This is a genomic window from Dorea chungnamensis (genome assembly GCF_039832125.1).
Taxonomy (GTDB): domain Bacteria; phylum Bacillota; class Clostridia; order Lachnospirales; family Lachnospiraceae; genus JAFBIX01.
On the sequence record NZ_JBDOHT010000003.1, the window covers coordinates 115344 to 171773 of the forward strand.

A 56430-nucleotide genomic window follows, 5' to 3' on the forward strand; every position below is an offset into this window, starting at 1 on the left:
ATTCCGGCAGGGAAATCCTGTGACTTTACCTTTGAATTTGTGCAAAGAGAAGATGTGCCATCTACAGAATATACGCTTCAGTTTGTATTAACGGCAGAGAATGAGGTGAAAGCATCTCAGAAGTTTAAGGTGTATACAACGGCAAAACCGGAAGATACGAAGCCAAGTCAGAAGGAAGGACAGCAGGCAGCAGCTCCTGCGGATGCCTCCCTGCAAAGCGGAAGCTATGGAATGGAAGCAGATGCAGGCGGATTCAGTAATGGTGGTGTGTCATATAGCGGCGGCGGATCTGCGGGCTCGGGTTCGGTTCCGAGAGTGATCGTTACAGGATTTACCACGGATCCAGCAGAAGTACGGGCAGGCAGCAACTTTACATTAACGATTCATTTGAAAAATACTTCAAAGTCTACAAGAGTCAGCAATATGTTATTTGACCTGAGTGCACCGACAGAAGGAAGTGATGAACAGACAGCAGCACCTGCATTTCTTCCGGCGTCAGGATCAAGTTCTATCTATCTGGAAGGAATCGCAGCTAATGGAACAGCAGATATTTCCATTCAGCTCAATGCAAAAGCTGACCTTCTTCAGAAGCCTTACAGTATCGATATGAGCATGAAGTATGAGGATTCCAGTGCGACTCAGATTGAAGCAACGTCCAGTATATCGATTCCGGTCAAGCAGGATGCGAGATTCGAATTCAGTGAATTTGAGATTAGCCCGGAGAGCATTGCAGTGGGCGAGGAAGCCAACGTGATGTGTAATCTATACAATCTTGGAAAGATTAAATTGTATAATGTAAAGGCTACTTTTGAAGGAAGCTGTATTGACAAAGAAGAGGTATTTGTAGGCAATGTAGAATCTGGCGCAAGCGCTTCTATAGATGCAATGGTAGAAGGAAAGAAAGCGACAAAAGGACCTGCCAAGATTACGATGACATTGAGCTATGAGGATGAAGCCGGTGAGGTCAAGACGATGACGAAGGACTTTCAGTTGGAAGTTACAGAAGCCAGTGAGTCGGATCTGGCAGCCATGGATATGGAGACGGAAGATAAGGGAGGAATCCCGGTCATTCCAATCTTGATTCTTGTTGCTGCATTAGCAGTCATCGCGGCAGCAGTGATCATCATTCGAAAAAAGAAGAAAAAACAGACATTAGTAGAAGAGGAGGCGTTGCTGGATGAACTGGATGGACCTTCTGAGGATGAGCAGCAGTAATTTAAAACGGCGTAAATTAAGAACATTTCTGACAGTTCTAGGGGTATTGATCGGTACGGCATCCATTGTTGTTATGATCTCGCTGGGGCTTGGCATGCAGCAGTCTCTCTATCGGGAAGTAGAACAGTCTGGCGGCCTGACTACTATAAAAGTAACAGGAGCGCAGGCCGGGGAATCTGTGATGTATCATTCGTCTGATGAAGAAGAATCTACAAAATATATCAATGACAAATCGGTTGCTCAGTTGGCAGATCTGGAGCATGTGGCTATGGCATCTCCAGTATATGAACTTTCAGTTATCTTATTAAAGGGAAAATATGAAGGCTGGGGGCAGTTGGTTGCCATGACTCCTGAAGCTCTGAAAGCAAAGAACATACCACTGGATGAAGGTACGCTTCCGAATGCGAATGGCGGACACTTGGAGCTGGTATATGGAAATGGGATTCCGACGATGTTCTATGAAAAAGGGACAGATCAGGGGTATTATGAGACTGGTGAATTACCGGATATTGATTTCGCAAAAGACTCTTTATTCATGATTCTAGATCAGGATGCTTATTATAACAGTCAGAATAATGGATCTGGAAACAATGGAGCAACTGCTGGAACAGGGGATGGAAGCGACGGGCAGCAGGTGGTTGTACAATCGGTACAAAAGCATGTCGTAAAAGCTTGTGGAATTGTAGAAGGAAGTCCGGAAGAATATAATGCCAATTACTACAATATATACTGTGATCTGGATACGCTAAAACAAATACTGAAAAAAGAATTCTCAGGAAGAGTCATCCCTGGGCAGCCTACTACAAAGTCAGGAAAACCATACAAAGATTTTTGTTATTCTTATGCGCAGATCAAGGTAGATGATATTGAGAATGTGGATGCGGTGGCTTCCGTCATCCGTGAAATGGGCTATAATGTGGAGACCAATGCAGAATATCTGGATAGCATGAAGAGTCAGTTCGCTATTGTTCAAGCTGTTTTGGGTGGAATCGGAGCAGTATCTCTTCTGGTAGCCGCCATAGGAATTGCCAACACAATGATGATGTCCATCTATGAGCGGACCAAAGAGATTGGTGTGATCAAAGTGTTGGGATGCAGCCTTAAAAATATAAAGCAGATGTTTTTGCTGGAAGCAGCATTCATTGGCCTGATTGGAGGTATTGCTGGCAATATCCTAAGCTTCCTGATGTCGGGCGTGATTAACTTCCTGACTGGTCATGGAGCAGCCATGGGAATCGATGGAAACATATCCTATATACCATGGTGGCTGGTATTATTGTCCATGGGATTTGCCATGCTGGTCGGAGTAGCTGCCGGATACTTCCCGGCACTTCGTGCCATGAACTTAAGCCCATTGGCTGCAATACGAAATGAATAGAGGATTGTATTATTCTTCTATCACATGGATTTCCAGGTAGTCAAAATCAATGGAATCCACAAAATTATCCTGTGTAAACCGCGCTTTGTCATGACGTTTGAATTCCGCAATCGTAGAATCCAGCCAGATAGGTTTGCTCAGATCAAATTCATAACATATGGCATCAAGCGCGTGAAAAATCTTATGGGTCCGGGTATCGTCCGAATCATCACAGATGACGGTATCCCGGATCATTCTATTGTCCTTAAATTCTTTTCCCCATAATCGAAACATAAAAGTATACCTCGCTTTTCCCTATGAATACATAAAAGTATATATTTTTTTGAAAAAACTGTAAAGGGGATGGCTTGATTTCCACTTTATACTATGCTAGACTTGTCAAGTGACAAGACAGTTGTAAAAGCACATAGACTATGAGGAGAAGGGTATGGAAAGGTTTAAAAAGGCATTAGATAAGATTTTTATTGATGGATTGAGTGCGATGGCGCAAGGCTTGTTCGCCACGTTGATTATCGGTACAATCATTCAACAGGTCGGCACACTGATGGGTGGTACAGTCGGTGATATGATTTTTGTAATTGGTAAGGTAGCAGCTTCGCTGACTGGTGCGGGTATCGGTGTGGCAGTGGCTTATAGATTCAAGGAATCCTCATTGGTAGTGGTTTCGGCAGCAACGGCTGGAATGATCGGTGCATTCGCGAGCAAGCTGTTGGCTGGAACGGTTCTGGTTGATGGAGCAATGGTTTACGCCGGACCAGGAGAACCTCTGGGAGCATTTATTGCAGCATATGTAGGTATTTTCTTTGGACATATGGTGGCTGGAAAGACGAAAGTAGATATCTTGGTAACACCAATCGTTTCGATTGGAACGGGTGCGACTGTGGGATTGATTCTTGGGCCGCCAATCTCTGGATTTATGGCATGGCTTGGTTCGCTGATTAACTGGGGAACAGAGCAACAGCCATTTTTGATGGGTATCGTGGTATCCGTATTGATGGGAATGATCCTGACACTTCCGATCAGTTCGGCGGCATTGGGGATTATTCTGAATTTGTCCGGTCTTGCGGCAGGTGCTGCAACGGTAGGATGTTGCTGTAATATGGTAGGGTTTGCAGTGGCAAGCTATCGGGAGAATAAGATCGGAGGTCTATTAGCCCAGGGAATTGGAACGTCTATGCTTCAGGTTCCGAATATTGTGAAGAAACCGGTGATCTGGCTGCCGGTCATCTTATCCAGTGCGATTTTAGGTCCAGTAGGAACGGTAGTATTGCATATGACCAGCAATGCGACAGGTTCTGGTATGGGAACAGCGGGTCTCGTGGGACAGATCATGACGTGGCAGACGATGATCACGACAGAACCAGCATCAGTAGTTCTGATAAAGATTCTGGTCATCCAGATTATTCTGCCGGCAATCGTGACTCTGGGTATCTCTGAATTCATGCGGAAAAAAGGCTGGATTCAGTTTGGAGATATGAAGCTGGATATGTAGTAGAAAGACAACAAAATAAAATCTCTGCTATACAATTTTGCAATAGAATACTATAATGAGAGTAACGTTGATGATTTCAAAATGGACGAAAGCGGGGATACGATTATGACAGGCACAGGAAGAATACACATATACTATGGAGATGGTAAAGGCAAGACGACCGCTGCTATGGGACAGGCAGTAAGGGCTGCCGGGTGTGGGCTTCAGGTGCTTGTTTTTCAATTTTTGAAAGATAATTCCTCGAATGAACGTAAGATTCTGGAGTCCATCTCGAATATTACCTGCCTTCCTGGAAGAGAACCTGTGAAGTTCGTAAGCAGAATGAATGGAGATGAGAAGGCAGAACTGCGTCATTATAATAATAAAGCACTGGACGAGATCGTGAAGTTCTGTCCACCGTTTGATGTGTTGTTATTGGATGAAGCTCTGTGTGCAGTACAGCTGCAAGTTCTCAGTGAAGAAAAGCTTATCAGTTTCCTTCAGCATAAGCCTCGCGGATTGGAGATTATATTGACGGGACATGAGGTATCCAATGACTTTTTAGAAATCGCAGATTATGTCACAAAGATGGTTAAGGTAAAGCATCCTTATGATCTGGGAAAGATGGCGAGAGAAGGAATTGAGTATTAGAATTTTGCATAGAAGTGTAAATATAATCTCTTTCTTAAATAATTGTGAAATCCATGACATCCCATGGTTCATATGTTATACTTAACATAGTACAGAATTAGCTCTTCCCGATGAGAGGAGAGATGCTACATGGAGAATGCAATCAAGAATTATGAAGATGTAGACAGCTGGAAGACGATTATGTTTCTTTATAGCGCCGCGATAAAAGAAGTAGGAACCAAGCTGGATATATTGAATGACGAATTTCAGCATGTACATCAATACAATCCGATCGAACATATCAAGACAAGGGTAAAGTCACCGGAAAGTATTGTAAAAAAATTAAGAAGAAATGGATACGAGATATCAATTGAAAACATGGTAAAGTATGTTAACGATATCGCTGGGGTCAGGCTGATCTGTTCCTTCACATCTGATATTTACAGACTTGCAGAGATGATTGGAAATCAGAGCGACCTGAAAGTACTTTCCATTAAGGATTACATTAAGAATCCCAAGGAAAGTGGATATAAGAGTTATCATATGCTGGTATCCGTGCCGATATTTTTGTCGGACAGTGTAGTCGATACCAAAGTAGAGATACAGATCCGGACCATCGCCATGGATTTTTGGGCAAGCCTGGAACATAAGATTTATTATAAATTTGAAGGGAATGCGCCAGAGTATATCAGTCGGGATCTGAGAGAGTGTGCCGAGATGGTATCTACACTGGATGAAAAGATGTTGTCATTAAATGAAGCGATTCAAGAATATATAGAAAAGCAGGAAGAGTTAAAAGCAAGTACGAACAGGAAAGAAATAGGGAAGCCTAATCAGCAAGAGCTACAGGGTCTGAGTTGATCTCAGACCTATTTCTTTTGGATAATATATTGGCAATATCTATATATAGCCATCAAATATAAAAAAACTCTATTTGAAGCCGAGGCCAAGGATTTATATAATATATAGTGAGAAGGGATACTAAGGTGGCGAAGGAGAATAGGGTATGTTTATAGACACACATATGCATGAAATGACATATTCAAAAGATAGTTTTCTAACATTAGATCAGATGGTACAGATTGCGAAAGAAAAAGGCCTGGGAGCCATTTGCATTACAGACCATGATGATATGGGACTGAAGGATTATGCGGCAGAATATTCGGCAAGAACAGGATTCCCGATATTTGTAGGAATTGAATTCTTTTCATTGCAAGGAGATATTGTAGCGTTTGGAATAGAGGATTATCCCAGAGAGAGAATCCCGGCGCAGGATTTCATTGATCTGGTGAAAGCGCAAGGTGGAGTGTGTTTTGCGGCGCATCCGTTTCGGAATAATAACCGGGGTCTGGAAGAGAACCTTCGCACGGTAAGGGGATTGGATGGACTGGAGGTTCTGAATGGGAGTACTTCGGTAGAGGCCTGCCAGAAAGCGGCAAGATACGCGATGGAACTGGGGTGTTTTACATTGGGATCCAGTGACTGCCACGTACCTGAGAAGGTTGGAGTGTGTGCGACCTATTTCCCAGAAGAAGTTCATACATTACAAGAATTTCTTGCGGTATTTAAGAAAGGGCAGATGAAGCCTGCGTATTATGCCGATGGAGCATATCGTGTGATTGATATAAAAGAATACGAAAGAGGGCGGGGCTATAGTACCTGTGGATTCTAGCCTTTTTCGGAAACTTTTACATATTATTACAAAAAAGTCATTTACCTTTTATGCGAACGATGATAGAATATGTCTATAAGTGTTGAGGGTAAAAAGACTGCAAAGAAAGGTGGAAGCGTCATGATTACAGTCAACGCAATGGGAGATAATTGCCCGATCCCGGTTATTAAGACCAAAAAGGCAATGCAGGCACTTACAGGTCCAGAGACAATTGAAGTCCTGGTAGACAATGAGATTGCTGTGCAGAATGTAACAAAGATGGCAGCAAGTGCCGGAGGACAAGTTTCTTCTGAAAAAGTAGGGGATGCCGAATTTAAAGTTACGATTCAGATGGAAGGTGCTCCAAAGGCAGAGGAACAGGAAGAAGAGACCTGTATGCCGGACGCAAGAAGCAACACTGTTGTAGTCATTTCTTCTGACCGTATGGGAAGTGGTAATGATGAGCTGGGGAAAGTCCTGATCAAAGGATTTATCTTTGCAGTAACTCAGCTTGATACATTGCCAAAGACCATGCTGTTCTATAATGGAGGAGCTACTTTGACAACAGAAGGATCTGACTCTTTGGCAGATCTGAAATCTCTTGAGGCACAAGGCGTCGAGATTATGACTTGCGGAACTTGCCTGGATTATTATGGATTAAAAGAAAAACTGGCTGTTGGTTCTGTGACCAATATGTACAGCATTGTTGAGACGATGGCAAAAGCAGGAAAGATTATTAAACCATAATGTAAGGTGTATAGTAAGACGGCCAGACTCCTGTGACAGCAGGAGCTGGCTTTTTTCATTGCATAGTAAGCTATGCAGGGCAAAAATATTTTTAGGAGGAACAAAAGTATGAAGTCTGATGTCAGATTAACGCAATTATCAAAAACGGCTGGGTGAGCGGCCAAGATAGGTCCGGAGACCCTTGCTCAGGTTCTGAGTAAGCTGCCCCAGTTCCATGATGATAATTTAATAGTAGGTATTGAAACGTCCGATGACGCAGCTATTTACAAAGTGACAGATGAGATTGCAATGATTCAGACAGTAGATTTCTTTACTCCGATTGTAGATGATCCTTATATGTTTGGACAGATTGCGGCTGCAAACTCCCTGAGTGATGTATGGGCCATGGGAGGAGAACCGGCAGTGGCACTTAACATAGTCGGATTTCCGAATTGTCTGGATCCGGCGATCTTGGGCGACATCCTGGCGGGTGGCGCGGATAAAGTGAAAGAAGCAGGTGCGGTACTGGTAGGAGGACACTCTGTACAAGATGATGAACCTAAGTATGGATTATGTGTGTCCGGTTTTGTACACCCTGATAAGATATTTAAAAATTATGGCTGCAGAGCTGGAGACATTCTCGTGCTTACCAAACAGATTGGAAGTGGTGTGGTGAATACTGCCATTAAGGCAGAGATGGCTTCGGCATCCGCCATCAAAGAAGCGCAGACAGTTATGGCGTCTCTGAATAAGAAAGGAAAGCAGGTTGTAGAGAAATACGATGTTTCTGCGTGTACAGATATTACTGGTTTTGGCCTTCTGGGGCATTGTGTAGAGATGGCTTCTGCCAGTGATGTAACATTTGAAATAAATGTAAAAGATATTGCTTATTTTGCAGATGCGATCGATTATGCCAAGATGGGCCTTGTTCCGGCAGGTGCATATAAGAACCGCGGATATTCTATCGGTAAGGTAGAAGCAGGCTCGGTGGAAGAGCATTATCTTGATCTTCTTTATGACCCGCAGACTTCCGGTGGTCTGCTGATCAGCGTATCCCCTGAATATCTTCAGGACATGCTGCGTGATTTTGACAATGCAGGTATGGATACGACGGTTTCGATTATCGGAAAAGTAGCAGAAAAAAGTGACAAATTAATCCGTCTGTTTTAAAACGAATAGAATGTAGAGGAAAAGACGATGAACAAGAAGGAATTATATCGCAGTATTCCAAAGGTAGATGTTCTGCTGGAGGATGAAGAGATTCAGGAGTTAATTGCTCATTACAGCAGAGATACGGTCATGGAAGCGATCCATGTAGAGATGGATAAGCTTCGAAAATATATCGGTCAATGCGATGAGGAAGATAAAGCCAAGACTCAGATTGATCTTTTGAAAGAGCATATTGAGAGAACAGTAGCAGCTATGCATACTCCGAATATGCGTATGGTCATTAATGGGACTGGGACGATTCTCCACACGAATCTGGGACGAGCTCCTATCAGCCAGGAGCATATGAAACGAGTTGCAGCAATTGCAACCGGATATTCCAATCTGGAATATAATCTGGAAGAAGGTCGCAGAGGAGAGCGCTATTCTCATTTTGAAAAATTATTATGTAAAATTACCGGAGCAGAAGCTGCCATGGCAGTAAATAATAATGCGGCAGCGGTGATGCTGATCCTAAGTTCACTGGCAAAAGGCGGAGAAGTAGTTGTATCCCGTGGTGAGCTGGTAGAGATTGGTGGTAAGTTCCGTATTCCGGATGTAATGGAGCAGAGTGGTGCCACACTTGTAGAAGTTGGTACTACGAATAAGACACATTATGATGATTATGAAAATGCAATCACTGAAGAGACAAAAGCACTCTTGAAGGTGCATACGAGTAATTACCGTATCGTGGGATTTACAGATACCGTAGGTATTGATGAATTGATACCGCTTGCCAAAGAGCATGATCTTCCGGTTGTTGAAGACTTGGGAAGTGGTGTGCTGATTGACCTTAGCAAGTATGGGATTACTTACGAACCGACGGTACAGGAGTCAATCGCCAAAGGTGCTGATGTAGTATGTTTCAGCGGAGATAAGTTGTTGGGTGGACCACAGGCCGGAATCATCATCGGAAAGAAAAAATATATCGATATGATGAAAAAGAACCAGCTGACCCGTGCTCTTCGAATTGATAAATTTACAGCGGCAACATTGGAATTGGTGCTGCAGGAGTATCTGTCTGAAGAGAAAGCAATTCAGAATATACCGGTACTTCGTATGATTACCAGACCATTAGAAGAGATCAGGAATGATGCCAGAAGTTTTAGCCGCATGTTAAAACGTGCGGGACTTCCGGCCAGAATAGATGTGCAGCCATGTGAATCACAGATTGGTGGAGGATCACTTCCGCTGGAACGGATTCCGAGTATGGCAGTGACGATTCATCCAGACAAGATCAGTGTACCGGAGTTGGAAGAACGGATGAGACATCTTCCGGTTCCGATTATCCCAAGGACGGTCAATGACACCATTCTTTTGGATGTCCGTACTTTGGATAAGACGACATTTAAATTAATCATCAGCCAGTTAAAAGAACTGGATATATTGGAGGAGACCAGCCTGTTATGAAGAATATAATTATTGGTACTGCAGGTCACATCGACCATGGGAAGACAACATTGATCAAGGCATTGACAGGAAGAAATACAGACCGTTGGGAAGAAGAACAGAGGAGAGGAATTACGATTGACCTTGGTTTTACGTATTTTGATCTTCCAAGCGGAGATCGTGCCGGAATTATTGATGTTCCCGGACATGAAAGATTTATTAACAACATGGTTGCCGGTGTGGTAGGTATGGATCTTGTTCTGTTGGTAATTGCCGCAGACGAAGGGATTATGCCGCAGACCAGAGAACATATGGATATTCTGAATCTTCTGGGGATCGAAAAGAGCATTATCGTACTGAATAAATGTGATCTGGTAGATGAAGAATGGCTGGAATTAGTGGAAGAAGAAGTAAAAGAAGAGCTGCACGGAACGTTTTTGGAACATGCACCGGTGGTAAAAGTATCAGCGGCGACAGGAGAAGGATTGGATTCGCTGATAGATACGATTGTGCATATGACCAGTGACGAAGTAGTATCAAAAGACGTGCAGACAATTCCAAGACTTCCGATTGACCGTGCATTTACACTGTCAGGATTTGGAACGATTATTACTGGTACGTTGGTATCGGGGACTATAACGAAAGAAGATACACTGGAGATGTATCCGATTGGAAAGGAATGTAAGATTCGCAGTATTCAGGTACATGGACAAGATAAGAATGAATGCTATGCCGGACAGCGTGTGGCAATCAATCTGTCTAATGTAAAGAAAAAGGAGATCAAACGAGGTTGTGTGTTGGCGCCGCCAAACAGTATGAAGAATACGGATCTTCTGGATGTAAAACTTCAGATCCTGGATTCATCTATGAGAATACTGACGAACCATACAAGACTGCATTTCTTCACGGGAACCAGTGAGATATTATGTCGTGCAGTCTTGCTTGATAAGGAAGAGATTGGACCGGGCGAGAGTGGCTATGTGCAGCTGCGGCTGGAGGAAGAGATTGCGGTAAGACGAGGTGATAAGTTCGTTGTCCGTTTTTATTCACCGATGGAAACGATTGGAGGAGGCGTGATTCTGGAACCGAATCCAGGAGTGAAGCGACGATTCCGTGAGGAGGTCATCGAAGAATTGAAACGCAAGGAATCTGGTTCTACAGCAGATGTCATTGAACTTCATGTAAAAGAACACAAAGATACATTGATCACAATGACAGAACTGGCAAAATTAACCGCGCTTTCTGTTGAAGAAGTACAGGAAGATGTCAAAGAACTGGAGGAACAAGGGTTAGTCTGCGTATTTCCGATGCGTAAGGACACCTATGTATGGCATACCGACAGCAAAAGAGCGGCTGGCCAGCTCTTGAATCAGGCACTAAAGAATTATGAAGATAAGTATCCGTATCGTTATGGCATGAAAAAAGCGGAAGTTCAGGTTACACATTTCCCAAAGATCAAACCGAATGTGTTTGACAAGATCATTGAAAAACTCATTGATGAGGGACATTTGAAACGAGTGGAAGAATTTTTGTGTACACCGGAATATGAAGTAAGAAAAGATGAGATATATGGCAAAGTATCTAAGATATTGATAGATACATTTGCAAAAGCAAAGTATGATTTCGTGCGTTATTCCGAGATTGATTTCAAAGGAATATCCAGAGATATAGTAGATGATATTTTGAATATTCTCCTGGAAGAACAGAAGATTGTTAAGGTTACAGACGATATGTATACTTTAAGTGAATATATGCAGCATGCGAAGGAGCTGATCCAAGAGAAACTTCAGGAGAATCCTGTGATCACGATTGCGCAGGTAAGAGATATTTTTGAGACTAGTAGAAAAAGTGCGAAACCTATACTTGAATATATGGATGGAATCAAGGTAACCAAGAAAACAGGAGCAGAGAGTGAAAGGGTAGCGTACTAATGAATTTAAAGCAATTAGAAGCCTTTGTCCAGGTGGCAGAAGGAGGAAGTTTTTCGAAAGCGGCAAAAAAGTTATATCTGACACAGCCGACGATCAGTGCACATGTTGCAGCTTTGGAGAAGGAACTCAATGTAAGGCTGTTCGTTAGAAATACAAAAGAAGTCAGTTTGTCTGAAGATGGAAAAGATCTGTATAAATATGCAAGACAAATGGTAGATCTGGAAAAGAAGATTGATGAACGATTTGGAACCAGAGAAGAAGGCGGAAAGCATTGTATAACGATTGCAGCTTCTACCATACCGGCACAGTATCTTCTTCCGAAAGTGCTGATGCGATTCAATGAAAAATATCCGGAAGAGCAGCTGAAGATTATGGAGACGGACAGCGCGAAAGTTGTAACACAGATTGTAGAGCATATGGTTGATGTGGGATTTACAGGAACTGTGTTGGAGAAGAAGCATTGTAAATACATGCCATTCTATAAAGATGAACTGGTTATTATTACACCGAATACAGAGAAATACCAGAAATTGAAGGACCACATGACGGATGATATCAGCTGGCTTTTAGAAGAACATGTGATTTTAAGAGAAGAAGGTTCCGGCACCCGAAAAGAAGCGGAAAAGCAATTGAAACAGGCAGGGGTTGATTTGTCGGATCTGGATATTATTGCAAGTATCGAGAATCAGGAGACGATTAAGAAATCTGTCCGTCAGGGAATGGGAATCTCTATATTATCCAAACTGGCAACAGCTGATGAGGCGGAAGCAGGATATGTGCTTGCATTTCCGATTCCAAAGGCCGATAAGGGAAGGGATATTAATCTTGTATACAACAAGAATTATCAGTTGTCTCGGTCAGCAGAAAGATTTATCAAAGTTGTGAAAGAAGTATATCCGGTAGAAAAATAATTAAACAGCGCCAGTTATAGACGTGATCTATAACTGGCGCTGTTTATAAGGTATTTCAATTAGACGGAACAGGGAATTCAGCATATACTTATAGGTATACGGTTGGGAGTTTCTGAAGAGGAAAGGACGGACAATAATTATGATATATTTAGATAACGCAGCAACTACCATGCATAAACCACAGGAAGTAATTGATGCAGTAGTGGCCGCTATGAGTTCAATGGGGAACGCGGGAAGAGGCGTCAATGACGCCTCTTTAAGTGCTTCCAGAATTATATATGATACCAGAGAAAAACTATGTCATCTTTTTCATGGTACCAATGCAAGGCAGATAGCATTTACGAATAATTCTACAGAAAGTTTGAATATAGCAATCAAAGGGATCCTTAATCCTGGGGATCATGTGATTACCACAATGTTGGAACATAATTCGGTGTTGAGACCGTTGTATGAGATGGAAGCCCGGGGTGTGAAGCTGACAATTGTGAAGAGTAATGAGCAGGGTACGCTAAACATTCAGGATATTGAGGACGCGATTACAGAAGAGACCAAGTTGATTATCTGTACGAATGGTTCTAACCTTACGGGAAATTATATCGATTTAAAGCCGATTGGCGAGATGGCACATAAGCATGGTGTCCTGTTTGCGGTAGATGCGTCACAGACTGCAGGTGTATTTCCGATAGATGTGCAGGACATGCAGATTGATATACTTTGTTTTACGGGACATAAGGGGTTGCTTGGTCCACAGGGAACAGGTGGAATCTATGTCCGGGAAGGACTGTCAGTTCGTCCGTTGAAGTCTGGAGGCAGTGGAGTGCAGACTTATAGTAAGATACATCCGGCAGAAATGCCTACAGCGTTAGAAGCAGGCACACTGAACGGTCATGGAATTGCAGGACTTCATGCCGCATTGGAATATTTGGAAAAGACAGGAATTGATTCAATACGGAATCGGGAACAGGATTTGATGTGGAGATTCTATGAAGGTGTAAAAGATATCCCAAATGTGAAAATATATGGGGATTTCAGCACGAAGAATCGCTGCGCGGTCGTGACATTGAATATAGGTGATTATGATTCTTCCGAAGTGAGTGATGCACTTCTTACAGAATATAATATTTCTACAAGATCAGGGGGACACTGTGCACCGCTTATGCATGAAGCACTTGGTACGGTAGAACAGGGGGCTGTAAGGTTCAGCTTTTCTCATTACAATACGGAAGAAGAGGTGGATACGGCAATAAAAGCGATCCGCGAATTATCACAAGACTAGAATGGGACAACCATTTTTTGTGTCTGGTGAAAGAGAGAGGAATTTAAAGGAGGAGTAAACATGAATTTATCAGATTCAAAGAAAAAATTAGCGCTGGCCGGCGTTATCTGTGGACTTGTAGCGGCATGTCTGGCAGCATTGGGCAATCCGGCCAATATGGCATTCTGTATTGCCTGCTTCATTCGTGATACGGCAGGTGCATTGGGGCTGCATCAGGCAGAAGTGGTACAGTATGCAAGACCAGAGATTATTGGACTCGTATTAGGAGCTTTTATTATCTCAGTAGCAACGAAAGAATATCGTTCTACAGCAGGCTCATCTCCTATGATCCGTTTTATCTTAGGAATGATCATTGTCATTGGTTCATTGGTATTCCTGGGCTGTCCTCTGCGTATGGTGATTCGTATGTCAGCAGGAGATCTGAATGCATGGGTAGCGTTCATTGGATTTATACTGGGAGTTGGAACAGGTGTTATTGCACTTAAAAAGGGATTCAGCCTTGGAAGAGCACACCTGGTGAATAAAGAAAGCGGAGTTGTTCTTCCGGTACTTATGCTTGGAATTTTGATTCTTGCACTGTGTACATCTCTTCTGAAGGCAAGTGAAGCAGGACCAGGAAGTATGCATGCTCCAATTATTGCATCTTTGATTGGCGGTCTGATTTTCGGAGCTTTTGCTCAGAAGTCCAGAATGTGCTTCGCTGGAAGTATCAGAGATATTATCTTGATGAAGAATTTTGATTTATTTAGTGTAATTGCAGGATTGTTTGCTGTGATGTTGGTGTTTAATGTGGCAACAGGACGTTTTGTCCTTGGATTCAATACACCTGGTATCATCGCACATTCTGAGCATCTGTGGAACATTCTTGGTATGTATACAGTTGGATTTGCAGCTGTTCTGGCAGGTGGATGCCCGCTTCGTCAGTTGATTCTGGCAGGGCAGGGCTCTTCTGATTCAGCGATGACTGTAATTGGAATGTTTGTGGGAGCAGCGTTATGCCACAATTTTGGTCTTGCTGCAAGTGGAACTGCATTAAATGCTGAAACACAGGAAGTTGTTGCAGGAGCAGTGCCGATGAACGGTAAGATTGCATGCATTATCTGTATTGTTGTATGTTTCATCATTGCTTTTACAAATAAGAGAGATGAAGCAAAATAATATTGAAATATTAGCCGATACATAGTATTCTAGGAAAGAAGGTAATAAATATGAAGGAAGTAGATGCAAGAGGTCTTTCTTGTCCAGAACCGCTTATGCTGACAGCAGAAGCGTTAAAAGGAGCTTCTGAGCCGGTGAAAGTACTGGTTACAGAGCCGCATCAGAAGATGAATGTAGAAAAATATGCGAAAGATCATGGTAAAAAACCAGTTTCTACGGAGAAAGACGGATACTTCGAAGTGGTGATTGAGTAGACATGAGAAAAAAAGAACTAAAATTAGTTGTGACGTTCCATACAACTGCAGATGCAATGGCAATGGAAAAGGCATGCAAAGAGCAGAATGTACCGGGACGTATCATTCCGGTCCCGAGAGCAATATCAGCGGGCTGTGGGCTTTCTTGGTGCGCAGATCTTGAAGACAGAGAACAGATTGTATCCATGATGAAAGAGACTGGAATTGAAGAAGAGGCTATGCATGAATGCATGGTATAAAAAAGAAAGTCGAAGTTCAGATGAGCTTCGACTTTTTATATATAAATTTATACTCCTGTTACAAAAGAATCTAACACATGTGGGAGCAATTTGTCACTATATTCGCTCAGAGAATATTTCCCTTTGAAAAGTGCCCAGTCATATAGCATGGCACGTTCATACATGGCGTAAATATTCATAAGCTCTTCGGCGGAACTTGTATTCTTGAATTCTCCGTGTTCCAGCCCTTCTTTCAGAATCTCAGTTATCCATTGGAAATAAAAACGTTTGTGGTCTGACAAAGACTTCTTGTCCTTTGTGATCAATTGTGATGAATAGAGGGAAGCGAGCAAATGGATGTCTACGCTTGTCTCTATCATATAAAACAATTCATGGTTCAAAAACAAAAGTTTATCGTAAGCCGATAAGTTAGGGTCGATGACAGCGGCCAGTTCCTCATATTTTTCGTCAAATAGATAGGATAAAGAATTTAACAGAGCCTCTTTGCCCTTGAAATAATGATAGAAGGTGCCTTTTGATGTCTTAGACGCTGCAATGATATCTTCCACAGTAGTCTTATCGTAGCCTTTTTTGTAAAATAAATTCCATGCGGCTTTTACAATACGGCTTTTGGTGGATTGGCGCTTACGTGGCATCGGCACTCATTCCTTTCTCTTGGTGAATGTATAAAAATAAATGATATCATGATATAAGCAGAAGCGGATTAAATATAATCCGCTTCTGTCCTATACTGTATGCTAATAAAACCCCGATTGTATTTAGCCTACCTGGAAACCATATTTCAATGGATCTGTTGGATCGATCAAGTATGTAGCAACACCTGTCAGATAGCAGCTTCCTGTGATCATTGGGATAACAGCGTCATAATCTGCAACCTTAGTTGTCTCTTTGATTACGCCCTTGAACAGTGATCCAATAAAGCTTTCGTAGATGAATTCTTCGCCTACGCCGATTTCTCCCCAGTGATGAAGAGTAGCAAGTTTAGCGCTTGTTCCTGTTCCACATGGTGAACGGTCTGCCATAGCATCTCCAAAGATTACTACGTTTCTCATAGAAGCTTTGTCTGGATTTGGTGTTGGTCCGTAGAACTCAACCAGGTCAACAGTATCAATGTCAAGCAATGGATGCTTTACAGGGATCTCTTTGTTGATAACATCCAGCATCTTCATACCTAATTTAGTGTATTCTGGAACAGTCTTAGGATTGATCTCTCCAATATCCAGTTTTGTAGTATCAACCAATGCGAAGAAGCTTCCACCGAAAGAAATTGTGAATTCGATTTCTTTTCCGTCGATAGTTACTTTCTGGTTTTCTTTGTAAACAAAAGCAGGTACATTTGTTAATGTTACGCTTTCAACTTTGCCGTCTTTTACGATAGCTTTTGTACGGATAAGTCCAGCTGGTGCATCTAATACAACCTCGTTCTCTCCTTCGTGAGATTCAACAAGACCAGCCTCGATTGCAACCGTTACAGCACCGATTGTACAGTGACCGCACATGTTCAGGTATCCGCCTGTATCCATGAACATTACTCCGAAATCTGCTTCTGGGTGAACCGGTTTGCAAAGGAATGCACCGAACATATCGTGGTGTCCTCTTGGTTCAAACATAAGCGCTGTACGAACCTGGTCGTAATTCTTCTCCATCCATTTTTTCTTTTCGATCATTGTGTTTCCTTCTGGCTCTGGAAAACCACCAATAACGATTCGGCAGAACTCTCCAACAGTGTGAGAATCAACTACCTGCAATGCAGCCTCGAAACGATCGAAATTAACATTTGCCTGTAAAGCCATATCTCTTTACCTCCTTGTTTTTAATTGGACCCATAGATAATATCTATAAGCCGTTTATAAAAACACCTAGAAAACCCCCTTGTTTTCTTAGTGCCTTTTTACATATTGCATAAAACTAATTTTTCTAAAACGACAGATTTTTAACAAATAGACTGCGTTCTAGTATCGCGTTCAATTTCTAATTTTATTATGTAGGATAAACCTTGAAAAGTCAATGCTTTTTTGCTATTATAAAAATAAATAAAAACGGTTGAAATATATGGGAAAGTGTGTTATTGTTAATTCGCATGAAATAATATATCTATGGGGGTAGTTGGGTGACTGGTGTGCCCCCTAGTCTTCAAAACTAGTGTTGGGCGTTAAGAGCGTCCTGGGTGGGTTCGATTCCCACATGCCCTCGCCAAAAAAAGAAGCAAATGCTGTTAAAAAAATGGCAAATACTCATAGATAAAACTTATAAATAGAAAAATACAAAAATATATGATTGGGGAATAAGTAAACGAAATGGAGAGTTTCGTTTTTGCTTATATTTAAAAAAGAAAAGGAGAATGTGACATGGGAAACGTACAGATTTTATTGCGTCAGCACGTGGGTGCTCCGTGCGCACCGTGCGTTGAGGTAGGGGCAGACGTAAAAAAAGGTACTCTGATTGCTACACCTACAGGACTTGGAGCAAATATTTTCTCAAGTGTTTATGGAAAAGTAGCTGAGATCACAGATGATCGTATTATTATTGAACCAGCTGCTGAACAGCCGGACGAGTTCGTGCCAATTGATGAATCAGTTGGATTGCCGGAAAATGCTACAAAGCTTGATATGGTTAAAGCAGCCGGAGTTGTAGGTCTGGGAGGCGCTGGATTCCCGACAGGAGTTAAACTTAACATCAACCTTGCTGAGACACCTCTTGGAGAAATGAATCCGGAGATTAATCCGGAAATCGATGATGTAGAAGAGCCGGGTAAATACAGCTACATCTTAGTAAATGCAGCAGAGTGTGAGCCGGGACTTGAACACAACATCAGACAGCTTGAAGAACAGTGTGATAAATGCCTCCGTGGTGTAAAATACAGTATGGAGATCACACAGGCTGATAAAGCAATCTTCGCAATTAAAAAGAAAAATAAAAAAGCTGTGAAAACATTGATGGCAGCAATTGAAAATGAAGAGAATATTTCATTGCATCTGCTTCCGGATATTTACCCGATGGGAGAAGAGCGTGCAGTTGTTCGTGAGTGCCTTGGATTAAACCTTGATACAACACAGCTTCCTTCAGCGGCAAGAGCCGTTGTTGTTAACCTTGAGACCGCAGCAAGAATTGCTGAGGCAATTGATGAGAAGAGACCATGTATCAGCAAAAACATGACAGTTCGCGGTAACATCAAAGGTGGAAATGCAGCTCATGTATTTATGGATGTACCGATCGGTGTTTCTGTTGGTGAGATGATCGAAAAAGCCGGCGGACTGGATAAACCGGATGAAGTTGGTGAAATCATCATGGGTGGAGCGTTCACAGGACGTGCAGTAGAGCTTGATGAGCCAACGACAAAGACAACAGGTGGTATCCTTACAACATACAAAATGCCAGACCTTACAGGTAAGAAAGTGGGACTTCTTGTCTGTGCATGTGGCGGTAATGAAGCACGTATGCGTGTGATCGCAGAGAAAATGCATGGTGAAGTTGTGTCTGTATGCAGATGTAAACAGGCAATTGAGAATAAACCGGGTGCACCACTTAAGTGCCTTCGTCCTGGAAACTGTCCTGGACAGGTTAAAAACAATATGCAGTTTAAGAAAGATGGCTGCGAATATATTATCATTGGTAACTGTTCAGACTGTACAAACACAGTTATGGCATCTGCTCCTCAGATGGGACTTAAAGTATTCCATCAGACAGATCATGTTATGAGAGCGGTTGGTCACGCACAGTATCGTCAGCTTACAGTATCTAAATGGGTTGACCAGGATATTGATGTAGAAGACTAGTTATGGTATAAATTGCAGAAGTAAGGAGTGATTCCCCGATATGACTCTTTACGAAGCAATTATATATATGTTAATTATCACAATTAGCGAAGTAATTAAAAGGAGGGAACAATATGTCTATTACAGCTGAAACAGCGAAACAACATGCAAATGATCCTGCAGTGTTATGCTGTAGAGCAGAGGCTGGAATCATTATTGAGCCAGCAAATCTTGAAGATCCAGCAATTTTTGATGAGTTAGTTGACTCTGGATTATTGAATCTTGATGGATGCTTAAAAATTGGACAAATTTTAGGAGCAAAACTTACAAAAACTCTTGATTCTCTTTCACCGCTGACAGCAGATGTTGTTGAGGGAGCAAAAGATTCTGTAGAGGAAGAAGCAGAGGAAGCAGCAGAGGAAGCGGCTCCAGCAGTAGCAGCTCCAGCAGCAGCTCCGGTAGCAGCAGCTCCAGCAGCAACAGCAGTTGCAGGCGGAGTTCTTAAAATCCACATTGGTGAAGGAAAAGATATTGATCTTTCTATTCCGGTTGGTGCACTTGGCGGAGGCGCTGAGGTAGTAGAAGTAGCTCCGGCAGCAGCTCCAGCAGCAGCTCCGGCAGCTCCGACAGCTGAAGAAGTAGCAAAAGAAGGAAAGGTTGTAAGAAGCCTTACAAGAAAACATTTTGCTATCACAGAAGTTAAGAGAGGACCAGAGACAAAGATCGAAGGAACAGTTCTTACAATCCGTGAAGGTATTGAAGCAGATGTAATTGCTAATTCTGATCTTGTTAAAGATTTCCATCTTGAAATCGTTACACCAAAGGAGTATCACACATATTCTGAGACAATCATGGATGTTCAGCCAATCGCAACAAAAGAAGGCGATGCTAAGATCGGACAGGGCGTTACAAGAGTAATCGATGGCGCTATCATGATGCTTTCAGGAACAGACGAAGGTGGAGTTCAGATCGGTGAGTTCGGTTCTTCCGAAGGATATATGGATGAAAACATTATGTGGGGACGTCCGGGATGTCCAGATAAGGGAGAAATCTTTATCAAAGGTAATATCGTAGTTCAGGAAAAGACAAACATGGAACGTCGTGGACCTATGGCTGCACATACAGCATTTGATATTATCACACAGGAAATCCGTGAAGCATTGAAGAAACTTGAAGAAGACCTTGTAGTAGATACAGAGGAATTCGTTCAGGTTCGTCACCCAGGTCAGAAGAAAGTAGTTATTTGTAAAGAAATCATGGGACAGGGAGCTATGCATGATAACTTCATCCTTCCGGTAGAACCATGTGGAATTCTTGGAGCAAGAGCTAACGTTGACCTTGGTAACCTTCCAGTATGTATGAGCCCATTGGAAGTTCTTGATGGATGTATCCACGCTCTTACATGTATCGGACCTGCATCTAAAGAGATGACAAGACATTACTGGAGAGAGCCACTTGTACTTGAGGCACTTGCTGATCCAGAAATTGACCTTTGTGGTGTAATCTTTGTTGGATCTCCACAGATCAACGCTGAGAAGTTCTATGTATCTGAAAGACTTGGTCAGACAGTAGAAATGATGGACGTTGACGGTGCATTTATTACAACAGAAGGTTTCGGAAACAACCATATCGACTTTGCAAGTCATCATGAGCAGATTGGTATGAGAGGAGTTCCTGTAGTAGGACTTTCATACTGTGCAGTTCAGGGAGCGCTCGTAGTTGGTAACAAGTACATGACAGCAATGGTAGATAACAACAAATCTGAAGGCGGTATTGAGAACGAAATCCTTGGAAACAATACACTTTGCCACGAAGATGCAATTCGTGCTCTTGAGATGCTCAAAGTTCAGATGGCAGGTGAAGTAATTAAACCAGCTGAAAAGAAATGGAATCCGAACGTTAAGGCTACGAACATTGAAGTGATCGAAGATGCTATCGGATCAAAGATTGATCTTGTAGAAAATGAGCAGGCACTTCCACTTAGCCAGAAACGTATTGATAAAGGATACAACTAAGAATAAGGTGTTTTAAATGAATGACGAACGATTGAAATATGGTGACAGAATCATATACATGGAGGGAATCTGTGTTGATGTTGATGATTGCAGCATCAGTGTGGATTTGAAAGGACGATTGGGATTTTTCAAAGCTCCGAAGAGAATGTTTATCTGTGATACTGAACCAAAGATTGGTCAGGAATTTGGATGGCATATGAGTTTTCCGGAGCAGCTTGGTCCTGAAATCCATGAAAAGTACGTCAGTAATTTAGAAAAAGAGCGTCGTAAACAAGCAGAAATGAGCACTCGTTTAAAGAAAGAGGAGGAATAAAAATGAGTTTAACGGTTGTTAAAGGATTACAATCAGAAATCTTCGTTCCAATTACTCCACCGATGGTATGGACACCAGTAGAGAAAGAGTTGAAGGATATGACAGTTGCTCTTGCTACAGCAGCAGGTGTACATCAGGTAGATCAGGAAAGATTTAACCTTGCAGGTGACTTTACTTGGAGAAAGATCGATGATAAATGCCCATCTGATAAATTGATGGTATCTCATGGTGGATATGATAACAGTGATGTTAATAAAGATATCAACTGTATGTTCCCTATCGATAGACTTCATGAATTAGTAGAAGAAGGATTTATTAAGGCTACAGCTCCATTCCATGCTGGATTCATGGGTGGTGGCGGAAACCAGGAAAAATTCAAACATGAGACAGGTCCTGCAGTAGCAGCAATGCTGAAAGAGGAAGGCGTAGATGCAGCTATCCTCACAGCTGGATGAGGTACCTGTCACCGCTCTGCAGTATTGGTGCAGAGAGCGATTGAAGAGGCTGGAATTCCTACAATTATTATTGCAGCTCTTCCACCAGTTGTACGTCAGACTGGTACTCCACGTGCGGTTGCTCCGTTGGTACCTATGGGTGCTAATGCAGGTGGTCCTCACAATGTGGAACAGCAGACAGCTATCGTAAAAGCTACTCTTGAGCAGTTGGTTGAGATCCAGACACCTGGAAAGATCGTTCCATTGCCATTCGAGTATGTTGCTAAAATCTAATATACAACAAAACATCAGGAGGGAAATGGATTGTCCATTTCCCTTTTTAGATTCTTTCATTGATTATAGAAAGAGTAATAAAAAAGGATTGATTTTGTATACTGGTATGATAAAATAAAGACAAGTGAGTTTACGTAGCAAAAAATGCTAAAGGAGGATATAGAAAATATGACAGTTGAGGAACAGAAATTACGTCGCCTAACCATTAAAGCATATCATATGGATACGGTTGTTGAGGGTGATCGTAATGATATTACAACAGGCGGAAAGATGACTGTTTGTAAAGATATTATCCCGGAATTATTAAAGGATGCAAAGTATATTACAGATATTGATATTCAGGTAATCCAGCCGGGAGATCATGATCGTTGGACCAACACGATCATGGACATTATTCCGATTTCTACAAAAGTGCTCGGAGTATTGGGAGAAGGAATCACACATACAATTACCGGTGTATACGTGATGCTTACCGGTGTAGATGTGAATGGAAAGCAGTGTCATGAATTTGGATCATCAGAAGGTAACTTAAAAGAGCAGCTCGTGCTTAATAAGGCGGGTACTCCGGGAGATAATGATGTGATTATTTCCTTCGATGTTACACTTGCAGCAGGTATGGGACAGGAAAGACCGGGTCCGACGGAAGCACATTTGCTTTGTGATAAATTCATTAATATTTTCAGAGAAAAACTGAAAAAATTTAATGGAAATCAGTGTACGGAGAAGCATGTATATCATGATATAGTACGCCCCGGTAAGAAACGTGTTTTGATTATCAAACAGGTCGCAGGGCAGGGGGCGATGTATGATACTCATATGTTCTCGAAAGAGCCATCTTGCTCGATTGGATCAAAATCCATCATTGATATGGGCAATATGCCGGTAATAGTTACACCGAATGAATATAGAGACGGAATTATCCGTTCCATGCAGTAAGAAGGGAGAAGAATATTATGGGAATTGGTCCTTCAACAAAAGAAACATCATTACATCACTTCAGAGACCCGCTTCTTGAGGTAGTTGCAGAAGATACAGACCTTGATCTGCTGGGAATCATGCTTGTCGGTTCTCCGGATGGTAACGAAGACAAGATGCTTGTTGGTACGAGAGCGGCTGTAGCAGCAGAATGTATGCGTGCAGACGGTGTTATCTTGTCCTGTGATGGCTGGGGAAACAGCCATGTCGATTACACAAATACGATTGAACAGATCGGTGAGCGTGGCATTCCTGTTACGGGAATTACCTTTAATGGTACGGTTGCACAATTTGTAGTTGTGAATGATTATCTGGATGCGATCGTAGATATCAATAAGAGCGCGACAGGTGAAGAGACAAATGTTGTCGGTGAGAACAATATGGATCGTATTGACTGTCTGAAAGCGAAAGCGTTATTGAAGCTTAAGATGAGAAAGAAAGATCAGGAAAACAAATAAATAGAAATAACAGATGATAAAGAAAAGGCACGACCTGTATGTCGTGCCCTTTCTTTTTGGTATGTCATTGAGAGGTTTTCCTCGTTGCATTGCAGTTTTGTATATACAAAGCTGGGGAATGCTCCTCATAAAGAGGATGTATATATTTAATTGGAGTTCACCGATGCAAGAACGTTCTTGGGGAAAACGATCGGCAACGGATCAACTGCAATAACAACCAAAATTGTTGTTGACTTAATGCATATGATTTTTCAAAAAAGGCAGTTTCCCTGTCAGGAAAACCGCCATTGGTTATCTTGCATTTAAGTTGTTTTAAATATAGCATTTTTATTTTTGAGTGTCAATAGAAAAAACTATTTTTATGCAACATGGTGAATATATATCAAAATATGCTAAGCTTTTGATGCATCTTTAAAGAAGATACAAGCACATACAACCATGACGACTGTAACGACCCATGTCAAAACGGTAAGTGGAAGTGATGTAATAACGAAGCAAGCAATCAATACACCAATGACTCCAGTAATAGTAAGTACTAAAGAACTTGCGCGGTTATATTTTCCTTCTTTTACAAATTTAATACCAGCTGAAGGCATTAGGAAAGCACAGGAACCCATCATAATTGGGAATGCGATATCTGCACTTAATCCAAGAAGCAGACACAAAGCCATACAAGGAGCATAAAGTCCAAGACCAACGATCATTAAAGCTCCTAGAACAAAGTTCACAATAACACCGATTATCAGTTTTGCACCGGTCAATCCGCTGGCAGTTCCAATGATACCAAAAGGTCCGACTCCAAGAAGTTTACAGATCATTACGATTGCCAGTGCAATCAAAGCACATCCTAAAGCAATACGAACTTTCTTAAGATTCCATTTTGATACGATTGACGCTCCGATAATAGCTCCCAAGATAGATGCTCCAATCATCAAAACAAGTGTCAGTGGATCAACTGTTACCTTTTGAATAAAAACAGTGGCTTCTACAACGACTGGTATAGCATATGCAACATTTAAAGTACCAGGGATAAGATCGTCAGGACAACTCTTTGTAAACTTGAAAGCTGTTGTTGAAGTTGCATAACTCCCGATACCAAGAGTATCGAAGAAGTTAGCTAACACACCAATAATAATAGTTGGTACGTATTTTACCTCCTTGAAATCTTCTTTATGTTTAAATATGTCTTTTACATAATAAACACCAAAACCAATTGTCAGTATCCAAAGAACTAAGATTAAAATATGTGCTACACTCATATCTCTCATCCTCCTTAAAATAATATATGAATTGCAGAAACAAAAAAGACCGGTATCCTGATTGGAAACCGGCCTTGGTCATCTCTTATTAGTAGTTTACATGAAAATATAAATAATGTCAATAATATAACGAACATTTGTATAATATAATGGAATGGGGATAAAATAAAAAGGCGGTTCCATATAAGGAATACCGCCTTTGGTTGTCAATATGTAATTTTCAATATAGATTAAGCCTCTGTCTTGTTGGCATCTCTAAAGAACATAATAGATGTGTAAATCATAACTACACAAATGATGTATGTTAATGTCTTCAGTGAGAAGAAGCAAGCTACTTTGTAAGCGATAAATACACCAACACATCCGAACAATGCAAGGCAAAGAGCTGCTTTTCTATCATACTTACCTTCTTTGATGAACTTGAAGCATGCAGCATTCATAAGGAATGCACAAGATCCCATCATGATTGGGAAAGCAGTTCCGATATTCATTCCGAGTGCTGCACAAAGAGCCATACAAGGAGCATACAAACCAACACCGATCATCATAAGTGCTCCCAGGAAGAAGTTAACAACAACACCAATTACTAACTTAATACCTGTAAGACCAAGAGCTTCACCACTTACACCGAATGGTCCAATTCCTGCATTCTTACAAGCAAGAACAATTGCAAGGATAAGAAGACCAACACCAAGACCTAAACGAACCATCTTAAGATTCCATTTACATACGATACCAGCTCCAACTAAAGCACCAACAACAGATGCAGCAAGCATAAGTACCAGAGTAAGAGGATCAATATCTACAAAGCTGAAAAACAGAAGTGCTTCCAATGTAACAGGGAAAGTATCACCAACATTCAGCGTACCTGGAATTGTTTCGTCTGGGCTGGACTTTGTGAATTTGAAACCAGCCTGTGTAGTTGCATAAGAACCAATTCCCCATGTGTCAAGTAAGTTTGTGATGCATCCGATGATTGCCAATGGAACCCAGTGTCCACCTTGGAAATCTTCCTTGTGTGCAAGCAAATCTTTGATAAAATATGCGCCAGATGCGATAACAAAGATAATCAGCACGATACGTAAAATCATAATAACATCCATTTTTTCATCCCTCCAGATTGTTTAAAAGTAAAAAAATAGAAACAGAAATCTTAGTATATAATATGAAATATAAGCACCCCGATATGAAAATATTTGTTAAATTATATACCATCTGTTCATGCTATAATTCTACCAATTTTTATGCAAAAAGTCAATGAAATACATAAAAATTGCATAAGGAAAGGACATAATTACATGAATGCAAGTGGAATGTAAAGGAGGAAAGCAGAAAAATGCATATGTGACTGCCGGCTGGTTTGACAAAAAAATAATTTTATCCTATTATAATAAGGAAGTTTTGCGCTGATAAGTATATTGCAGATGAATTAAAGAGCCAGAAGAACCAATAAGATGAATTGTATTAAAAAAAATACAATAAATCCAAGAAAAGGCTTGCAAAATATGGATTCATTCGATATACTAAGAGAGCTGTGACATGATAGCTGTGAAGCGTGAGGTTGCTGCCTGATATGGCAGGTTTTCCGTGGAGCGAATGTCAAGTTAGGAAACTGGCGACAAGTCACTGTACGAAACTATAACAGCCACTGAGATGTGGTAACAACGTGTGAGGTTCTCACGACACACACGGGAGAGTGTACAGTCACCGCTTGTCGTACTGAAGTTAAAAGTACGAAAAGGAGGCGACTTTTTTTATGGCAAGTCAAGTAATGAGAATCACTTTGAAAGCGTATGATCATCAGTTGGTAGATGCATCCGCAAAAAAAATCATCGAAACTGTAAAAAAGAATGGATCACAGGTGAGTGGACCGGTACCACTTCCAACTAAGAAAGAAGTAGTTACAATCTTAAGAGCGGTTCACAAATACAAATATTCCAGAGAACAGTTCGAACAGAGAACTCATAAGAGACTTATTGATATCATTGCACCAACACAGAAGACTGTTGACGCATTGTCTAGATTAGAGATGCCAGCTGGTGTTTACATTGATATCAAAATGAAAAATAAGTAGAACGCAGTAATTCCTAAAATTTAGGATGAACGTCCAAGCGGCGTTCCGCTGTAAATCACAGGAGGTAATTATAATGAAGAAAGCTATCTTAGCTACAAAAGTCGGAATGACTCAGATCTTCAACGAAGACGGAACATTAACACCGGTAACTGTACTTCAGGCTGGTCCTTGTGTTGTAACACAGATCAAAACTGTTGAAAATGATGGTTACGATGCGGTTCAGGTTGGATTCGTTGACAAGAAAGACAAAATTGTTAACAAAGACAAGAGCGGTAAGAAAGAAATCGTTCATCGTCACGGTGTGACAAAAGCTGAACAGGGACATTTTGCAAAAGCTGGTGTTTCTGGTAAGAGATTCGTGAGAGAATTTAAATTTGAAAATGCTTCTGAATATGAACTGGCTCAGGAAATCAAGGTTGATATTTTTGAGGCGGGAGATAAGATTGATGCTACTGCAATTTCTAAAGGAAAAGGATTCCAGGGCGCAATCAAGAGACATAATCAGCATAGAGGACCAATGACACACGGTTCTAAGTTCCATCGTCATGCAGGTTCTAACGGAGCTGCTTCTGATCCGAGTAAAGTATTCAAGGGCAAAAAGATGCCGGGACACATGGGAAGTAAGAAGATTACGATCCAGAATCTTGAAGTCGTACGCGTAGATGCTGAGAATAACTTGCTTTTGGTTAAGGGTTCTGTACCAGGACCAAAGAAATCTTTAGTAACTATCAAAGAAGCAGTAAAGGCTAACTAAGCTTTGGCGAAGGAAGGAGGAAGACTTAAGATGGCAAACGTATCCGTTTATAATATCGAAGGTAAAGAAGTTGGAACAATCGATTTAAGCGATGCTGTATTCGGTGTTGAAGTAAATGAACATCTGGTACACATGGCTGTTGTTAACCAGCTTGCAAATAAACGTCAGGGAACACAGAAAGCAAAAACACGTTCTGAAGTTTCTGGTGGCGGAAGAAAACCATGGAGACAAAAAGGAACAGGTCATGCTAGACAGGGTTCTACAAGAGCTCCGCAGTGGACAGGCGGTGGAGTAGTGTTTGCTCCGGTACCGAGAGATTATTCATTCAAGATGAATAAGAAAGAGAAAAGAGCGGCTCTTAAATCAGCTCTTACAGCAAAAGTAGAAGAAAACAAATTCATCGTTGTTGACGAAATCAAATTTGATGAGATCAAGACAAAGAATTTCGCAAACATTCTGAAGAACTTAGATGTATCTAAAGCATTAGTAGTATTAGAAGATGGCAATACAAATGCAGAGATCTCTGCAAGAAACATTGCTGATGTTAAGACTGCAAAGACTAATACGATCAATGTGTACGATATCTTAAAATACAACACAGTAATCGCAACGAAAGCTGCTGTTGCTAATATCGAGGAGGTGTACGCATAATGGCAAACGTTCAGTATTATGATGTAATCCTTAAACCAGTTGTAACAGAAAAGAGTATGGAACTTATGGGAGAAAAGAAATATACTTTCTTGGTACACCCAGAAGCAACAAAGTCTCAGGTAAAAGAAGCTGTTGAAAAGATGTTCAACGGTACAAAAGTGAAAAGTGTTAACACAATGAACTGTGAAGGTAAGAAAAAAAGAGTTCGTGGAACTATGCAGTTTGGAAAGACAGCCAATACAAAGAAGGCTATCGTTCAGTTAACAGAAGACAGCGCAGATATCGAGATCTTCGAGGGATTATAAGACTTGCTGAAGCTTAGTCGGATCCCGTTCGGTGAGTTTGGCGAGGTTTTTTTGAACCTTGCGAAGCGAATACATCCGAACAATCATACGGTGCAAATCCGTGATATTAATAATTAGAATTTGAAAGGAGAAGCAATCATGGGAATTAAAACATATCGCCCATATACGCCTTCCAGAAGACAGATGACTGGATCTGATTTCTCAGAAATCACAAAGACAACTCCAGAAAAATCTCTGTTAGCTCCAAAGAGCAGACAGGCAGGACGTAATAATCAAGGTAAAATTACAGTTAGACACCGCGGAGGCGGAGCTAAGAAGAAATATAGAGTAATCGACTTCAAGAGAAGAAAAGACGGAATTGCTGCTACAGTTCTTGGCATCGAGTACGATCCAAACAGAACAGCTAATATCGCTCTTATCTGCTATGAAGATGGTGAAAAAGCATATATCCTTGCACCAGCAGGGTTACAGGTAGGCTGGAAAGTTATGAATGGACCAGAAGCAGAAGTATTGATCGGTAACTGTCTTCCACTTTCTGAGATTCCTGTAGGTACTCAGGTACACAACATTGAGCTTCATCCTGGAAAGGGCGGACAGCTGGTTCGTTCAGCAGGTAACAGCGCACAGTTAATGGCAAAAGAAGGAAAATATGCAACACTTCGACTTCCATCAGGAGAGATGAGAATGGTACCAATCGAGTGCCGTGCATCTGTTGGAGTTGTAGGAAATGGGGATCACAACCTGATCAACATTGGTAAAGCAGGACGTAAACGTCACATGGGTATCAGACCTACAGTTCGTGGTTCTGTTATGAACCCGAATGACCATCCGCATGGTGGTGGTGAAGGTAAGACAGGAATCGGTCGTCCGGGTCCGTGTACACCTTGGGGTAAACCAGCACTTGGTCTTAAGACAAGAAAGAAAAATAAAGCTTCTAACAAGATGATTGTAAGAAGAAGAGATGGTAAAGCTATTAAATAATTAAGGAGGTTATAACCTATGGCACGTTCAATTAAAAAAGGACCATTCGCAGACGCAAGCCTGCTCAAGAAGGTTGATGCTATGAACGCTTCTGGAGACAAGTCCGTAATTAAGACATGGTCTCGTCGTTCTACAATCTTCCCAAGCATGGTTGGACATACAATTGCCGTTCATGACGGAAGAAAACATGTACCTGTATATGTAACAGAAGATATGGTTGGACACAAACTCGGAGAGTTCGTGGCAACCAGAACATACAGAGGACATGGAAAAGACGAAAAGAAATCAAAAGTTAGATAATTACATTGTGAAAGGAGGGTTCATCCATGGCAAAAGGACATAGATCCCAAATCAAGAGAGAGAGAAATGCTAACAAAGATACAAGACCTTCTGCTAAGTTATCTTATGCAAGAGTTTCTGTTCAGAAAGCATGCTACGTATTAGATGCCATCAGAGGTAAGGATGTAACAACAGCACTTGGTATTTTAACTTACAATCCAAGATATGCTTCTAGTTTAATAAAGAAATTATTGGAGTCAGCAATTGCAAATGCTGAAAACAACAACGGTATGAATGTTGAGAATCTTTATATTGCAGAGGCTTATGCAAACAAAGGACCAACAATGAAGAGAATCAGACCTAGAGCACAGGGAAGAGCTTACAGAATCGAGAAGAGAATGAGCCACATTACACTTGTGCTTGATGAAAGATAAGGAGGGCAATCATGGGACAGAAAGTTAATCCTCATGGCTTAAGAGTCGGTGTTATCAAAGACTGGGACTCTAGATGGTATGCAGAAAAAGATTTTGCAGACTACTTAGTAGAAGACCATGAAATCAGAACGTATCTTAAGAAGAGATTATACAGCGCCGGTGTTTCTAAGATTGAGATCGAAAGAGCATCTGACCGCGTAAAAATCATTATTTATACAGCAAAACCTGGTGTAGTAATCGGTAAAGGTGGAGCAGAAATCGAAAAAGTAAAAGGTGAATTAGCACAGTTTACTAATAAGAAATTAATCGTTGATATTAAGGAAATCAAGAGACCGGATAAAGATGCTCAGTTAGTAGCAGAAAACATCGCATTACAGCTTGAGAACCGTATCTCTTTCAGACGTGCAATGAAATCTTGTATGTCAAGAACAATGAAAGCCGGAGCACTTGGTGTTAAGACATCTGTGTCAGGACGTCTTGGCGGAGCAGATATGGCTCGTACAGAGTTCTACAGTGAAGGAACAATTCCTCTTCAGACACTGAGAGCAGATATCGACTACGGATTCGCTGAAGCTGACACAACTTATGGAAAAGTTGGTGTTAAGGTATGGATTTACAAGGGCGAAGTTCTTCCGGAAAAAGCAGCAAAGGAAGGAGATAGATAATCATGTTAATGCCAAAAAGAGTAAAACGTCGTAAACAATTCCGTGGTTCCATGAAGGGTAAAGCACTTCGCGGAAACAAGATTACAAATGGTGAATATGGTATCGTTGCAATGGAACCTTGCTGGATCCGTTCAAACCAGATCGAAGCTGCCCGTATCGCTATGACACGTTATATCAAACGTGGTGGTAAAGTTTGGATCAAAATATTCCCAGATAAACCTGTAACTACGAAACCAGCTGAAACACGTATGGGTTCTGGAAAAGGAACCTTAGAATACTGGGTAGCAGTTGTTAAGCCGGGTCGCGTAATGTTCGAGATCGCTGGCGTATCAGAAGAAGTTGCAAGAGAAGCACTTCGTCTGGCAACACACAAGCTGCCATGTAAATGTAAAGTAGTTTCTCGCGCAGACTTAGAAGGCGGTGATAACAGTGAAAATTAATGCATTTGTAGAAGATTTAAAGACAAAATCAGCTGCAGAGCTGAACGAAGAATTAGTAGCTGCTAAAAAGGAACTTTTTAACTTAAGATTCCAGAACGCAACAAATCAGTTAGATAATACAAGCAGAATCAAAGAAGTAAGAAGAAATATTGCCAGAATCCAGACAGTGATTACGGAAAAAAGTGGCAAATAGAACTTCATTTCATGCTGAAAGGAGTATAGACTGTGGAAAGAAATCTTAGAAAAACCCGTGTGGGTAAGGTTATCAGTAATAAAATGGATAAGACCATAGTTGTTGCAGTTGAAGATCATGTAAAACATCCACTTTACAAAAAAATCGTAAAGAGAACTTACAAGTTGAAAGCACATGATGAGAATAACGAGTGCAACATCGGCGACAAAGTAAAAGTTATGGAAACAAGACCACTCTCTAAGGATAAGAGATGGAGACTTGTTGAAGTTATGGAAAAAGTGAAATAGTATAAGGAGGGAAACCTGCATGATACAGCAAGAAAGCAGACTGAAAGTAGCAGACAACACAGGTGCAAAAGAATTACTGTGTATTCGTGTTATGGGCGGTTCAACAAGAAGATATGCAAGTATCGGTGATGTGATCATTGCGACTGTTAAAGATGCAACACCAGGCGGCGTTGTTAAAAAAGGCGATGTAGTAAAAGCTGTAGTTGTTCGTACTGTAAATAGTACTCGTCGTAAAGATGGTTCTTATATCCGTTTCGACGAAAATGCTGCTGTAATTATAAAAGATGATAAGACACCAAGAGGAACCCGTATTTTTGGACCAGTAGCAAGAGAGCTCCGTGACAAACAGTTCATGAGAATTGTTTCCCTGGCTCCGGAAGTACTATAAGGAGGTGCGCAAGATGTCAATGTTAAAAATCAAAAAAGGCGACACTGTTAAGGTTATCGCTGGTAAAGATAAAGACAAAGAAGGCAAAGTTATTGCTGTAAACCAGAAAGCTGGTAAGGTTGTTGTTGAAGGTGTCAACATGTTGACAAAGCACACAAAACCAAGTATGAATAACCAGAATGGTGGAATCGTTCATCAGGAAGGACCTATCGATGCTTCTAATGTAATGTATGTTCACAAGGGAAAAGCAACAAGAGTGGGCATCAAAATGGACGGAGATAAGAAGGTTCGTTACGCTAAATCAACAGGCGAAGTTATTGATTAATCTGAGGAAGGAGGGCCATAAGCTTTGAGTAGACTGAAAGAACAATACCAGAACGAAATCATTGATGCAATGAATAAGAAGTTCGGTTATAAAAATATTATGGAAGTGCCAAAACTCGATAAAGTTGTAATCAACATGGGTGTTGGCGAAGCAAAAGATAACGCAAAACTTTTAGATTCAGCAGTAGCTGATCTTGAGAAGATCACAGGACAGAAAGCTGTTATCTGTAGAGCAAAAAAATCAGTTGCTAACTTCAAGATCAGAGAAGGAATGGCAATTGGATGTAAAGTTACCTTAAGAGGAGAAAAGATGTATGAGTTCGTTGATCGTCTGATCAACCTTGCACTTCCTCGTGTACGTGACTTTAGAGGTGTAAACCCTAACGCATTTGACGGAAGAGGAAACTATGCTCTTGGAATCAAAGAGCAGTTGATCTTCCCTGAGATCGAATATGATAAGGTTGATAAGGTAAGAGGTATGGATATCATCTTCGTTACAACCGCTAAAACAGATGAAGAGGCGCGTGAATTGTTGAAACAGTTCAACATGCCATTTACAAAATAAGGAGGTAAATTATGGCTAAGACAGCAATGAAAGTTAAACAGCAGCGTAACCAGAAATTCTCTACCAGAGAATACAATCGCTGCAGAATCTGTGGACGTCCACATGCATATTTGAGAAAATATGGTATCTGCCGTGTTTGCTTCCGCGAATTGGCATATAAAGGACAGATCCCTGGAGTTAAAAAATCTAGTTGGTAGGCCCTGAACACTTAGAAAAGGAGGAAAACAATTCATGACTATGAGCGATCCAATCGCAGATATGCTTACAAGAATTCGTAATGCAAATACTGCTAAACATGATACAGTAGATGTACCATCTTCTAAGATGAAGCTTGCTATTGCTAATATCTTATTGGATGAAGGATATATCGAGAAATATGACATCATTGAAGATGGAGTATTTAAAACAATCCATATTACATTAAAATATGGCGCAGACAAGAATGAAAAAGTTATTACAGGTCTTAAGAGAATCTCTAAACCTGGACTTCGTGTATACGCTAGCAGCGCTAATGTACCAAAGGTATTTGGCGGACTTGGAACAGCAATCATTTCCACAAACCAAGGCGTAATCACAGACAAAGAAGCAAGAAAACTTGGCGTAGGCGGAGAAGTTCTTTGCTATATTTGGTAACAAATGACTAAGGAAACATCATCGCCACTAGGTTCGAGAGAACCTCACCAAGTGGACAAGGTGTACTTTCGCACTAGGTTCGAGAATACCTCACCAAGTGCTCAATGTAACTGAAAACAGAGTGGGTGCGACCCATTCCGAAAATTTAAGTTAAGGAGGATAAGGCAATGTCACGTATAGGAAGACTGCCAGTAGCAATCCCAGCAGGTGTAACTGTTGAAATTGCAGAGAATAATGTAGTGACTGTAAAAGGTCCAAAGGGAACACTCGTAAGAGAACTTCCTACAGAGATGGAAATCAAAGTAGAAGGTGAAGAAGTAGTTGTAACAAGACCAAACGATTTAAAGAAAATGAAATCTTTACATGGTCTTACAAGAACACTGATCAACAACATGGTTGTTGGTGTAACGAATGGATATGAAAAAGTTCTGGAAGTTAACGGTGTTGGATATAGAGCAGCAAAATCTGGAAACAAACTGACACTGAACCTTGGATATTCTCATCCAGTAGAAATGGTTGATCCAGAAGGTCTTGAGACTGTTGTAGAAGGACAGAACAAGATCATCGTAAAAGGTATCAGCAAAGAAAAAGTAGGTCAGTATGCAGCTGAGATCAGAGATAAGAGAAGACCTGAGCCATATAAGGGCAAAGGTATTAAGTATGCTGATGAAGTAATCAGACGTAAAGTCGGCAAGACAGGTAAGAAATAAGAAAGGAGAGTGTAAAAATGGTTAGCAAAAAATCAAGAAGTGTCGTTCGTGTTAACAAACACAGAAAATTACGTAACCGTTTGAGCGGTACTGCTGAGTGCCCACGTTTAGCGGTATTTAGAAGTAACAATCATATGTATGCTCAGATCATTGATGATACAGCTCACAATACTCTGGTTTCCGCATCCACTCTTCAGAAAGATGTGAAAGCAAACTTAGAGAAAACAAACAACGTTGAAGCAGCAGCATATCTTGGTAAAGTAATTGCTGAGAAAGCGTTGGAAAAAGGTATTAAAGACGTTGTCTTCGATAGAGGCGGATTTATTTACCAGGGCAAGATTCAGGCATTAGCAGACGCAGCTAGAGAAGCTGGGTTGAATTTCTAGAAGGAGGAGCACACATGAAACAAGAACGTATTGATGCTAGTCAGTTAGAATTAAATGAAAAAGTAGTATCAATTAAACGTGTAACCAAAGTTGTTAAAGGTGGCCGTAATATGAGATTCACAGCTTTAGTAGTTGTTGGCGACGGAAATGGCCATGTTGGTGCAGGTTTAGGAAAAGCTACAGAAATTCCAGAAGCAATCCGCAAGGGAAAAGAAGATGCAGCTAAAAACCTCATCTCTGTAGCATTAGATGAAAATGAAAGTATTACACATGATTTTATCGGTAAATTCGGAGGAGCTTCCGTATTACTTAAGAAAGCTCCAGAAGGTACTGGAGTGATTGCCGGTGGTCCGGCACGTGCCGTAATCGAGATGGCAGGAATCAAGAATATCCGTACAAAATCTCTTGGTTCTAACAACAAACAGAATGTTGTTCTGGCTACGATCGATGGATTACGTCAGGTAAAGACTCCGGAAGAGGTTGCTAAGCTTCGCGGTAAATCTGTTGAAGAGATCTTAGGCTAAGGAGGTAGATGAAGATGGCAAACTTAAAAGTTACATTAGTAAAATCTACAATTGGTGCTGTACCAAAGCATAAGAAGACTGTTGAAGCATTAGGCTTAAGAAAAGTAAACAAGACAGTTGAACTGCCGGATAATGCAGCAACAAGAGGTATGATTAAGCAGGTTCAACACCTGGTAAAAGTAGAAGAAGCATAAGTAATAATTCGGATAAGGAGGTGTCACAATGGATTTATCAAACTTAAGACCTGCTGATGGAGCAAAACAGAGTGATAATTTCAGAAGAGGACGTGGACACGGTTCTGGAAATGGTAAGACAGCTGGTAAGGGACACAAAGGTCAGAAAGCTCGTTCTGGAGCAACAAGACCAGGTTTCGAAGGTGGTCAGATGCCATTATATAGAAGAATACCAAAGAGAGGTTTCACGAACAGAAACTCTAAGACAATCGTTGGTATTAATGTAAGCGCTCTTGAGGTATTTGATAATGATGCTGTTGTTTCTGTAGAGACTCTGATCGAACAGGGTATCGTTAAGAATCCAAGAGATGGTGTTAAGATTCTTGGAAATGGCGAACTTACAAAGAAACTTACAGTACAGGCAAATGCATTTAGTGCAGGCGCAGTAGAAAAGATTGAGGCTTTAGGTGGAAAAGCAGAGGTGATCTAATGTTAGAAACATTCCGAAAGGCATTTCAAATTAAGGATATTCGCAAGAAAATCGGATATACGTTTTTAATGTTAATCGTGATAAGAATCGGATCACAGTTGCCGACACCGGGCGTGAATGCCGATTATATTAAGGAATTTTTTGCACAGAACACTGGTGAGGCGTTTAATTTGTTTAACGCTTTCACCGGTGGCTCTTTTGAGCAGATGTCTATATTTGCTCTGAGTATTACGCCGTACATTACATCTTCCATTATCATGCAGCTTCTTACAATTGCAATTCCAAAACTTGAAGAAATGCAAAAAGAAGGAGAAGATGGAAGAAAGAAGATTGTAGCTATCACTCGTTATCTGACAGTAGGACTTGCTTTGTTTGAGTCTACTGCCATGGCAGTCGGATTCGGACGTCAGGGATTATTGAAAGAATACAATTTTGTAAATGCTGCAATTGTAGTTCTGACACTTACAGCAGGATCTGCATTTTTGATGTGGATTGGTGAGAGAATTACAGAAAAGGGCGTAGGAAATGGTATTTCCATCGTGCTTGTAATTAATATTATCTCACGTATACCTAGTGATATGAATTCACTGTTTGAGCAATTCGTTAAGGGAAAACCGATTGCATCTGCAGGACTTGCAGTTCTTGTTATCGTTGCAATTATCGTTGCTCTTGTAGTATTTGTCGTTATTCTTCAGGATGGTGAAAGAAGGATTGCGGTACAGTATTCTCAGAAAGTTGTTGGTAGAAAAACTTATGGTGGACAGTCCAGCAACATTCCTTTGAAAGTAAATACTGCCGGTGTAATTCCAATTATCTTTGCATCCTCATTAATGCAGTTCCCGATCGTAATTGCTTCATTCATGGGCAAAGGAAATGGGACTGGAATTGGCAGCGAGATTTTACGAGGAATGAATCAGGGCAACTGGTGTAATCCAGAACATTTGAAATATACTTGGGGATTAATTGTATACATTATTCTGACTGTATTTTTTGCATATTTCTATACGTCCATTACATTTAATCCGTTAGAGATTGCAAACAATATGAAGAAAAATGGTGGCTTTATTCCAGGTATTCGTCCGGGAAAACCAACGGCTGAATATCTGACCAAGATATTGAATTATATTATATTTATTGGAGCATGTGGTCTTGTAGTTATACAGATTATCCCGATTTTCTTTAATGGATGGCTGGGAGCAAGTGTATCGTTCGGAGGTACATCGTTGATCATTATTGTCAGTGTTATTCTGGAAACTATGAAACAAATCGAATCACAGACACTTGTTCGCAATTATAAAGGATTTTTGAATAGTTAATGAACGAATGATTTTGACTCGCGGAATTTTTTTCGCGGGTTAAAATACTATAAAGGAGGAACACCCATATGAAAATTATTATGTTAGGTGCCCCTGGTGCGGGCAAGGGAACTCAGGCAAAGAAAATTGCAGCAAAGTACGACATTCCTCACATTTCAACTGGTGACATCTTTAGAGCGAACATTAAAAATGGTACTGAGTTGGGGAAAAAGGCAAAAACTTACATGGATCAGGGACTTTTAGTTCCAGATGAACTGGTTGTAGATCTGGTCGTAGATCGTGTGAATCAGGAAGATTGTAAGAATGGATATGTTCTTGACGGATTTCCGAGAACAATCCCACAGGCAGAAGCACTTGATAAAGCGCTCACTGAACTGGGACAGAAAGTTGATTATGCAATTGATGTAGATGTTCCAGATGAGAATATTGTCCGTCGCATGGGCGGAAGACGTGCTTGTGTTGGATGTGGAGCTACATATCATTTGGAATATGCACCAACAAAAGTAGAAGGAGTCTGTGATGTCTGTGGCAAAGAGCTGATTCTCAGAGATGATGATAAACCAGAGACTGTAAAAAAACGTCTTGGAGTATATCATGAGCAGACACAGCCATTGATTGATTACTATACAAATGCCGGAATTTTGAAAACTGTTGATGGAACGATCGATATTAATGATGTATTCCAGGCAATTGTAGATATTTTAGGAGAATAAGAACATGCCAATCACAATCAAATCGTCCAGAGAAATTGAATTAATGACTGAAGCCGGACGTATATTGGAAATTGTTCATAACGAATTAGGAAAGGCTCTGCGACCAGGAATGAGTACCAAGGATATCGATCGTCTGGGTGAAGAAATCATCCGCAGTTACGGTTGTATTCCATCATTTCTTAATTATAATGGATATCCAGCATCTATCTGTGTATCTGTGAATGAGGAAGTGGTTCATGGAATTCCTGACAAGCATCGAATTATTCGTGAAGGTGATATTGTCAGCCTGGATGCCGGAGTCATTTACAAAGGATATCATTCCGATGCCGCGAGAACTCACGGCATCGGAACAATCAGCAAGGAAGCAGAAGATCTGATTAGAATAACCAGAGAATGCTTCTTTGAAGGTATAAAATACGCAAAAGAAGGCAATTATTTATTTGACATTTCGGCAGCAATTGGCAATTATGCGCAGGAGCGTGGTTATGGAGTCGTTCGTGATCTGTGCGGACATGGAATTGGGACTGCGTTGCATGAAGCTCCTGAAATACCGAATTATAAGATGAACAGAAAAGGTGTAAAGCTGAAAGCCGGAATGACTTTGGCAATTGAACCGATGATTAACATAGGAACCTGGGAGGTTGACTGGTTAGATGACGACTGGACTGTTGTATCCAGAGACCGCTCACTTTCAGCGCATTATGAAAACACGGTATTAATTACCAAAGATGAACCGATACTTTTAACCTTGACCCAAGACAGCTAGGAGACGCAGTTATGGACAGATATCAGACAGGAATGCTTGCAAAATCAAAAGCGGGTCATGACACCGGTAAGGTTTATGTTATAATGGACATTGACGACACATATGTATATTTAGCGGATGGCAGAATTAGAACATTAGATAAGTTAAAAAGAAAAAAGAAAAAACATGTTCAGATTATTTGCAAAAAATATGATGTCACCGCAATTGATGACGTAGCAATCAAACGGATACTTAAGGAATGGAATAAAGAAGGAAAAAATCAGGAGGAATAAAACATGTCAAAAGCTGACGTTATTGAAATTGAAGGAACTGTAGTAGAAAAATTACCGAACGCAATGTTCCAGGTTGAGTTAGAGAATGGCCATCAGGTACTTGCACATATCAGTGGAAAGCTGAGAATGAACTTTATCAAAATCTTACCTGGCGATAAGGTAACATTGGAATTATCTCCATATGACCTCTCAAAGGGAAGAATTATCTGGAGAGATAAATAATATAAAATTATCTATTGACTTTGTTTGACAACAAGTGTTATACTATATAAGCACGTTTTTGGGTGCTTTAATATTGATGCGTATTTTTAAGCATTCAGGATGTGAGAGAACTATAGACATAGCAATGGATGAAAGGAGGATCCCCCGTGAAGGTTAGATCATCAGTAAAACCAATTTGCGAAAAATGTAAAGTTATTAAAAGAAAAGGAAGCATTCGCATTATCTGCGAAAATCCGAAGCATAAACAAAGACAGGGATAGGCACTGAACACTCAGTGAGAAGGCCGTTCGATGAGCAGAGCAAATCGAACATTCTTATGTTTATGAACAAATTAGGCGGCTGATAGTAGACACGCCAGGAGGTGTGTAGACTATTTGATATACAAGGAACACCTGTAGCCGGTGCTTTTCCTCGTATATTGCTTCTAATGCCGGCCCGTCATTACCGTTCATACGGTGGCCGGAAAGGGCATGGATACCGAACATGCCTGGGTAATGCTAAGGCAGAACCCCTATTAAAGTCGATGTAAAAAAATCAAAAAGAAAATGGAGGAAATTCACATGGCTCGTATAGCAGGTGTAGATTTACCAAGAGACAAACGTGTTGAGATCGGATTAACTTATATCTACGGAATCGGTAGACCGAGTGCAACCCGTATTTTAGCACAGGCAGGAGTTGATCCTGATATTCGCTGTAGAGATCTTACAGACGAAGATGTAAAGAAAATTAGTGCAGTAATTGATGAGACTCAGGTAGTAGAAGGTGATCTTCGTAGAGAGATCGCTCTGAACATCAAGAGATTGCAGGAGATCGGATGCTATAGAGGAATCCGTCACAGAAAAGGACTTCCGGTTCGTGGTCAGAAGACTAAGACAAATGCAAGAACAAGAAAAGGTCCTAAGAGAACAGTAGCAAATAAGAAGAAATAGGCTGAAAGCAACTTAGTGAGAGCAAGTTAAAAATGCAGCTCGAATTTAGTGCGAGGCCGTTCGCGAATCTTAGCGAATGCATAGCATGAGCTTAGCTGAGCGAACATACCAAAAAAAAGAAAGTGTAGGTTAGTTTTATTATGGCAAAGAAAGTTACAAAGAAAGTGACAAAGAAACGTGTCAAGAAAAACGTTGAACACGGACAGGCTCACATCCAGTCATCTTTTAATAACACAATCGTTACTTTAACAGATGCACAGGGAAATGCTCTTTCATGGGCAAGTGCAGGCGGTCTGGGATTTAGAGGTTCAAGGAAATCTACCCCTTATGCAGCTCAGATGGCAGCTGAGACAGCAGCTAAAGCAGCATTGGTACATGGTTTGAAATCAGTTGACGTAATGGTTAAAGGACCAGGTTCAGGTAGAGAAGCAGCAATCCGTGCCCTTCAGGCATGTGGAATCGATGTAACAAGCATTAAGGATGTTACTCCAGTACCACACAATGGTTGCCGTCCACCGAAACGCAGAAGAGTCTAATTATCAATTAATAGTTCACGTTGACGGATTGATTTATCCGAATTTAAATAGGAGGAAAACAAAAACATGGCAGTAAATAGAGTTCCGGTTCTTAAAAGATGCAGATCCCTTGGTATGGATCCGGTATATTTAGGAATTGATAAAAAGTCTAACAGACAGTTGAAAAGATCAAATAGAAAAATGAGCGAGTATGGTCTTCAGTTACGTGAAAAACAGAAAGCTAAATTTATCTATGGTGTATTAGAGAAACCTTTCAGAAACTACTTTGAGAAAGCTCAGCGTATGAGTGGTATGACAGGTGATAACCTGATGAAAATGCTGGAATCCAGATTAGATAACGTAGTATTCCGTCTGGGTCTTGCAAGAACAAGACGTGAAGCTAGACAGATCGTTGATCACAAGCATGTTCTTGTAAATGGAAAGCAGATCAACATTCCATCTTACCTGATCAAAGCAGGCGATGTAATTGAAATCAAAGAATCTAAGAAGAGCTCACCAAGATATAAAGAAATCGTTGAGGTTACAGGCGGACGTCTGGTTCCAGAATGGTTAGAAGCTGATCTTGAGAACCTGAAAGGAACAGTAAAAGAACTTCCAAGACGTGAAGAAATTGATGTTCCTGTAGATGAGATGTTAATCGTCGAATTATATTCTAAATAATAACCCGTAACACCACAGGAGGTGGACTTAGTGTTTGATTTTAATAAACCCAACATTGAAATAACTGAGATTTCAGAAGATAAAAAGTATGGAAGATTTGTTGTAGAACCGCTGGAAAGAGGTTATGGTACAACATTAGGAAACTCTCTTAGAAGAATTATGCTTTCATCTTTGCCAGGAGCTGCAATCAGCCAGGTAAAGATTGATGGTGTTCTTCATGAGTTCAGTTCTATTCCGGGTGTTAAGGAAGATGTTACTGAGATTATCATGAACTTGAAATCTTTGGCTATCAAGAATACATCTGAGACAGATGAACCGAAGACAGCTTATATTGAATTCGAAGGAGAAGGCGTTGTTACGGCAGCGGACATCCAGGTGGATCAGGATATCGAGATCATGAATCCAGAGACCGTTATTGCAACATTAAACGGCGGGGCAGACAGCAAATTATACATGGAACTCACCATTACAAAGGGCAGAGGGTATGTAAGTTCTGATAAAAATAAAAACGATGAATTACCAATCGCAGTAATTCCAATCGATTCTATTTACACCCCGGTGGAACGTGTGAACCTCACTGTTGAAAACACACGTGTTGGACAGATTACAGACTTTGATAAGTTGACATTAGATGTGTACACTAATGGTACACTGCTTCCGGATGAAGCAGTCAGCCTGGCTGCAAAAGTGTTAAGCGAACATCTGAAACTCTTTATCGACCTGTCTGAAGTGGCTCAGGCTGCTGAAGTAATGATTGAAAAAGAAGATGATGAAAAAGAAAAAGTTCTTGAAATGAGTATTGACGAATTAGAATTATCTGTTCGTTCTTACAACTGCCTGAAGAGAGCAGGAATTAATACTGTAGAAGAACTTACGAACAGAACACCGGAAGATATGATGAAAGTACGTAACCTTGGACGTAAGTCTTTGGAAGAAGTACTTGCAAAATTAGATGAATTAGGATTAAGCTTAAGCAGAGGCGAAGAGTAGAACACTTAACGAATGCAAGCTGTAAGCGAAGCATAAGTTTAGTGTGAACTCTGTCCTTCGGAACTTAATGAGCGCGAGTGTAAGCGAAGTGCGAATTTAGTAAGAAGGACTTCCATCAAAATGATTTTCACCAGTAAGCCCGAAGTGCGTGGTGAAGCATTTGGCTAGTAAGCCCGAAGAAGCATAACCAAGTGTTATTAATGGAGGATTTGAAAAATGGCAAAATATAGAAAACTCGGCAGAACATCAAGCCAGAGAAAAGCATTATTGAGAAACCAGGTAACAGCATTGCTTAACAACGGCAAGATCGTTACTACAGAAGCTAAGGCAAAAGAAATCCGCAAGATCGCTGAAGGCCTTATTGCAATGGCAGTAAAAGAAAAAGACAACTTCGAAGAAGTTACTGTAAAAGCTAAAGTTGCCCGCAAGGACAAAGATGGCAAGAGAGTAAAAGAGGTTGTAGACGGTAAGAAAGTTACTGTATATGACGAAGTTGAGAAGAAGATCAAGAAAGATATGCCAAGCAGACTTCACGCTCGTCGTGAGATGTTGAAAGTTCTTTACCCAGTAAAAGAAGTTCCAACAACACCAGCTGGAAGAAAGAAAAATACAAAAGAAGTTGATCTTGTTGCAAAACTCTTTGACGAAATCGCACCAAAATACGAGAATCGTAACGGTGGTTACACAAGAATCGTAAAGATTGGTCAGCGTAAAGGTGATGCAGCAATGGAAGTTCTGATTGAACTTGTATAATCTGTGTAAAATGATGACGCACTTCAGGAAACTGAAGTGCGTTTTTTCTCTGTCTATATCGTTAAATAATCTACTTATAGAAAAACTGAATACAAACTTCAAATATAGTGATATAATAAATAAACTGTGTGATGCACCAGAAAAAAGAAAGAAGGGATGTTGTTAATGAGTAGGTTAGAGATCGCTTCGCCTAAGAGAGCCAGAATTGTAATGGAAGGATTGTATAAAGACTTAGAGCGAAGAATTGAATCCAGCCCACCGGGATTATGCCCGGTAGACATGTCACGTGCATTTTTGGAATTATGCCATGCGCAGACATGTGGCAAATGTGTTCCGTGTCGAATTGGACTGGGGCAATTGAATCATTTCATCAAGGATGTACTTGATGGAAAAGCAACTATGGAGACATTGGATGTTATGGAGCAGACTGCCTTATCTATCATGGAGTCAGCCGATTGCGCCATCGGGTATGAAGCTGCAAATATGGTATATAAGGGACTGATCGGATACCGTGATGATTATGTGGAGCATATTAAAAATGGAAGATGTACCTGTACATATAATCAGCCGGTACCGTGTGTATCTTTGTGTCCGGCACATGTAGATATTCCGGGATATGTTGCTTTAGTTGGGGAAGGCAGATATGCAGATGCAATTCGTTTGATCAGGAAGGACAACCCGTTCCCGACAACATGTGGTTTTATCTGCGAGCATCCATGTGAGGCACGCTGCAGAAGAAATATGGTGGATGATTCCATCAATATTCGTGGTCTTAAGAGGGTGGCTGCTGATTTTGCTGGTGAGGTAGAGCCACCGAAATGTGCACCAAGTACAGGAAAGAGAATTGCTGTACTCGGCGGAGGTCCAGGAGGGTTAAGTGCAGCATACTATCTGCAGCTGATGGGTCATCAGGCTACGGTATATGAGATGCTTCCAAAACTTGGTGGAATGCTTCGTTATGGAATTCCGAATTACCGTCTGCCTAAGGAAAGATTAGACGAAGATATCAATGCTATTTTAAAGACTGGCGTAGAGGTAAAACATGGTCTTAAGATTGGACAGGATATCACAATTCAAGAACTGAGAGCACAATACGATGCTGTGCTGATTACGATTGGGGCAAGCACAGATAAAAAACTGGGACTGGAAGGGGAAGATGCAGATGGAGTATTATCTGCTGTTCAGTTCCTGAGAAATGTAGGCAAGAACGAGATTATGGATCTGACCGGCAAGGAAGTTGCTGTCATCGGGGGCGGCAATGTTTCTATGGATGCGGTTCGTACGGCAAAACGTCTCGGTGCTAAGAAAGTAAGTATTGTGTACAGAAGAAGAGTTGCAGATATGACAGCTCTTCCAGGAGAAATTGACGGCGCTGTTGCTGAAGGAATCGAACTTCAGACATTAAAAGCACCTGCGTCACTGGATATTGATGAAAATAATCATATCAAAGGTATTTATGTGACTCCGCAGATGGTAAGTGCAATCAAGGATGGACGAGCAAGTATCAAACCGACTGGCGAAGAGGATATTTATATTCCATGCGATGTATTGGTTGTTGCAATCGGTCAGAATATTGAGACACGCCATTTTGAGGAAGCTGGTATTCCGGTAGAACGTGGTAAGATTGTTACAAAGAGCACAGGAACCTTTGAAAATATGCCAGGAGTATTTGCAGGAGGAGACTGCGCAAGCGGCCCTGCTTCTGTAATAAAGGCAATTGCTGCAGCGAAGGTTGTAGCGGCTAATATTGATGAATATCTCGGCTATCACCATGAAATTTCCTGTGACGTAGAGATTCCAGAGGCACATCTGGATGACCGTACACCTTGTGGACGTGTGAATCTTACAGAACGAGAAGCTTGTGAAAGAGTCTGTGATTTTGAGGGTGTAGAGAACTGCATGACCGAAAAAGAAGCAAAACAGGAAGCAAGCAGATGTCTGCGGTGTGATCATTTTGGATATGGCATATTTAAGGGAGGCAGAGAGACATTATGGTAAATCTTGTAATTGATGGAAAACAAATATCCGTAAAAGAAAATACCACGATTATGGAGGCTGCCGCTCAAAATGGGATTCATATTCCTAAATTGTGTTATCTGAAAGGAATTAACGAGATCGCAGCCTGTCGTGTATGTGTAGTTGAATTAGAGGGAAAGGATAAACTGATTACCTCATGTAATAATGTTGCTGAGGAAGGTATGGTAATCCATACAAATAGTCCAAAAGTACGCAGGGACAGAAAAACCAATGTAGAGTTGATCTTATCTCAGCATAATTGTCAGTGTGTGGCATGTTCAAGAAGTGGCAACTGTAGCCTTCAGTCAGTTGCCAATGACTTGAATATTATCGATATTCCATACAAGATGGAGATCGAGAAACAGCCTTGGAATAAGAATTTTCCACTGATCCGTGATTCCTCCAAATGTATTAAGTGTATGCGGTGTATTCAGGTCTGTGATAAAGTACAGGGATTGAGTGTCTGGGATGTGGAAGGAACCGGATCCAGAACGACTGTAAATGTAGGTGGTCATAAGAACATTCAGGAAGCAGACTGTTCATTGTGCGGACAGTGTATTACACATTGTCCGGTAGGAGCATTGAGCGAGAGAAATGATACGGAAAAGGTCTGGGAAGCAATTGCAGATCCAGATAAAATTGTTGTAGCTCAGGTTGCACCGGCTGTACGTGCTGCATGGGGCGAACAGATTGGACTTGCTCCAGAAGATGCAACCATTGGAAAGATATTGGATGCCTTGAAGCGTATGGGTGTGGACTACGTGTTTGATACTGTATTTTCAGCCGATCTGACAATCATGGAAGAAGGACACGAATTTGTTCAGCGTTTTACAAGTGGTGAACTGAAAGATCGCCCGATGTTTACATCATGCTGTCCAGGATGGATTCGTTTTATTAAAACACAGTATCCACATTTGGTAAAATATTTATCCTCTGCAAAATCACCACAGCAGATGTTCGGCGCAGCAATGAAGACCTACTTTGCAGAAAAACTAGGTGTATCACCAGAGAAAATCTACACCGTGTCTGTAATGCCTTGTGTTGCGAAAAAAGGCGAGAGCGAGATGGAACTGTTCTATGGAGAATATGCAGGACATGACATTGATACAGTAATCACGACCAGAGAGCTGGTAAGAATGATTCGTTCTGCACACATCAGCCCTGATACATTGGTAGATATTGAAAGCGACCGCCCGATGCAGGCTGGTACAGGAGCTGGTGTCATCTTTGGAGCAACTGGCGGTGTAATGGAAGCAGCGCTTCGATCCGCATATTATATCATCAAAGGAGAAAATCCACCGGCAGATGCATTTACTGCAGTAAGAAGTCAAGGCTTCAACGAAAATGATGGTGTACAGGAAGCAGATTTCCAGATTAATGATATTACCGTCAGAACCGCTGTTGTAAGCGGTCTTGGCAATACCAGAGCACTGCTTGATAAGATAGAACGAGGAGAAGTACACTACGACTTCGTAGAAGTTATGGCATGTCCAGGAGGCTGCGTAGGCGGAGGCGGACAGCCAATCCACGATGGTGAAGAACTGGCCTTTGAACGCGGCAAGAACCTGTATTATCTGGATGATAATTATGACATTCGATTCTCACATGAGAATCCAGATATCCTTCAAATGTACGAAGAATATTTTGAAAAACCAATGTCACATAAAGCGCATATGCTGTTACATACAGAACATGATGCAAAAATAGTAAATTACGGCAAAGGATTTTAAAAAATAGTTAATAGGGGACGTAGTAAAATTAAAAAATACTACGTCCCCTGTTATTTTTTTGTCATTATCGTTAAAAAAATATCAAAAACATATTGACAAATAATTAACACACAGTTATACTATGACCATTGAAACGATAGTAACACAGTTACAGGGAGGATAATCAAAATGGCAAAGAAAAAAGAGGCAGTACCAGAGATTATTGATAATGTCGAAGCTCTTGAAGCAAAGATGAAGGCGATGAGAGAAGCACAGAAGATCTTCGCTACATTCACACAGGAGCAGGTAGATAAGATCTTCTTCGAGGCAGCAATGGCAGCAAACAAGATGCGAATTCCTCTTGCAAAACAGGCAGTTGAGGAAACTGGTCGTGGTATCGTGGAAGATAAGGTTATTAAGAATCATTACGCAGCAGAGTATATTTACAATGCTTATAAGAATACCAAGACTTGCGGAGTTATTGAAGAAGACCCAGCATATGGAATTAAGAAGATTGCGGAACCAATTGGCCTTGTAGCGGCAGTTATTCCTACAACTAACCCAACATCAACAGCAATTTTCAAAACATTGATCTGCTTGAAGACCAGAAATGCAATTATCATCAGTCCACATCCGGCAGCAAAAGCCTGTACGATCGCTGCAGCAAAGATTGTTCTGGATGCAGCTGTCAAAGCAGGAGCACCGGAAGGAATTATCGGATGGATTGACGTTCCGTCCCTGGAACTTACCAATACAGTTATGAGAGATGCAGATATTATCCTTGCAACAGGTGGACCTGGAATGGTGAAGGCTGCATACTCTTCAGGAAAACCGGCACTTGGCGTTGGACCTGGAAATACTCCTGTTATTATTGACGAGACAGCAGATATCAAGATGGCAGTAAATTCTATCATTCATTCTAAAACATTTGACAATGGTATGATCTGTGCATCCGAACAGTCTGTAACGGTGCTCGACAGTATCTATGATGAAGTAAAGAAAGAATTTGCATATCGTGGATGCTATTTCCTGAAAAAAGGCGAAGAGCTGGATAAAGTTCGTAAGACTATCATTATCAACGGTGCCTTAAATAATAAGATCCCAGGAAAATCTGCATATGAGATTGCAAAACTCGCAGGTGTAGATGTTCCGGAAGATACCAAGATCTTAATCGGTGAAGTGGAATCCGTTGATATCTCTGAAGAATTTGCGCATGAGAAATTATCTCCGGTACTTGGAATGTACCGAGCAAAAACATTTGATGAAGCCCTTGCAAAAGCTGAACAGTTGGTAGCAGATGGCGGATATGGACATACATCTTCTCTGTATATTCATCCTGCAGAGAAAGAGAAGATTGCAAAACATGCAGAAGCAATGAAGACTTGTCGTATCTTAATCAATACTCCATCTTCTCAGGGCGGTATCGGTGATCTTTATAACTTTAAACTTGCTCCATCTCTTACACTTGGATGTGGTTCTTGGGGAGGCAACTCTGTATCTGAGAACGTAGGTGTAAAACATCTGATTAACATTAAGACGGTCGCAGAGAGGAGAGAAAATATGCTGTGGTTTAGAACACCTGAGAAAGTATACTTTAAGAAAGGCTGTATGCCGGTGGCACTCGATGAACTCGGAACAGTGATGCACAAGAAAAAAGCATTTATCGTAACAGATACCTTCTTATATAAAAATGGTTATGTAAAACCAATTGAAGAGAAATTAGACCAGATGGGAATTCAGCATACATGCTTCTATGAAGTAGCACCAGATCCGACTCTGCAGTGTGCACAAAAAGGAACAGACCAGATGAGAGCATTTGAACCAGATACAATCATCGCACTTGGCGGTGGATCTGCAATGGATGCAGCGAAGATTATGTGGCTGATGTATGAGCATCCAGAAGCAAACTTTGAAGACATGGCTATGGACTTCATGGATATTCGCAAGAGAGTATTTACCTTCCCAAAAATGGGAGAGAAAGCCTACTTTGTTGCAATCCCGACATCTTCTGGTACAGGTTCTGAAGTGACACCATTTGCCATCATCACTGATGCAGAGACAGGCGTAAAATGGCCGATTGCAGATTACGAATTACTTCCAGATATGGCAATCGTCGACGTAGATAATGCAATGACAGCTCCAAAAGGACTGACAAGCGCATCCGGTATCGACGTTATGACACATGCAATCGAAGCATACGTATCCATTATGGCAACAGACTACACAGATGGACTTGCAATGAAAGCCGTTAAGATGGTATTCGATTATCTGCCATCTGCATATGCAAACGGAGCCAATGACCCAATCGCAAGAGAAAAGATGGCAAATGCATCCTGTATGGCTGGTATGGCATTCGCAAATGCTTTCCTTGGCCTGAACCACTCCATGGCCCACAAACTTGGAGCATTCCATCACTTGCCACACGGTGTCGCAAACGCAGTTCTCCTGACAGAAGTCATGAGATACAATGCAGCAGAAGTTCCGACCAAGATGGGAACATTCTCCCAGTACCAGTATCCACACGCACTTGCAAGATACGCAGAATTAGGACGCTTTGCCGGATGCCAAGGCAAGACAGACGAAGAAGTATTCGAAAACTTCCTCGCAAAACTGGAAGACCTCAAAGAAAAGATCGGAATCAAAAAATCCATCAAAGAATACGGAATCGATGAGAAATACTTCCTCGATACATTGGATGATATGGTTGAACAAGCCTTCAACGACCAGTGTACAGGAGCAAACCCGAGATATCCACTCATGAAAGAAATGAAAGAAATCTATCTGAAGTGTTACTACGGTTAATATTAGGGACGTAGACTTTTTAAAAAAGTCTACGTCCCTAATTGTGTTTTGTGGTGTACCTAAATGGAAAAAGGGGTGTACCCAAATGAATAAAGTTAATTATTTAACAATAAAAATATGCAATAAAAATAAGTTAAAAAAATATCAAATTACTCTTTCCAAATGAAATTTAAGGGTGTATAATGCAGTTAACAAATAAAAGATCGGAAGTATTATACAAGGAGGCACAGCTTATGAAACTTGAAGGAAGTAATTTGATCGTGAAACGTCCGTACAAAGAAGTCTACAAATGCGATAAAGAGATTGTCAAGGTATTCGAGACCACACATCCAAAATCTGCAGTGTTTAATGAGGCGTTGAATACAGTAAGAGTAGAGGAATCAGGATTGGATATTCCGCAATTAAAAGAGGTTACACAGATTGATGGCAAATGGGCTCTGGTTATAGAGTATAAAGAAGGAAAGACTTTGGAAGAGATGATGAAGGTGGACCATGATAATCTGGAAAAATATATGTCAGATTTTGTGGATCTGCAGCTGAAGGTTCAGAGTAAGAAAGCGCCGATGCTTAACAAATTAAAGGATAAACTGGCGAGACAGATTAATGGACTAAAAGAATTAGATGCAACACAGAGGTATGAATTGTTGACCCGTCTGGAGAGTATGCCGAAGCACACTAAGCTTTGCCACGGTGATTTTAATCCAAGTAATGTAATTGTAGGAAAGAATGGCAAGATGACGGTTGTTGACTGGGCGCATGCGACCCAGGGAAATGCCAGTGCGGATGCAGCTATGACTTACCTTCTTTTTGCACTGAAAGATCAGGATGCAGCTGACCTCTATATGAAGCTTTTCTGCAAGAAGAGTGACACTGCAAAGCAGTATGTACAGCAATGGCTTCCAATCGTAGCAGCATCACAGTTAGAAAAAGATAATGAGCTGGAAAAAGATTTCCTCATGAAATGGATTGACGTTATGGATTATCAATAGCCATGTTGAATAAAAGAGAATAAAGTAAAAGAGAATAAAGTAAAAGAGAGAGAATACGGAAAATAAATTCCATATCCTCTCTCTTATGTTATATGATGAGATACATATTATCTATCTGCGAAGTTAATAAGCAAGATAAAAATATCATATTAAAATATTAATAAAAGACATTTCCACCAATATTAATTCCCTGAACTCCAGAACCAGCATAATTGAAGTTATAGCAATGAATAACCGCAGAGTGCCGTGCACCGCCCAAAGCGGCCTGTGCAACAGAATATGCTGTGGAGGATGGTCCCTTTGCAAGGACACGCTCCAAAGAACCGTTCCAGGTAGGACTAAATTGTCCAGACTGATAAATGACACCGCGTAAGGTGCTTGGATAACTCGGGCTGGAGACACGGTTCATGATAACCGTTGCTACAGCTAACATACCATCATAGCTATTACCGGCCTCACATTGGAGTAAAGCGGCAAACAAAGCTACATCTGAGGTGGAAGCATCGATTGGATTTCCTCCGTTGGTAGTTGAACCTGAAGAACCATTGTTGTTCTGACCACCATTGCCAGGCGATGTGACAGAACCAGCAATCTGATTATTCTGTGCAGTTTTACTTGCTTCCTCAGCGGCACGTGCACGGTCCAGCTGTTCTTTATAATCATCCAATTGTCCGGAAGTAGAAGCAATCTTTGAGTTGAGCTCTTCTTCTTTTGCGGTCAGATCACTTTGCATTTGTGCAAGTTCTTCCTGCTTTGCAGTCAGATTCTCTTGTTTTTTTTCTACATTGACACGAACCTCTTTTAACTCGTCCAACATATGTCTGTCATACTCACTGATAGTTGAGACATATTCTGCCTTATTCAGAAAATCAGCCATATCTTCTGAAGAAAATAATATCTGCAATAAAGAAACATTGCCACCTTCATACATGAATTTGATTCTATCTTTCATGGAATCATACTGCAGTTCTTCATTTAATTGAGCTGCGGCCAAATCCAGCTTGGCTTTCTCGACCTCAGCTGATAAGTCCTCAATCTGAGCTGCGGCAGAGTCCAACTCAGCGCTTAGAGCAGATAATTGGCTGTTCAAATCATCTAACTGATCTTGTAATCCACCTGTCGTTATCTCCAATTCATCAGCAGAAGGCGCTGCGAATACCGGAATATTTGTAGAAGCAATTGTTACGGTGGAGATAGCAATTGCTATGAGTGACCGTAATATACGTTGCTTTTTTGGGTTTATCATATTCATATCCTTTCTATCTACGATAAGTGCACAACATATTATACAACAAATTGCTTTATAAAGCAAACTTTGTTAGAATAGAATATAGAATTTAAGATTGAGAGGAATGCATATGAAAAAATATGAAGAAGAGCATTATAAATATGACAATATAAAAAAACATATTTATCCTTGGATAAAAGAAGAACTTACGGATACACAGGCCTTGAATGGCAAGAGGATTTCTGAACAGGATACTCCTGTTGTGGCATTTATCGGTGATTTGAAGATTATATTTGTTATTAAAAGAAGCGATGAAGCATATGAAGTTCTAAAGGATAATATGCTTCCGCCGGAATGCGATATTGAGGAATTATATCACACAGCTTGTGAGAATTTGAACAGAGATGTAGAATTTGTCATTGCAAATACCTGGTATGGCGGATTTGCGGTTCTTGCAGACGGACACCATGAAGCAAGTGCTTTATGCTTTAAGCATATCTGGCAAGTTTGTGTAGACAAATTAAAAGACGATCTGATCATTATGGTGCCGGCAAAGGATACGATCCTATTTGCACCAGCCGGACAGAAACAGGTTGTAGAAAAGTTAATCGAACATGGAGAACAGGCGTATGAACAGGCTCAGAATAAGATTAGCAGATCGCTGATGTTATTTTCAAAAGATAGAAAGGAATTATCTGCATATGAGAAGTAAGATAAAATTAATAGCGCTTGATCTGGACGGAACGCTCCTGACTTCAGAGAAAAAGATTACGCCGTATACAGAAAAGGTATTGAAGGATGCGGCGGCACAGGGAATTATTGTGATGCCGGCGACCGGAAGACCAATCAGTGGAATCCCCAATGAATTATTTGATATTCTTGATTTTAAGTATGCGGTAACCGCCAACGGGGGAAGAATCATTGATGTGAGACAGAACAAGGCAATCTATGAGTGCCCCGTTCCATTAGAAACAGCAAGAATGCTTCTGGACATATTTGAACATTATGATACGTTAAGAGAGATTTATTACGATGGAAAGGGATATGCCGAGAAAGATGCATTGGAAGCTATTGATCGTTATCTTGAAGAGGCGCCGATGGCAGATTATCTGGTGAAGACCCGAATCGCAGTACCTGATATTCGTGCAAAGTTTGAGGAGGAGAACAGGGGAAGTGACAAGGTACAGGCAATATTTGCGAATATAGAAGATCGCAATGCAGCACTGGAAGAATTAAAAGCAATACCGGATATAGAGGTTACAGGTGCATTGACTAAGAATATAGAGGTTAATGCAGCAGGTGTCAGTAAAGGAAATGCTTTGATGCAGCTCGGAAATATTCTTGGAATTAATAGGAAAGAAATTATGGCATTTGGAGATGGATCGAATGATTTGAGCATGATACATAAGGCAGGTATTGGTGTTGCGATGCTTAATGGAACTGAAGAGGTAAGAGCAGCGGCAGATTATGTGACGACACTGTCGAATGACGAAGATGGAGTTGCACATTTTATAGAAGAGCATGTGCTGCAGTAAGAAAAGGAGAGAAAAATGTTAGATGTATTAAAAGTAATCATTCTGGGAATTGTTGAAGGTATTACGGAGTGGCTTCCTGTCAGCAGTACAGGGCATTTGATTCTGGTAGGGGATCTGCTTTCGCCAAGTATGAGCGATGAATTTATGGAAATGTTTAATGTTGTGATTCAATTGGGAGCGATTATGGCAGTCGTAGTTCTGTATTTTCATAAATTGAACCCATTCTCGCCAAAGAAAACCCAGAAGCAGAAGATGCTTACCTGGCAGATGTGGATTAAGGTATTGATTGCATCTGTTCCAGCTGCAGTGATAGGATTGTTGTTTAATGATATTTTAGATGAGATATTCTATAAACCATTGCCTGTAGCAGTTATGTTGATTGTCTATGGTATTCTCTTTATAATTGTAGAAAATCGGAATGCAGGAAGAAGAGCAACTGTAAGAAAAATCTCGGAGTTGACGGTTCCAATGCTTCTGTGGATTGGATTTTTTCAAATGTTAGCGTTAATTCCTGGAACTTCCAGGTCGGGTGCTACGATAATAGGAGCTTTGTTGATTGGTATTTCTAGAGAAGTGGCTGCGGAATTTACCTTCTTTCTTGCAATTCCGGTCATGTTTGGTGCAAGCTTCCTGAAGTTAGTAAAATTCGGGCTCCACTTTACAGGTTCAGAATTGGGACTTTTGCTCTTGGGATGTCTGGTGTCATTTGGATTGTCAATTGTTGCCATCAAGTTCCTGATGGGATATATCAAGAAGCATGATTTCAAGGTGTTTGGATATTACAGAATCGTGTTGGGAGCTTTGATCATTCTTGTGACGATTGTTCAGGCATTTCTTGCATAAAAATTTATCCATAGTCAAGTGGATTTTTCCTGTAAAATATGTGGAAAAATCCACTTGTTTTTTATGGAAAATATGATAAAATATGAACTAGCTTGTATTTTTATGCAGAATAATAAATAAAGCAAATTGGAGGAGATTAGGTATGAAACTGAAAAAAATAGTTAGTGTATTATTAGTAGCTGCATGTGTATTCTCATTGGCAGCATGTGGATCTAAGAAAGATTCTGGAGAATCTGAGGATGGTGGCAAGGCTGACAAATTGGTAATGGCTACCAACGCAGAATTCCCACCGTATGAATACCATGAGGGTGATGAAATTGTTGGAATTGATGCTGAGATTGCAGAAGCTATTGCAGAAGAACTTGGCATGGAACTAGAGATTGAAGATATGGCATTTGATTCTATCATTCCGGCTGTTACAGCAGGAAAAGCTGATATAGGTGTTGCTGGTATGACTGTTACGGAAGACCGTAAGGAAAGTGTAGACTTTTCAGAGCCATATGCAACAGCAACGCAGGTTGTTATTGTAAAAGAGGACAGCGATATTGCAGGACCAGATGATCTGGTAGGAAAGAAAGTCGGTGTACAGTTAGGAACAACAGGTGATATCTATGCAAGTGATATCGAAGATGCAACTGTTGAGCAGTATAACAAAGGTTTTGAAGCAGTTCAGGCATTGACACAGGGCAAGATCGATGCAGTTGTAATCGATGGTCAGCCTGCAAAAGAGTTCGTAAAAGAAGCAGAAGGCCTTAAGATCTTAGATGAAGCATTTACAGAAGAGGAATATGCAATTGCAATCGCAAAAGACAATACAGAGTTGAAAGACCAGATCAACGATGCTCTTGCAAAGTTAAAAGATTCTGGTAAGTTAGACGAAATCATTGGAAAATACATTAAAGCAGACGCTGAATAATCAGAGAGTAAGGATGTAGGGTATGTTACAGACATTTCAGGATAAATTTTATCTTAATTTTATAAAAGATGACCGTTGGAAATATATACTGGATGGATTGGGTGTTACACTCAGGGTAACGTTTTTTGCAGTTTTGATCGGTATTGTATTAGGTTTTCTGGTAGCAGTAGTCCGCTCCACTTGTGATAAGACAGGAAAACTTAAGATTTTGAACGCAATTTGTAAGCTTTATCTGACAGTAATCCGTGGAACACCAGTAGTTGTACAGCTGTTGATTATCTATTTTGTAATTTTCGGAAGTATGGATATCAGCAAGGTAATTGTTGCAGTAATGGCGTTCGGATTGAATTCGGGAGCGTACGTGGCAGAGATCTTCCGTTCGGGAATTATGTCTGTGGACAGCGGGCAGTTCGAGGCAGGAAGAAGTCTTGGATTTAATTACGCCCAGACTATGATTTATATTATAATGCCGCAGGCATTTAAGAATGTTTTGCCGGCTTTGGGAAATGAGTTTATTGTACTTTTGAAAGAGACGTCTGTATCTGGTTATATTGCCCTGCAGGATCTTACCAAAGGCGGAGATATCATCAGAAGTCGTACATATGACGCTTTTATGCCTTTGATCGCTGTTGCATTGATTTATCTTGCAATGGTACTTATATTTACAAAGCTTGTAAATATTCTGGAAAGGAGGTTAAGAAGCAGTGACCACTAATCAAGGAGATACCTTAATTAAGGTAGAAGGATTACATAAGATCTTCGGGGAACTGCACGCGCTTAACGGAGTTTCCGAGGAAATAAAGAAAGGGGAGGTAGTAGTAATCGTTGGACCGTCTGGTTCTGGAAAATCTACTTTCCTGCGTTCATTGAATCTGTTAGAAGTACCTTCCAGAGGCCATGTGTATTTTGAAGGTGTTGATATAACAGATAAAAATGTAGACATTAATAAGCATCGTCAGAAGATGGGAATGGTATTCCAGCACTTTAATCTGTTCCCGCATAAGACGATTCTGCAGAATATTACGCTGGCACCAATCAAGC

At 40.9% G+C, this 56430-nt stretch carries 70 protein-coding genes and 1 tRNA gene (2 of these 71 running past the window's edge); 65 read left to right on the plus strand and 6 right to left on the minus strand.

The annotated features are described in order from the left end of the window. Positions 1-1215 carry the 3' portion of a COG1361 S-layer family protein gene (locus ABE613_RS03790; protein ID WP_347375735.1) on the plus strand. The gene continues 291 nt to the left of window position 1, outside the view, so 1215 of the gene's 1506 nt are visible here — the last part of the coding sequence; the start codon falls outside the window, past its left edge; its stop codon occupies positions 1213-1215. Further along, a complete protein-coding gene (locus tag ABE613_RS03795) occupies positions 1178-2593 on the plus strand; it encodes an ABC transporter permease (protein ID WP_347375736.1) in 1416 nt (471 codons plus the stop codon). The genes ABE613_RS03790 and ABE613_RS03795 overlap by 38 nt, the downstream gene beginning before the upstream one ends. A gap of 9 nt (positions 2594-2602) precedes the next feature. Here ABE613_RS03795 and ABE613_RS03800 read toward each other — a convergent pair whose 3' ends face one another. Next, positions 2603-2866, minus strand: coding sequence for a hypothetical protein (locus ABE613_RS03800; RefSeq protein ID WP_235232250.1), 264 nt, complete (start codon positions 2864-2866; stop codon positions 2603-2605). Between the two features lie 154 nt (positions 2867-3020). On the opposite strand from ABE613_RS03800, the gene ABE613_RS03805 reads away from it, so the two are divergent. The 13 genes from ABE613_RS03805 to ABE613_RS03865 all read left to right on the plus strand — a co-directional run bounded on the left by ABE613_RS03805 (position 3021) and on the right by ABE613_RS03865 (position 15435). Then, entirely contained in the window at positions 3021-4085 is a 1065-nt protein-coding gene (locus ABE613_RS03805; protein WP_347375737.1) for a PTS sugar transporter subunit IIC, read from the plus strand. Between the two features lie 81 nt (positions 4086-4166). Then, positions 4167-4715 (plus strand): cob(I)yrinic acid a,c-diamide adenosyltransferase, encoded by a 549-nt coding sequence (locus ABE613_RS03810; protein ID WP_235232248.1) that lies wholly within the window; start codon positions 4167-4169, stop codon positions 4713-4715. A 129-nt stretch (positions 4716-4844) separates the two neighbouring features. Then, on the plus strand, positions 4845-5555 hold the full coding sequence (locus ABE613_RS03815; RefSeq protein WP_235232247.1) for a GTP pyrophosphokinase: 711 nt from the start codon (positions 4845-4847) through the stop codon (positions 5553-5555). A 145-nt stretch (positions 5556-5700) separates the two neighbouring features. Then, positions 5701-6366: a PHP domain-containing protein gene (locus ABE613_RS03820; RefSeq protein ID WP_235232246.1), complete on the plus strand. Its 666-nt coding sequence runs from the start codon at positions 5701-5703 to the stop codon at positions 6364-6366. A 120-nt stretch (positions 6367-6486) separates the two neighbouring features. Then, positions 6487-7092, plus strand: coding sequence for a sulfurtransferase-like selenium metabolism protein YedF (gene yedF, locus ABE613_RS03825; protein ID WP_235232245.1), 606 nt, complete (start codon positions 6487-6489; stop codon positions 7090-7092). A gap of 108 nt (positions 7093-7200) precedes the next feature. Continuing rightward, the gene (selD, locus tag ABE613_RS03830) at positions 7201-8241 is read left to right on the plus strand and encodes a selenide, water dikinase SelD (protein ID WP_235232244.1); all 1041 of its coding nucleotides are present in this window, start codon (positions 7201-7203) and stop codon (positions 8239-8241) included. A gap of 27 nt (positions 8242-8268) precedes the next feature. Next, positions 8269-9687: an L-seryl-tRNA(Sec) selenium transferase gene (selA, locus tag ABE613_RS03835; protein WP_235232243.1), complete on the plus strand. Its 1419-nt coding sequence runs from the start codon at positions 8269-8271 to the stop codon at positions 9685-9687. After that, the gene (gene selB / locus ABE613_RS03840; protein WP_347375738.1) at positions 9684-11597 is read left to right on the plus strand and encodes a selenocysteine-specific translation elongation factor; all 1914 of its coding nucleotides are present in this window, start codon (positions 9684-9686) and stop codon (positions 11595-11597) included. The genes selA and selB overlap by 4 nt, the downstream gene beginning before the upstream one ends. Then, positions 11597-12508, plus strand: a complete 912-nt coding sequence (locus ABE613_RS03845) for a selenium metabolism-associated LysR family transcriptional regulator (protein ID WP_235232241.1) — start codon at positions 11597-11599, stop codon at positions 12506-12508. Before selB ends, ABE613_RS03845 begins: the two co-directional genes overlap by 1 nt. A gap of 139 nt (positions 12509-12647) precedes the next feature. Continuing rightward, positions 12648-13784 (plus strand): aminotransferase class V-fold PLP-dependent enzyme, encoded by a 1137-nt coding sequence (locus tag ABE613_RS03850; RefSeq protein ID WP_235232240.1) that lies wholly within the window; start codon positions 12648-12650, stop codon positions 13782-13784. Between the two features lie 60 nt (positions 13785-13844). Beyond that, positions 13845-14942, plus strand: coding sequence for a YedE family putative selenium transporter (gene yedE, locus ABE613_RS03855; protein WP_235232239.1), 1098 nt, complete (start codon positions 13845-13847; stop codon positions 14940-14942). A 50-nt stretch (positions 14943-14992) separates the two neighbouring features. Then, positions 14993-15196 (plus strand): sulfurtransferase TusA family protein, encoded by a 204-nt coding sequence (locus ABE613_RS03860; RefSeq protein WP_235232238.1) that lies wholly within the window; start codon positions 14993-14995, stop codon positions 15194-15196. 2 nt (positions 15197-15198) lie between these two features. Continuing rightward, on the plus strand, positions 15199-15435 hold the full coding sequence (locus tag ABE613_RS03865) for a putative Se/S carrier protein (protein WP_235232237.1): 237 nt from the start codon (positions 15199-15201) through the stop codon (positions 15433-15435). Positions 15436-15482: 47 nt separating this feature from the next. On the opposite strand, the gene ABE613_RS03870 is transcribed toward ABE613_RS03865, so the two are convergent. Beyond that, positions 15483-16070: a TetR/AcrR family transcriptional regulator gene (locus ABE613_RS03870; protein WP_235232236.1), complete on the minus strand. Its 588-nt coding sequence runs from the start codon at positions 16068-16070 to the stop codon at positions 15483-15485. Positions 16071-16193: 123 nt separating this feature from the next. Then, positions 16194-17228 (minus strand): proline racemase family protein, encoded by a 1035-nt coding sequence (locus ABE613_RS03875; RefSeq protein ID WP_235232235.1) that lies wholly within the window; start codon positions 17226-17228, stop codon positions 16194-16196. A gap of 305 nt (positions 17229-17533) precedes the next feature. Here ABE613_RS03875 and ABE613_RS03880 point away from each other — a divergent pair. From ABE613_RS03880 to ABE613_RS03910, 8 genes are all read left to right on the plus strand, one after another. Then, positions 17534-17631 (plus strand) — tRNA-Sec (locus tag ABE613_RS03880). Positions 17632-17783: 152 nt separating this feature from the next. After that, entirely contained in the window at positions 17784-19211 is a 1428-nt protein-coding gene (locus ABE613_RS03885) for a proline reductase-associated electron transfer protein PrdC (protein WP_235232234.1), read from the plus strand. Positions 19212-19324: 113 nt separating this feature from the next. Next, positions 19325-21205 carry a D-proline reductase (dithiol) proprotein PrdA gene (prdA, locus tag ABE613_RS03890; protein WP_347375739.1) on the plus strand — a complete coding sequence of 627 codons (1881 nt, stop codon included), beginning with the start codon at positions 19325-19327 and terminating at the stop codon, positions 21203-21205. 16 nt (positions 21206-21221) lie between these two features. After that, complete coding sequence (locus ABE613_RS03895; RefSeq protein WP_235232232.1) at positions 21222-21518, plus strand: CBO2463/CBO2479 domain-containing protein; 297 nt, start codon at positions 21222-21224, stop codon at positions 21516-21518. 2 nt (positions 21519-21520) lie between these two features. Next, complete coding sequence (locus ABE613_RS15140; protein WP_510182343.1) at positions 21521-21973, plus strand: glycine/sarcosine/betaine reductase selenoprotein B family protein; 453 nt, start codon at positions 21521-21523, stop codon at positions 21971-21973. A gap of 27 nt (positions 21974-22000) precedes the next feature. Continuing rightward, positions 22001-22246, plus strand: coding sequence for a hypothetical protein (locus ABE613_RS15145; protein ID WP_510182344.1), 246 nt, complete (start codon positions 22001-22003; stop codon positions 22244-22246). A gap of 168 nt (positions 22247-22414) precedes the next feature. Continuing rightward, entirely contained in the window at positions 22415-23182 is a 768-nt protein-coding gene (gene prdD, locus ABE613_RS03905; protein WP_235232230.1) for a proline reductase cluster protein PrdD, read from the plus strand. A gap of 17 nt (positions 23183-23199) precedes the next feature. Further along, complete coding sequence (locus ABE613_RS03910; RefSeq protein WP_235232229.1) at positions 23200-23679, plus strand: glycine/sarcosine/betaine reductase component B subunit; 480 nt, start codon at positions 23200-23202, stop codon at positions 23677-23679. A gap of 392 nt (positions 23680-24071) precedes the next feature. On the opposite strand, the gene ABE613_RS03915 is transcribed toward ABE613_RS03910, so the two are convergent. Both ABE613_RS03915 and ABE613_RS03920 read right to left on the minus strand, forming a co-directional pair. After that, positions 24072-24938: a TSUP family transporter gene (locus ABE613_RS03915; RefSeq protein ID WP_347375740.1), complete on the minus strand. Its 867-nt coding sequence runs from the start codon at positions 24936-24938 to the stop codon at positions 24072-24074. Positions 24939-25168: 230 nt separating this feature from the next. Continuing rightward, on the minus strand, positions 25169-26041 hold the full coding sequence (locus ABE613_RS03920) for a permease (RefSeq protein ID WP_235233690.1): 873 nt from the start codon (positions 26039-26041) through the stop codon (positions 25169-25171). Between the two features lie 653 nt (positions 26042-26694). Here ABE613_RS03920 and rpsJ point away from each other — a divergent pair. From rpsJ to ABE613_RS04100, 36 genes are all read left to right on the plus strand, one after another. Next, positions 26695-27012 (plus strand): 30S ribosomal protein S10, encoded by a 318-nt coding sequence (gene rpsJ / locus ABE613_RS03925; protein WP_347375741.1) that lies wholly within the window; start codon positions 26695-26697, stop codon positions 27010-27012. Between the two features lie 73 nt (positions 27013-27085). Then, positions 27086-27766 (plus strand): 50S ribosomal protein L3, encoded by a 681-nt coding sequence (rplC, locus tag ABE613_RS03930; RefSeq protein WP_347375742.1) that lies wholly within the window; start codon positions 27086-27088, stop codon positions 27764-27766. Positions 27767-27796: 30 nt separating this feature from the next. Then, entirely contained in the window at positions 27797-28417 is a 621-nt protein-coding gene (rplD, locus tag ABE613_RS03935) for a 50S ribosomal protein L4 (RefSeq protein WP_235233692.1), read from the plus strand. Further along, a complete protein-coding gene (rplW, locus tag ABE613_RS03940; protein WP_235233693.1) occupies positions 28417-28722 on the plus strand; it encodes a 50S ribosomal protein L23 in 306 nt (101 codons plus the stop codon). Before rplD ends, rplW begins: the two co-directional genes overlap by 1 nt. Before the next feature lie 138 nt (positions 28723-28860). Further along, positions 28861-29703: a 50S ribosomal protein L2 gene (rplB, locus tag ABE613_RS03945; protein WP_235233694.1), complete on the plus strand. Its 843-nt coding sequence runs from the start codon at positions 28861-28863 to the stop codon at positions 29701-29703. Positions 29704-29721: 18 nt separating this feature from the next. After that, positions 29722-30003, plus strand: a complete 282-nt coding sequence (rpsS, locus tag ABE613_RS03950; RefSeq protein WP_004607295.1) for a 30S ribosomal protein S19 — start codon at positions 29722-29724, stop codon at positions 30001-30003. A gap of 26 nt (positions 30004-30029) precedes the next feature. Next, entirely contained in the window at positions 30030-30416 is a 387-nt protein-coding gene (gene rplV / locus ABE613_RS03955) for a 50S ribosomal protein L22 (protein ID WP_235233696.1), read from the plus strand. Positions 30417-30427: 11 nt separating this feature from the next. Further along, entirely contained in the window at positions 30428-31081 is a 654-nt protein-coding gene (gene rpsC, locus ABE613_RS03960) for a 30S ribosomal protein S3 (RefSeq protein ID WP_235233698.1), read from the plus strand. A 2-nt stretch (positions 31082-31083) separates the two neighbouring features. Further along, entirely contained in the window at positions 31084-31521 is a 438-nt protein-coding gene (gene rplP / locus ABE613_RS03965; RefSeq protein ID WP_006445002.1) for a 50S ribosomal protein L16, read from the plus strand. Continuing rightward, positions 31511-31714, plus strand: coding sequence for a 50S ribosomal protein L29 (gene rpmC, locus ABE613_RS03970; protein WP_235233699.1), 204 nt, complete (start codon positions 31511-31513; stop codon positions 31712-31714). Before rplP ends, rpmC begins: the two co-directional genes overlap by 11 nt. A 32-nt stretch (positions 31715-31746) precedes the next feature. Continuing rightward, complete coding sequence (rpsQ, locus tag ABE613_RS03975) at positions 31747-32001, plus strand: 30S ribosomal protein S17 (protein WP_328282620.1); 255 nt, start codon at positions 31747-31749, stop codon at positions 31999-32001. Positions 32002-32020: 19 nt separating this feature from the next. Then, positions 32021-32389 carry a 50S ribosomal protein L14 gene (rplN, locus tag ABE613_RS03980; RefSeq protein WP_235233701.1) on the plus strand — a complete coding sequence of 123 codons (369 nt, stop codon included), beginning with the start codon at positions 32021-32023 and terminating at the stop codon, positions 32387-32389. A 13-nt stretch (positions 32390-32402) separates the two neighbouring features. Continuing rightward, the gene (gene rplX / locus ABE613_RS03985) at positions 32403-32714 is read left to right on the plus strand and encodes a 50S ribosomal protein L24 (RefSeq protein WP_235233703.1); all 312 of its coding nucleotides are present in this window, start codon (positions 32403-32405) and stop codon (positions 32712-32714) included. Between the two features lie 24 nt (positions 32715-32738). Next, on the plus strand, positions 32739-33278 hold the full coding sequence (gene rplE / locus ABE613_RS03990; protein WP_235233704.1) for a 50S ribosomal protein L5: 540 nt from the start codon (positions 32739-32741) through the stop codon (positions 33276-33278). A gap of 11 nt (positions 33279-33289) precedes the next feature. Beyond that, positions 33290-33475 (plus strand): type Z 30S ribosomal protein S14, encoded by a 186-nt coding sequence (locus tag ABE613_RS03995; RefSeq protein ID WP_235233705.1) that lies wholly within the window; start codon positions 33290-33292, stop codon positions 33473-33475. A gap of 34 nt (positions 33476-33509) precedes the next feature. Then, the gene (rpsH, locus tag ABE613_RS04000) at positions 33510-33911 is read left to right on the plus strand and encodes a 30S ribosomal protein S8 (protein WP_235233706.1); all 402 of its coding nucleotides are present in this window, start codon (positions 33510-33512) and stop codon (positions 33909-33911) included. Between the two features lie 167 nt (positions 33912-34078). Next, positions 34079-34621, plus strand: coding sequence for a 50S ribosomal protein L6 (gene rplF / locus ABE613_RS04005; RefSeq protein WP_235233707.1), 543 nt, complete (start codon positions 34079-34081; stop codon positions 34619-34621). Between the two features lie 17 nt (positions 34622-34638). After that, a complete protein-coding gene (rplR, locus tag ABE613_RS04010; RefSeq protein ID WP_235233708.1) occupies positions 34639-35007 on the plus strand; it encodes a 50S ribosomal protein L18 in 369 nt (122 codons plus the stop codon). 14 nt (positions 35008-35021) lie between these two features. Then, positions 35022-35531, plus strand: coding sequence for a 30S ribosomal protein S5 (gene rpsE, locus ABE613_RS04015; protein ID WP_235233710.1), 510 nt, complete (start codon positions 35022-35024; stop codon positions 35529-35531). A gap of 14 nt (positions 35532-35545) precedes the next feature. Beyond that, on the plus strand, positions 35546-35725 hold the full coding sequence (rpmD, locus tag ABE613_RS04020) for a 50S ribosomal protein L30 (RefSeq protein WP_235233711.1): 180 nt from the start codon (positions 35546-35548) through the stop codon (positions 35723-35725). A gap of 28 nt (positions 35726-35753) precedes the next feature. Continuing rightward, positions 35754-36194: a 50S ribosomal protein L15 gene (gene rplO, locus ABE613_RS04025; protein ID WP_235233713.1), complete on the plus strand. Its 441-nt coding sequence runs from the start codon at positions 35754-35756 to the stop codon at positions 36192-36194. Beyond that, on the plus strand, positions 36194-37510 hold the full coding sequence (gene secY / locus ABE613_RS04030; protein WP_347375743.1) for a preprotein translocase subunit SecY: 1317 nt from the start codon (positions 36194-36196) through the stop codon (positions 37508-37510). The genes rplO and secY overlap by 1 nt, the downstream gene beginning before the upstream one ends. Before the next feature lie 68 nt (positions 37511-37578). Continuing rightward, the gene (locus tag ABE613_RS04035; RefSeq protein ID WP_235233719.1) at positions 37579-38223 is read left to right on the plus strand and encodes an adenylate kinase; all 645 of its coding nucleotides are present in this window, start codon (positions 37579-37581) and stop codon (positions 38221-38223) included. 4 nt (positions 38224-38227) lie between these two features. After that, positions 38228-38989, plus strand: a complete 762-nt coding sequence (gene map / locus ABE613_RS04040; protein WP_235233720.1) for a type I methionyl aminopeptidase — start codon at positions 38228-38230, stop codon at positions 38987-38989. A gap of 11 nt (positions 38990-39000) precedes the next feature. Further along, on the plus strand, positions 39001-39261 hold the full coding sequence (locus tag ABE613_RS04045; protein ID WP_235233721.1) for a KOW domain-containing RNA-binding protein: 261 nt from the start codon (positions 39001-39003) through the stop codon (positions 39259-39261). 3 nt (positions 39262-39264) lie between these two features. Continuing rightward, on the plus strand, positions 39265-39483 hold the full coding sequence (gene infA, locus ABE613_RS04050; RefSeq protein ID WP_004607275.1) for a translation initiation factor IF-1: 219 nt from the start codon (positions 39265-39267) through the stop codon (positions 39481-39483). A 146-nt stretch (positions 39484-39629) separates the two neighbouring features. Then, on the plus strand, positions 39630-39743 hold the full coding sequence (rpmJ, locus tag ABE613_RS04055; RefSeq protein WP_003022746.1) for a 50S ribosomal protein L36: 114 nt from the start codon (positions 39630-39632) through the stop codon (positions 39741-39743). Between the two features lie 300 nt (positions 39744-40043). After that, positions 40044-40412: a 30S ribosomal protein S13 gene (gene rpsM, locus ABE613_RS04060; RefSeq protein ID WP_235233722.1), complete on the plus strand. Its 369-nt coding sequence runs from the start codon at positions 40044-40046 to the stop codon at positions 40410-40412. Between the two features lie 140 nt (positions 40413-40552). Beyond that, complete coding sequence (rpsK, locus tag ABE613_RS04065; protein WP_049729986.1) at positions 40553-40948, plus strand: 30S ribosomal protein S11; 396 nt, start codon at positions 40553-40555, stop codon at positions 40946-40948. Between the two features lie 66 nt (positions 40949-41014). Continuing rightward, complete coding sequence (gene rpsD, locus ABE613_RS04070) at positions 41015-41608, plus strand: 30S ribosomal protein S4 (protein WP_347375744.1); 594 nt, start codon at positions 41015-41017, stop codon at positions 41606-41608. 30 nt (positions 41609-41638) lie between these two features. Next, entirely contained in the window at positions 41639-42598 is a 960-nt protein-coding gene (locus ABE613_RS04075) for a DNA-directed RNA polymerase subunit alpha (RefSeq protein WP_235233727.1), read from the plus strand. 216 nt (positions 42599-42814) lie between these two features. After that, on the plus strand, positions 42815-43351 hold the full coding sequence (locus ABE613_RS04080; RefSeq protein ID WP_235233728.1) for a bL17 family ribosomal protein: 537 nt from the start codon (positions 42815-42817) through the stop codon (positions 43349-43351). 165 nt (positions 43352-43516) lie between these two features. Further along, positions 43517-45349, plus strand: a complete 1833-nt coding sequence (locus ABE613_RS04085) for an NAD(P)-binding protein (protein WP_235233730.1) — start codon at positions 43517-43519, stop codon at positions 45347-45349. Continuing rightward, a complete protein-coding gene (locus tag ABE613_RS04090) occupies positions 45343-47097 on the plus strand; it encodes a [FeFe] hydrogenase, group A (protein WP_347375745.1) in 1755 nt (584 codons plus the stop codon). Before ABE613_RS04085 ends, ABE613_RS04090 begins: the two co-directional genes overlap by 7 nt. 168 nt (positions 47098-47265) lie before the next feature. Next, positions 47266-49878, plus strand: coding sequence for a bifunctional acetaldehyde-CoA/alcohol dehydrogenase (gene adhE / locus ABE613_RS04095; RefSeq protein WP_235233732.1), 2613 nt, complete (start codon positions 47266-47268; stop codon positions 49876-49878). Positions 49879-50111: 233 nt separating this feature from the next. Then, complete coding sequence (locus ABE613_RS04100) at positions 50112-50867, plus strand: aminoglycoside phosphotransferase family protein (protein ID WP_235233733.1); 756 nt, start codon at positions 50112-50114, stop codon at positions 50865-50867. A gap of 157 nt (positions 50868-51024) precedes the next feature. Here the strand turns inward: ABE613_RS04100 and ABE613_RS04105 are convergent, their stop codons facing one another. Continuing rightward, positions 51025-52113 (minus strand): cell wall hydrolase, encoded by a 1089-nt coding sequence (locus ABE613_RS04105; protein ID WP_347375746.1) that lies wholly within the window; start codon positions 52111-52113, stop codon positions 51025-51027. 112 nt (positions 52114-52225) lie between these two features. Between ABE613_RS04105 and ABE613_RS04110 the strand changes: the two genes are divergently transcribed. From ABE613_RS04110 to ABE613_RS04135, 6 genes are all read left to right on the plus strand, one after another. Then, a complete protein-coding gene (locus ABE613_RS04110) occupies positions 52226-52807 on the plus strand; it encodes a DUF1444 domain-containing protein (protein WP_347375747.1) in 582 nt (193 codons plus the stop codon). Next, positions 52797-53630 carry a Cof-type HAD-IIB family hydrolase gene (locus ABE613_RS04115; RefSeq protein WP_347375748.1) on the plus strand — a complete coding sequence of 278 codons (834 nt, stop codon included), beginning with the start codon at positions 52797-52799 and terminating at the stop codon, positions 53628-53630. The genes ABE613_RS04110 and ABE613_RS04115 overlap by 11 nt, the downstream gene beginning before the upstream one ends. Before the next feature lie 15 nt (positions 53631-53645). Then, entirely contained in the window at positions 53646-54473 is an 828-nt protein-coding gene (locus tag ABE613_RS04120; RefSeq protein ID WP_235233738.1) for an undecaprenyl-diphosphate phosphatase, read from the plus strand. 142 nt (positions 54474-54615) lie between these two features. Beyond that, positions 54616-55389, plus strand: coding sequence for a basic amino acid ABC transporter substrate-binding protein (locus ABE613_RS04125; protein WP_235233739.1), 774 nt, complete (start codon positions 54616-54618; stop codon positions 55387-55389). 22 nt (positions 55390-55411) lie between these two features. After that, positions 55412-56104 carry an amino acid ABC transporter permease gene (locus tag ABE613_RS04130; RefSeq protein ID WP_235233740.1) on the plus strand — a complete coding sequence of 231 codons (693 nt, stop codon included), beginning with the start codon at positions 55412-55414 and terminating at the stop codon, positions 56102-56104. Continuing rightward, positions 56094-56430: the start of an amino acid ABC transporter ATP-binding protein gene (locus ABE613_RS04135; protein ID WP_328282621.1), read on the plus strand. It continues 410 nt past the right edge of the window; only the first 337 of its 747 coding nucleotides appear in the window; it begins with the start codon at positions 56094-56096; the stop codon falls past the right edge of the window. Before ABE613_RS04130 ends, ABE613_RS04135 begins: the two co-directional genes overlap by 11 nt.

Bases quoted from the DNA above. Each gene is read 5' to 3' on its own strand.
- ABE613_RS03795 (WP_347375736.1), top strand. From the start codon at position 1,178: ATGAACTGGATGGACCTTCTGAGGATGAGCAGCAGTAATTTAAAACGG.
- ABE613_RS03800 (WP_235232250.1), bottom strand. From the start codon at position 2,866: ATGTTTCGATTATGGGGAAAAGAATTTAAGGACAATAGAATGATCCGG.
- ABE613_RS03805 (WP_347375737.1), top strand. From the start codon at position 3,021: ATGGAAAGGTTTAAAAAGGCATTAGATAAGATTTTTATTGATGGATTG.
- ABE613_RS03810 (WP_235232248.1), top strand. From the start codon at position 4,167: ATGGACGAAAGCGGGGATACGATTATGACAGGCACAGGAAGAATACAC.
- ABE613_RS03815 (WP_235232247.1), top strand. From the start codon at position 4,845: ATGGAGAATGCAATCAAGAATTATGAAGATGTAGACAGCTGGAAGACG.
- ABE613_RS03820 (WP_235232246.1), top strand. From the start codon at position 5,701: ATGTTTATAGACACACATATGCATGAAATGACATATTCAAAAGATAGT.
- yedF (WP_235232245.1), top strand. From the start codon at position 6,487: ATGATTACAGTCAACGCAATGGGAGATAATTGCCCGATCCCGGTTATT.
- selA (WP_235232243.1), top strand. From the start codon at position 8,269: ATGAACAAGAAGGAATTATATCGCAGTATTCCAAAGGTAGATGTTCTG.
- selB (WP_347375738.1), top strand. From the start codon at position 9,684: ATGAAGAATATAATTATTGGTACTGCAGGTCACATCGACCATGGGAAG.
- ABE613_RS03845 (WP_235232241.1), top strand. From the start codon at position 11,597: ATGAATTTAAAGCAATTAGAAGCCTTTGTCCAGGTGGCAGAAGGAGGA.
- ABE613_RS03850 (WP_235232240.1), top strand. From the start codon at position 12,648: ATGATATATTTAGATAACGCAGCAACTACCATGCATAAACCACAGGAA.
- yedE (WP_235232239.1), top strand. From the start codon at position 13,845: ATGAATTTATCAGATTCAAAGAAAAAATTAGCGCTGGCCGGCGTTATC.
- ABE613_RS03860 (WP_235232238.1), top strand. From the start codon at position 14,993: ATGAAGGAAGTAGATGCAAGAGGTCTTTCTTGTCCAGAACCGCTTATG.
- ABE613_RS03865 (WP_235232237.1), top strand. From the start codon at position 15,199: ATGAGAAAAAAAGAACTAAAATTAGTTGTGACGTTCCATACAACTGCA.
- ABE613_RS03870 (WP_235232236.1), bottom strand. From the start codon at position 16,070: ATGCCACGTAAGCGCCAATCCACCAAAAGCCGTATTGTAAAAGCCGCA.
- ABE613_RS03875 (WP_235232235.1), bottom strand. From the start codon at position 17,228: ATGGCTTTACAGGCAAATGTTAATTTCGATCGTTTCGAGGCTGCATTG.
- ABE613_RS03885 (WP_235232234.1), top strand. From the start codon at position 17,784: ATGGGAAACGTACAGATTTTATTGCGTCAGCACGTGGGTGCTCCGTGC.
- prdA (WP_347375739.1), top strand. From the start codon at position 19,325: ATGTCTATTACAGCTGAAACAGCGAAACAACATGCAAATGATCCTGCA.
- ABE613_RS03895 (WP_235232232.1), top strand. From the start codon at position 21,222: ATGAATGACGAACGATTGAAATATGGTGACAGAATCATATACATGGAG.
- ABE613_RS15140 (WP_510182343.1), top strand. From the start codon at position 21,521: ATGAGTTTAACGGTTGTTAAAGGATTACAATCAGAAATCTTCGTTCCA.
- prdD (WP_235232230.1), top strand. From the start codon at position 22,415: ATGACAGTTGAGGAACAGAAATTACGTCGCCTAACCATTAAAGCATAT.
- ABE613_RS03910 (WP_235232229.1), top strand. From the start codon at position 23,200: ATGGGAATTGGTCCTTCAACAAAAGAAACATCATTACATCACTTCAGA.
- ABE613_RS03915 (WP_347375740.1), bottom strand. From the start codon at position 24,938: ATGAGTGTAGCACATATTTTAATCTTAGTTCTTTGGATACTGACAATT.
- ABE613_RS03920 (WP_235233690.1), bottom strand. From the start codon at position 26,041: ATGGATGTTATTATGATTTTACGTATCGTGCTGATTATCTTTGTTATC.
- rpsJ (WP_347375741.1), top strand. From the start codon at position 26,695: ATGGCAAGTCAAGTAATGAGAATCACTTTGAAAGCGTATGATCATCAG.
- rplC (WP_347375742.1), top strand. From the start codon at position 27,086: ATGAAGAAAGCTATCTTAGCTACAAAAGTCGGAATGACTCAGATCTTC.
- rplD (WP_235233692.1), top strand. From the start codon at position 27,797: ATGGCAAACGTATCCGTTTATAATATCGAAGGTAAAGAAGTTGGAACA.
- rplW (WP_235233693.1), top strand. From the start codon at position 28,417: ATGGCAAACGTTCAGTATTATGATGTAATCCTTAAACCAGTTGTAACA.
- rplB (WP_235233694.1), top strand. From the start codon at position 28,861: ATGGGAATTAAAACATATCGCCCATATACGCCTTCCAGAAGACAGATG.
- rpsS (WP_004607295.1), top strand. From the start codon at position 29,722: ATGGCACGTTCAATTAAAAAAGGACCATTCGCAGACGCAAGCCTGCTC.
- rplV (WP_235233696.1), top strand. From the start codon at position 30,030: ATGGCAAAAGGACATAGATCCCAAATCAAGAGAGAGAGAAATGCTAAC.
- rpsC (WP_235233698.1), top strand. From the start codon at position 30,428: ATGGGACAGAAAGTTAATCCTCATGGCTTAAGAGTCGGTGTTATCAAA.
- rplP (WP_006445002.1), top strand. From the start codon at position 31,084: ATGTTAATGCCAAAAAGAGTAAAACGTCGTAAACAATTCCGTGGTTCC.
- rplN (WP_235233701.1), top strand. From the start codon at position 32,021: ATGATACAGCAAGAAAGCAGACTGAAAGTAGCAGACAACACAGGTGCA.
- rplX (WP_235233703.1), top strand. From the start codon at position 32,403: ATGTCAATGTTAAAAATCAAAAAAGGCGACACTGTTAAGGTTATCGCT.
- ABE613_RS03995 (WP_235233705.1), top strand. From the start codon at position 33,290: ATGGCTAAGACAGCAATGAAAGTTAAACAGCAGCGTAACCAGAAATTC.
- rpsH (WP_235233706.1), top strand. From the start codon at position 33,510: ATGACTATGAGCGATCCAATCGCAGATATGCTTACAAGAATTCGTAAT.
- rplF (WP_235233707.1), top strand. From the start codon at position 34,079: ATGTCACGTATAGGAAGACTGCCAGTAGCAATCCCAGCAGGTGTAACT.
- rplR (WP_235233708.1), top strand. From the start codon at position 34,639: ATGGTTAGCAAAAAATCAAGAAGTGTCGTTCGTGTTAACAAACACAGA.
- rpsE (WP_235233710.1), top strand. From the start codon at position 35,022: ATGAAACAAGAACGTATTGATGCTAGTCAGTTAGAATTAAATGAAAAA.
- rpmD (WP_235233711.1), top strand. From the start codon at position 35,546: ATGGCAAACTTAAAAGTTACATTAGTAAAATCTACAATTGGTGCTGTA.
- rplO (WP_235233713.1), top strand. From the start codon at position 35,754: ATGGATTTATCAAACTTAAGACCTGCTGATGGAGCAAAACAGAGTGAT.
- secY (WP_347375743.1), top strand. From the start codon at position 36,194: ATGTTAGAAACATTCCGAAAGGCATTTCAAATTAAGGATATTCGCAAG.
- ABE613_RS04035 (WP_235233719.1), top strand. From the start codon at position 37,579: ATGAAAATTATTATGTTAGGTGCCCCTGGTGCGGGCAAGGGAACTCAG.
- map (WP_235233720.1), top strand. From the start codon at position 38,228: ATGCCAATCACAATCAAATCGTCCAGAGAAATTGAATTAATGACTGAA.
- ABE613_RS04045 (WP_235233721.1), top strand. From the start codon at position 39,001: ATGGACAGATATCAGACAGGAATGCTTGCAAAATCAAAAGCGGGTCAT.
- infA (WP_004607275.1), top strand. From the start codon at position 39,265: ATGTCAAAAGCTGACGTTATTGAAATTGAAGGAACTGTAGTAGAAAAA.
- rpsM (WP_235233722.1), top strand. From the start codon at position 40,044: ATGGCTCGTATAGCAGGTGTAGATTTACCAAGAGACAAACGTGTTGAG.
- rpsK (WP_049729986.1), top strand. From the start codon at position 40,553: ATGGCAAAGAAAGTTACAAAGAAAGTGACAAAGAAACGTGTCAAGAAA.
- rpsD (WP_347375744.1), top strand. From the start codon at position 41,015: ATGGCAGTAAATAGAGTTCCGGTTCTTAAAAGATGCAGATCCCTTGGT.
- ABE613_RS04080 (WP_235233728.1), top strand. From the start codon at position 42,815: ATGGCAAAATATAGAAAACTCGGCAGAACATCAAGCCAGAGAAAAGCA.
- ABE613_RS04085 (WP_235233730.1), top strand. From the start codon at position 43,517: ATGAGTAGGTTAGAGATCGCTTCGCCTAAGAGAGCCAGAATTGTAATG.
- ABE613_RS04090 (WP_347375745.1), top strand. From the start codon at position 45,343: ATGGTAAATCTTGTAATTGATGGAAAACAAATATCCGTAAAAGAAAAT.
- adhE (WP_235233732.1), top strand. From the start codon at position 47,266: ATGGCAAAGAAAAAAGAGGCAGTACCAGAGATTATTGATAATGTCGAA.
- ABE613_RS04100 (WP_235233733.1), top strand. From the start codon at position 50,112: ATGAAACTTGAAGGAAGTAATTTGATCGTGAAACGTCCGTACAAAGAA.
- ABE613_RS04105 (WP_347375746.1), bottom strand. From the start codon at position 52,113: ATGATAAACCCAAAAAAGCAACGTATATTACGGTCACTCATAGCAATT.
- ABE613_RS04110 (WP_347375747.1), top strand. From the start codon at position 52,226: ATGAAAAAATATGAAGAAGAGCATTATAAATATGACAATATAAAAAAA.
- ABE613_RS04115 (WP_347375748.1), top strand. From the start codon at position 52,797: ATGAGAAGTAAGATAAAATTAATAGCGCTTGATCTGGACGGAACGCTC.
- ABE613_RS04120 (WP_235233738.1), top strand. From the start codon at position 53,646: ATGTTAGATGTATTAAAAGTAATCATTCTGGGAATTGTTGAAGGTATT.
- ABE613_RS04125 (WP_235233739.1), top strand. From the start codon at position 54,616: ATGAAACTGAAAAAAATAGTTAGTGTATTATTAGTAGCTGCATGTGTA.
- ABE613_RS04130 (WP_235233740.1), top strand. From the start codon at position 55,412: ATGTTACAGACATTTCAGGATAAATTTTATCTTAATTTTATAAAAGAT.